Raw genomic sequence first — 55,976 nt, forward strand, 5'->3', positions numbered from 1 at the left:
CGCGCCGAACATGCTGAAAGAGTATGAGCCGCTGATCCGCTCGCGGACGCAGGGCCTCCTCGACAGCCTTCCGGTTGGCGAGCCGTTCGACTGGGTCGATACGGTTTCCATTGAGCTCACCACGATGATGCTCGCGACGCTCTTCGACTTCCCGTTCGAAAATCGCCGTCAGCTGACCCGCTGGTCAGACGTCGTCACCAACATGCACAATCCGGATATCTGCCCGGGCGGTGAAGAACAGTGGCGCCGCGAAATGATGGAATGCCTGACTACGTTCATGCAGATCTTCCAGGAACGTCAGGCGATCCCGCAACAGCACGACCTGATGAGCCTTCTCGCGCACGGCGAAAAGACGAAGAACATGACGCCGATGGAACTGCTCGGCAACGTGATCCTGCTAATCGTCGGTGGAAATGACACGACCCGCAACACGATGACGGCGTCTGTCTGGGCCCTCAACAAGTATCCGGAACAGTTCGAAAAGCTGAAGGGCGACCTGTCCCTGATCCCGAACATGGTGTCGGAAACGATCCGCTGGCAAACGCCGCTGGCCTTCATGCGCCGCACCGCGCTGGAAGATGTCCAGCTACGCGACAAGCTCATCAAGAAGGGTGACCAGGTCGCCATGTGGTACATCTCCGGTAACCGGGATGAGGACTTCTGGGACAAGCCGAACGACTACATCATCGACCGTGCAGATGCCCGCCGTCACCTGTCCTTCGGCTTCGGCATCCACCGCTGCGTCGGCAATCGCCTGGGTGAACTGCAGCTGCAGATTCTCTGGCAGGAACTGATGGAGCGCTTCGAGCACATCGAAGTGCTGGACGAACCGTCCTACACCTCAGGCGCCTTTGTGCATGGCTACACCTGGATGCCGGTGATCCTGCACCCGAAAAAATAAGTCTGGGCGAGAAGCCTGTTGGCTGACCCGGCGATAAGCCGCTAGACCTCCCGTCAGATCCTGACGGGAGGTTTTTCATGGACGTTTCCAAAGCAGTCGACCAGCGCATATCCACCCGGGCTTTCCTGCCCGACGCGCTTTCCGAAGCCGAAGTCCGCGAATGGCTAACCCAGGCCCAGCGCGCACCGTCCGGCGGCAACGTCCAGCCCTGGCGTACGATCGCCGTGACCGGCCAGGCGAAAGACGACGTCATCGCCATGGCCGCGCCAATCTTGGCGGCAGACCCACGCGGCCAGAAGACGGACCGGCCGATCTATCCGAAAGACCTGTGGGAACCCTATGAAGCCCGTCGGCGCCGCGTCGGCGAGATGATGTACGAAGCCCTCGGCATTCCCCGCGAAGACCGTGCGGCCCGCCTCGCCTGGTTCTCCAACAATTTCCGCTTCTTCGGGGCGCCGCTCGCCATCTTCCTGGTGATTGATGAACGCATGGGCCACGGCCAGTGGGGCCATGCCGGCATGTACCTGCAGACCCTCGCTCTGCTGGCTGAAGAACGTGGCTGGGGCACCTGCTTCCAGGAATGCTGGGGCGTGCTGCGCCCTGCCCTGAAGGAGCACTTCAACCTCGCGCCGACTGAAATGATCTGGTGCGGCGTTGCTGTCGGCAAGCCGGACAAATCCCACCCGGTCAATTCTCTGCGGGCCGAACGGACCGATATTGACGAAATCGCCGAGTTTCACGGTTTCTAGATTCCGCCGCATTCCTGCCGGAACTCGATGATCTGTTAGGCGTATGTACACGCGCCGGTCCATACTCGTCTCCACGCTTGCACTACCCCTGCTACCGCAGACGTTCGGTGAACGATCGCTTCCCTTCGCCACGCGCCTCTCAAAAGCGGCCCGCCAGCAGATTGGTGTGACGCAGAGCTATGACGCGGCCTATGTCCGGCTCGATTACCCCATGGGAGATGTGGACCGGTCGACCGGCGTCTGCACCGATGTCGTTGTCCGCGCCTACCGGGATGCTTTCGAGGTGGATCTTCAGAAACTCGTCCACGATGATATGAAAACCGCGTTTGCGGATTATCCAGCAATCTGGGGGCTCAGCCGTCCAGACCGGAACATTGATCACAGACGAGTACCTAATCTCGAACGATTCTTCGAACGCCAGGGCGTGGACTTGCCCCTGCCCGCAGCGCTGGATGGCTGGCAGCCGGGTGATCTGTATACAATGCGATTGGGCGGCCGCTTGCCTCACATAGGAATCGTGTCGGACAAGCGAACGTCTGCCGGCCACCCATATGTGATTCACAACATTGGTGGCGGCACGCAGGAAGAGGACATCCTCGGACTATTCGGCGACGAACGCCGGTTCCGCTTTGAAGTGACTGCCTAAACCTAGTCGTCCTCATTCCATTCGGAAATGGGTTGCTCCGGCGTCCGCTCTTCCTTGCGGAGACGCATCACGGCCGCCTTGATATCGTCGCGGTCAAATTCGTCCTGATCTTCGGCAGTCCGGACAGGCGCCCGCGTGTAGGCAAAGACGCTAATTCCGTCATCCTCTTGCTCGTCAGCCTTGACGTCTTCCACAGGCTTTTCCGGGAAGGATTCTGCCTCAGTTTCAGCGTCAGCTTCCGCCTCAACTTCTTCCTCATCCCGACCATCATCCATGAAATCGGTCACGAAGGATTCAATCTCTTCGGTATCACCGCCCGCGTCCACAAGCAGCTCTTCTTCGCTGAGCGCCTCCTCATCCGGCATCTGGAACCCAGCCGGAATGACATCCGACAGCAGACCTTCTGCTTCGAGGTCTGCCTTGCCCGGCAGCGTGCTCAGGCCCTCAAGGCCGAAATGCTCAAGGAACGCATCCGTGGTCCCATAGGTCAGTGGCTGGCCCGGCGTCTTGCGCCGGCCTTTAATCTTTATCCAGCCGGTCTCCATCAGCGTGTCGATCACGGCTTTGGAAACCGCCACGCCCCGAACCGCTTCGATCTCTGCGCGCGTGACTGGCTGGCCGTAGGCAATGATCGCCAGGGTTTCGAGCGCCGCCTGGCTGAGTTTCTTCTGAACCTGGCGCTCTTCCACGAAGAGATAAGACAGGTCCTGCGCTGTCTGGAAGCGCCATTTGCCGGCGACCTCGACCAGGTTCACCCCCCGGTTCACATAAAGCGCCCGCAGGGTCATCAACACTTCAGCGGCTTCAACACCGTGCGGAAGAATTTCCGCAATCTGCGTTGCCGACAATGGTTCACCCGCTGCGAACAGAACAGCCTCAGCCCGGCGCACGCCTTCAGCCAGCGCCTCGTTCATGTCTTCGTGCAGCGCTTCTTCAGACCGGCGGAAAGCCAGCGCGAGCTGCGTGACCGCGCTCGGTTTCTTCTCGGCTGACGTTTCGTCGTTCATTTCAATCTTCTCAAACATCTGCATGGCTGCCCCCCTGTGGGTGGCTTTGCGCATTCCGCAGGTACAACGGCGCAAAATGGGTGTCCTGCCGGACTTCGACCTCGCCGTCGCGTACAAGTTCCAGCGCCGCTGAGAATACGCTGGCCGTGACCGAGCGTGTGGGCAACTCCGGGTCCACATCCGTCATGGTCAGGCTGATCTCGTCAAGTGAAGACCACTGCGCGAGCTGTCCGCGAAGCTGCCTGAGCGTCGTACGGGCAAGTTCCAGAGGCAAGACCAGCTGTTGCTCGATCACGTGCGGGCGCTCTTTCTCGCGCCGATCCCTGATCGAACCGAAAGCCTGCGTCAGCTCGTACAGGCTGGCATTCCATTCCGTGTGGCGAATCACTTTGGGCTGCTCAGGCGTGCCACGCAGGAAAACGACATTGTCCAATATCGGCCCGCCCTGCAGCTCTTTCACGGCATCGCGCATGGCGTCGAGCCGCTTCAGACGAAAAGCAAGCCGCGCAGCCATCTCTTCGCCAGTCGGTTCGTCTTCTTCCGGCTTTTCCGGCTTTGGCAGGAGAAGTCTAGACTTCATGAATGCCAGCCAGGACGCCATCAGAAGATAGTCGGCTGCGAGGTCCATCCGGCGCTTCTTCGCGTCCTCAATGAAGACGAGATACTGCTCGGCCAATTCGAACATGGACAGATGCAGGAGATCCACCTTCTGACGGCGGGCAAGCTCCAGCAGCAGATGCAGCGGGCCTTCATATCCGCCGACATCGACGCGGAAAATGTCCTGGATGTCAGCCTCTTCCATGTCGGAAGAGAGAGTCTCCATTGTGACAGAATCGCTACTCATTCGGCCGCTCCCACATTCGGGAATAGCTCATGGAACCGCTGCCAGGCCTTGGCCGGTTCAATCGGTTCGGCCTGCTGCGCGATGGCATCAGCAGCAGCGGCACGCTCCGCGGGACGCCCTGCCAAAACAGGGGCGGCTTCCGCCACTTCCGTCATTTCGGCGAGAATGTCTGCTGGATCCTTGAGAAACCCAGAGCAATGCAGCAGCACATCACAACCCGCCGCGATCGACGCGTGCGCGCGTTCAGCGAGGCTGCCGCCAAGTGCCCTCATCCCCAGATCATCGGTCATCAGGAGCCCATCAAACCCGATTCGACCTCGTATGATCTCCTGAATCATGTAGCGGGACACTGTTGCTGCCTTACCGGGATCGTAGGCCTCATAAGCAATGTGGGCTGTCATCGCCATCGGCGCATCAGCGACTCGGGAGAAGGCATCGAAGTCTTTCGACAGCTCATTGTCCCCAGCGGTTATTCGTGGCAGCTGCAAATGGCTGTCTGCCATGGACCGGCCATGCCCGGGAATGTGTTTGATCACGCTCGCTACCCCGCCAGCGTGCAGACCGGCCATAGCGGCTTGGGCAAGGTCCGCCGCCTGCTCCGGCTCTGCGCCAAACGCCCTGTCCCCAATCACGTCATGCGCCCCTGGCACCGGCAGGTCGACAACCGGAGCGCAATCGGCGTGGATCGACAAACTCGCGAGTTCCGATGCAATCAGCCTGTGGCCGAGCCAGCAAGCCTCTCGCCCTAGCTCAGCGTCCTTTTCATAGATCGCAGCGTAGTCCGCGCCGCGGGGAAACAGCGGCCATTCCGGCGCCTTTAGCCGCGCCACACGCCCGCCTTCCTGGTCGATGAAGATCAACGTTTTCCGGCCTGTCGAATCCCAGATGTCCGCCACCAGCCTGCGCACCTGATCACGTGACACGCACGAACGGCCCATGAGAATCACACCCCACGGGTTTTGCGCCTTGAACAGGTCCGCTTCACCTGGTGTCAGGACTGAGCCTGAAACGCTGAGGATACAGGCCTTCGCCACTATCCGGTCACCACAATACAGTTGTCGCCTTCGGCCTTCAGCGCATCGCAAAAGGCGTCTGCCTCTGTTTTTTGGCTAAAGCCGCCGACTCGCAAGCGGTAGAACACACCTTTGGCGCCCAGATCGGCCCGCTGGATGCGTTTTCCGGCACCGCGGTAGAGATCCGGGTGCTCAGACGCAGATTTGCGCCATGCGGCCTCAGCAGCATCCTGGGTACGAAACGCTGCCACTTGCACGAGGTACTGCCCCCCTTCGCTGAAGGCGAACTGTGGTGAGACCTCACGCGGCGGCGGGAGTGGCGCGCGCGGCGCTGGCATCGGCGCAAGCGCCTCCGACTCAATCCCCCGGTCAGGCCGGCTGAGATCGGCCAGTTCAGCTACCTCATCGGCGACCGAGTTCGGCATCCCATTGTCCGGATCGCTGCCATCCACCTCATCGTCCGTCGGACGCAAATCAATGGGCGGACCGCCCTGCAGCATGTCCGAGCCGTCGCCGCCATCGAGATTTGCCAGGTCCGGTATGCGCTCGGAAGCATCCATCTGGTCATAGAAGCGCTTGTCGGTATCGCGGACTTCCAGTCCTCCCCGTTCATCCGGAATACGTTTGTAGGGCTGCGCATCGGCAATCACGCTGGGCAACCCTCCTCCATTGGACCGGACGCCTTGACGGTATGTGTTCCAGACGACCGCGCCGAACACCAGCAGCACGCCGATCGCCAGCGCCAGGATCAATGGTCCACGCGCGGTCTCATCGTCGCGAATGTCGAACCCGCGATAGTCATCTTCGAATGGTGAGGCCTCATCGGCGCCGTACCGGTAGCGACTCATGAAACGTCCCTTCTGGCTTGTTTCCTGAGGTTAATTTTTAGGCTCGTTTCGTTAACGGCAATTGAACAGCAGCCCATAGCTCCAGGGCGATGGCAGGGATTTCCTCAAATCTTGCAGTAGGTCCCAGCCTTCATCCCAGCTGGCTGAGGTCACAGAGGCGCCGGTGCTCCTCAATGGCATAGCCGTCGGTCATGCCCGCGATGTAATCGCAAACGATGCGGGCCCGGCGAAACGCATCCGCCTGCGAGGCATCTTCCCGCCAGGGCGATGGGAGCGTTTGCGGCTCTGAAGTGAACCCCTCGAACAGCTCTGCCAGGATCCGCTTCGCCTTCGAACGCATCCGGTTCACTTTGTAATGCTTGTACATCCGCTCAAACAGGAAGGCCCTGAGTGCCCGCTGTTTGTCAGCAAGCTCGTCACTGAACCCCACTAGCGGCTCACCCAGACCGCGGACTTCCGCTGCGCTCGCCGGCTGAAGGCGCTTCACCCGGCGCCGGGTTTCGTCAACAAGATCGTTGATCCAGACACCGATGAGCTGGCGCACCGCTTCATATGTGACCATCCGGTCCGTCAGATGTGGGTATTCAACTTTAACGCCCCGGAAAACATCTCCCACGATGGGCAGTTCCATCAATTCCTGGATCGTGAAGAGGCCCGCGGCAATGCCGTCGTCAATGTCGTGATTATTGTAGGCGATGTCGTCTGACAGAGCCGCAACCTGGGCCTCCGGCCCCGCGAACTGGTCAAGTTCCAGGTCTTCAATGCGGGAAAACTCCCGGAATGCGGCCGGGAGATCGGCGGCGCTCGTATCGCCATCTATCAACGGGCCGTTGTGTTTTACCAAGCCTTCCAGCATTTCCCAGGTCAGGTTTAGGCCGTCGAAATTCGGATAGCGCACTTCCAACCGCGTGACGACGCGGAGCGTCTGGGCGTTATGATCAAAACCGTCAAATGGTTCCATGCACGCGTCCAGCTGATCCTCACCAGCGTGCCCGAACGGTGGGTGGCCCATATCGTGCGCCAGCGCCATGGCCTCAGCCAGGTCCTCATCCAGCCCCAGCGTACGTGAAATACTGCGGGCAATCTGCGCCACTTCCAGAGAATGGGTCAGACGCGTGCGAAAATGATCACCTTCATGCGCCACAAAGACCTGCGTTTTCTGCTTCAGGCGCCGAAAAGCTGTGGAGTGAATGATGCGGTCGCGGTCGCGCTGGAAGGGCGTGCGCGTGGCAGACGGAGCTTCATCGTGATACCGGCCCCGGCTGTCTTCATGGCGCGTTGCATACACCGCTCTCTTTTCCATTGGTCCAAACGTCCCTATCTATGGGTCATGAGCACGACGACTGCCCCTGATGTGACCCTTACCGCTTCGGCTGCCAAGCGCATTAATGCGATTCTGGCCAAACAGGACGGCGCAGACTTTTTGCGCGTCTCTGTCGAGGGAGGCGGCTGTTCCGGCTTCTCATACAAGTTCGATTTCGCCTCAGAGGAGAATCCGGACGATCTGCTGGTTGAACGCGACGGGGCCAAGGTCCTGATCGATGAAATGAGCCTCGAATTTCTGAACGGTTCTGAGATCGACTTTTCGACCGAACTGATCGGCGCAGCGTTCAAGATCAACAATCCGAACGCAACGGCTGCCTGCGGCTGCGGGACAAGCTTTTCAATCTGACGCCGGGTAACCGCTCGCGCCAGTTGCACCTTCGCGATAGGGTCCGACGGTCAGGAGGACACTCATGAGCCAGGTACGCCCGTTCAATATTTCCGTTTCCGACGCAAAGCTCGCCGCCATCCGGGAGCGGGTTGCAGCCTATCGATGGTTTCCGGCACCCGAAAATGAAAAGGGCTTTGCGTATGGCATGTCGACGCCCGTCCTTCAGGAACTCTGCAAGTACTGGCTGAACGAATACGACTGGCGCGTGCAGGAAGACCTGCTGAACAAGTACCCGAGCTTCAAGGCTGACGTCGGCGGCATGGAAATCCACTTTGTCCACGTTGTGGGTGAAGCCGAAGGCAAGCGCCCGCTATTGCTGACCCATGGCTGGCCGGGTTCGTTCTTCGAGTTCTGGGACGCCATCGAACCGCTCGCCTTCCCGTCCCGCCATGGTGGCGACGCAGCCGATGCATTCGATGTCGTGATCCCCAGCCTGCCTGGCTACGCGTTCTCGGAGAAGCCCGCCTCTCCCATGGGCCAACGCGCAACCGCGGCGCTGTGGGATGAGCTTATGCGCGATGTGCTCGGCTACAAATCTTATCTTGCCCAAGGCGGAGACTGGGGCGGGCTTGTCACATCCTGGCTAGGCCTGAACCATGGCGCGCACGACAAGAATGGCGGGTGCCGCGCGATCCACCTCAACATGATTGGTTTCCGTCCGACACCGCCTACTCCGAACACGGAGGAAGAAGCGAACTGGCTGACCAACATGCAGGGCGCGATGCAAGCCGAAGGCGCCTATTTCATGGAGCAGGCGACAAAGCCGCAGACACTCGCCATGGCGCTGATGGATTCTCCGGTTGGCACGACTGCCTGGATCATCGAGAAGTTCCATGGCTGGTCAGACCTGCGTGAAGGTGACCTATACTCCGTCTACACACGAGACCAGCTGCTAACGAATGTGATGCTGTACCTCGTCAATGATGCGATCGCGACCAGCGTCTGGTATTACAACGCCCTATTCCAGGAAGGCGGTGTGCAGCTGCCGGAAGGTGCTCGCTGTGAGACACCGACCGGGTTTGCGAATTTCCCGGGAGAGAAGGTTTATACGGCCCCACCAAAAAGCTGGGTCGAACGAGCCTACAATCTCGTGCATTGGCGTGACATGCCGAAAGGCGGCCACTTTGCAGCGATGGAAAAGCCTACGCTCTTTGTCGATGAAGTCAGGGCCTGGGCACGCGCGCACGATTAGGCGCGCAGATCATTCCCGACATTGTCCAGCACGGCGTTGGCGAATTTTGCCTCTGACTCTTCAAAAAAGTCGTGTGCGAGGGACACATACTCATCCATGATCACGGCATGGGACAGATGCTGGTGCACGATGAACTCAGCGGCGCCTGCGCGGAGCAAGGCGCGCATCGTGGCGTCTAGGCGGGTCAGCTTCCACCCTGATGCAAGGCGTTTCAGGATCGCTTTGTCGACCCTCGCCTGATTGTCTACCACACCATTGACGATGGACTTGAAAAGATCCGGATCGGCCTCTTCCACCGGTTCCTCATTCGGACCGATGCCAAGTTTGTCTTCCATGAAGGCACGAATGGTCTCGCGCGCCGACTTGCCGGTCTGCTCCATCGCATAGAGCGCCTGCACCGCCGCAAGGCGCGCACCAGCCCGGCGCGCGCGTGTGACTTCAAATGGAAACTTCTGATCGCTCAACGAATGAGTTCCTTGCGGAATTTGATCATGGAGAGACAAGCGTTCGCTGCGTCCGCACCCTTGTTGCCGCGTTTGCGATCGGCACGTGCCAGCGCTTGTGCCTCGTTCTCGACGGTCAGAATGCCGTAGCCAATGGCCTGCCGGCGATTGACGATCAGGTCCATCAGGCCCCGCGCGCTCTCGCCACAGACATAGTCATAGTGGGTCGTCTCACCGCGGATCACGCAACCCAAGGCGACCGCACCATCGAAGCGTCCCGAGTCTGCCGCCATGGCGATCACACCCGGCAGCTCAAAAGCGCCCGGCACTTCCATCACCGTGACTTTTGCGTCGGCAGCTTCCAGCACTTCCATCGCGCCAGCCAGCATCTCTTCGGAAATATGTTTATAGTAGTGCGAAACCGCTACCAGGACCCGGTCAGCCATCAGTTTGTCTCCTCGTTGAGGCGGCGCCACCCCTCTATCGTCATGCCGTATCCGTCAAGCCCTGCAACGCGGGTGGGCTGCGTATCGGACAGGTAAATCATCTTGCGCACGCCGAGCTCCCGCAGAATTTGTGCACCAATCCCGTACTCGCGCAGCGGCGAGGTCGGGTCTTTCGGTGTCGACGTCTTCAGACCGAGGCGTTCGGCAATGGCATTCGCCTGCATCGTGTTTACGAACACGACCACGCCTGGCTCTTCCGCTTCGGCAATGATCCGCATCGCACGTTCGACCAGGCCCTGTCGTGGACCGCGCTCGCCCAGGATATCTGCCAGCACGTCGGTGCGGTGGACGCGAACCAGCGTGGTGGAGTCTGGCTTGATCGTGCCGTGAACGATGGCGATGTGCTCGGAATTGTCGAGCACATTGCGGAAGCACACGGTCCGGAAGCCTTCTCCATAGGCCGACTCCAGCGGTGCCTCGACCCGGCGCTCAAGGAAGCGGTCATTCTGGCGGCGCCATGCGATCAGGTCGGCAATGGTACCGATTTTCAGATTATGGAGCTGCGCGAAGGCAACGAGGTCCGGCAGGCGAGCCATCGAGCCGTCCTCGTTCATGATCTCGCAGATCACACCGGCCGGATAGAGGCCGGCCATGCGAGAAATGTCGACAGCGGCTTCCGTATGGCCCGCGCGGACCAGCGTCCCGCCATCCTTGGCGACCAGCGGGAAAACGTGACCGGGTGAAACGATATCATCGTAGTCCTTGGTCGGGTCGATAGCGACAGCGATAGTCTTCGCACGGTCATGCGCGGAAATCCCTGTCGTGACGCCTTCCTTCGCCTCAATGGAAACGGTGAAGGCCGTGCCCATGCTCTCCCGGTTGTTCCGGGTCATCATGTCGAGATTCAGCGTATGAGCACGCTCCTGTGTCATGGCGAGGCAGATCAGGCCCCGGCCGTGACGGGCCATGAAATTGACTTGTTCCGGCGTCGCAAAATTTGCCGGGATAATCAGGTCTCCCTCATTCTCGCGGTCTTCTGCATCCACAAGGATGAACATGCGCCCGTTGCGGGCGTCTTCGATGATCTCGTCGATCGAGGAGATCGCGTGCTTGAACTCGTCTGACATTGTTTCACTGCCCTTCAGGTGCATCAGCACCAATCATGCGGGCGACGTAGCGTGCCAGCATATCTATCTCAAGGTTCACACGGCTGCCCGGCTGCAGATCAGCCAGCGTGGTCACCTCCCATGTGTGCGGAATAACAGCGACCTGGAAGTCGCCATTCGGCAAGGCATCCGCGACGGTCAGCGAAACGCCGTTCACCGCGGCGGACCCCTTGGTCGCAAAATACTTCGCCAGATCAGCCGGTGGACGGATCGTGATCCGGCGGCTCTGACCCTCCGGCTCGATGGAGACGATTTCGCCGACGCCATCGACATGGCCGAAGACGAAATGTCCGCCCAGCTCATCGCCCAGTTTCAGGCTCTGCTCCAGATTGACCCGTGCGCCTTCGTTCCACTCTCCGAGCACCGTCTTCGCGAGCGTCTCCGGCACGGCCTCAACGGAAAACCAGGCGCCACGCTCACCCTGCCCCTTATCGACGACGGTGAGGCAAACACCGGAGTGCATGATCGACGCGCCCATGGCGATGTCTTCCAGCGGGTAACCGCTTTCAACTTCGAACCGCGTCAAGCCGTTGCGGTGTTCCGCCTTCCGGACAGTGCCGACATCGGTGACGAGACCTGTGAACATGGGAAGACCTTCAGGCGACTTTTGCTAAAAACGAACATAAGTGTTCAGAACGTCATCCCCAATGCGTTCCGTCGCGACAGGTTTCCACCGTGTCGCATCCGACAGGGTCTGAAGGCCAAGTCCCCCAAGGGCTGGCAAGCCGTCGCCGCCAATCAGGATTGGCGCCACAAACCAGGCAATTTCATCAACAAGACCAGCGCGGATAAAGCTTGCAGCCAACGTTCCGCCGCCTTCAATCAGCAGCGAAGAAATTCCTTCCGCGGATGCCCGGCGTAGCAAATCCTGTACATCCATCCGTACGCCGTTACCGCAGCGCCAGATCTCCACGCCGCTCCGCGTCAGGAAATCCTGCGGCTGGCCATTGGTCGCCACCACGACGCGGCCGCTCGATACCGACTGCACAAGGCGGGAGCTGAGCGGTGTGCGCCCATTGGAATCCGCCACGATACGAACGGGCTGCTTCTTCGGCAGGGGCACCGTGCGCGCGGTGAGCAGCGGGTCGTCCGCCAGAACAGTACCAATGCCTACAAGGATGGCATCGTGCGAAGCACGCAATTGGTGCCCCCGGGCCCGGGACTCACTGGATGTGATCCACTGGCTCGTCCCATCGGCAAGGGCGATCCGCGCGTCCAGCGAAGTGGCGAGCTTCAGCGTGACCCGCACGCCGCTCATTCGCCTTCGAGGTCCTCTTCGTCCTCAAGCGCGGCCTTTTCGATGAACTGGGCAAAATCGCTCGGATCACGGAAGTCCTTGTAGACGCTGGCGAAGCGGACATAGCCGACCGGATCGACCATGCGCAGCGCCTCCATCGCCAGCTCACCTACATCGTTGGAGGCAACTTCCGGCTCGCCAGCGCTTTCCAGCTTCCTCAGAATGCCTGAAACCATCTGGTCGATCTGTTCACGGTCGACCGGGCGCTTGCGCAGCGCAATCGTGATCGACCTTGCGAGACGTTCCCGGTCAAACGGCACACGCTTGCCGTCCCGCTTTACAACCGTCACTTCGCGCAGCTGCACCCGCTCGAATGTTGTAAACCGGGCGCCGCAGCTTTCGCAGACCCTGCGGCGGCGCACAGCGGTATCGTCTTCAGCCGAGCGGCTGTCTTTCACCGATGTGTTCTCAGATCCGCAGAAAGGACAACGCAAACCGGATCAGCCTCCCAAGCCACCATAAATCGGGTACTGCGCCGTCAGCGCTTTGACTTCGTCGCGAATACGGTCTTCCGTAGACGCACTGTCGCCCGTCGCGACGGCATCGACGATCTCGCCTATCCAGTTGCCGATCCGGGTGAATTCTTCTTCTCCGAAGCCACGCGTGGTGCCAGCCGGTGAACCGACGCGAATACCGCTGGTGATCGTTGGCTTCTCAGGATCGAACGGCACGCCATTCTTGTTGCAGGTGATAAATGCACGGCCGAGTGCGGCCTCAGCGTCCTTACCGGTCACCTTTTTGGGGCGCAGGTCGATCAGCGCAAGGTGCGTATCCGTGCCGCCAGAGACAACATCCAGTCCGCTGGCTTTCGCCGCAGCGGCCATGGCTCTGGCATTTACGACCACCTGCGCAGCATATTCTTTGAAAGACGGACGCAGCGCCTCACCAAAGGCAACAGCCTTCGCCGCGATGACATGCATCAGCGGGCCACCCTGAATGCCGGGGAAGATCGCCGAATTGATCTTCTTGGCCAGCTTCTCGTCATTGGTCAGGATCATGCCACCGCGCGGGCCACGAAGCGTCTTGTGCGTGGTGGTGGTTGCCACGTCGGCATAGTCGAGCGGGTTCGGATGCGCCCCGCCTGCCACGAGACCAGCAAAGTGAGCCATGTCGACCATGAACACCGCGCCAACTTCGTCAGCGACCGCCCGGAAGCGGGCAAAGTCGATTTCACGGGGATAGGCAGAGCCGCCTGCGATGATCATCTGCGGACGGTGCGCCTTGGCCAGGCGTTCGACCTGTTCGAAATCGATGCGGTCATCTTCCCGGCGCACGCCGTACTGGACGGCATTGAACCATTTGCCCGACTGGTTGGGGGGTGCGCCGTGCGTCAGGTGACCGCCAGCATCGAGGCTCATGCCGAGGATTGTGTCGCCTGGTTTCAGGACAGCCTGGAAAACACCCTGGTTGGCCTGGCTGCCGGAGTTCGGCTGGACATTGGCAAACTGGCAATTGAAGAGCTGTTTTGCGCGGTCGATCGCGAGATTTTCAGCAATGTCGACGAATTCGCATCCGCCATAATAGCGCCGGCCCGGATAGCCTTCGGCATATTTGTTGGTGAGGACGGATCCCTGCGCTTCCAGAACCGCCTTGGAGACGATGTTTTCCGAAGCGATCAGCTCGATTTCGTGCTGTTGGCGCCCCTGTTCCTTGCCGATCGCGGCGAAAACTTCCGGATCGCTCTCTTCAAGACCGGTCGAAAAGAAACCGCTGGTATCAAACCGTTGCGTCTGGGCGGTGTCTGCCATGGGAATCTCCTGCTTTCCGTGCGCTGTTTACGCGCAGAGGCGCGCGCTCGCAACTGGACAATCCCGCATAACAGTCGGCAGATTTTCTCAATCTTGTTTGATGTAATAAGGGTAATCGCGCGCTAATACTTATGATCTTCTGGTCTTACCGCGTTCTTCGTGACATTATGTTTTGAATTACCGTAGCATTATAAAAATAACGGTGGTGGCAAGATGGGTGACCCGAAGCAGGTTGACGTGCTGGGGATGACGACAGGGATCGTCTCGTCCTTCGTTTCCAACAATACAGTTCCAGCATCCGACCTGCCCGGTCTGATCCGGTCCGTACATGACGCGATCTTGTCGTTGTCCGAGGAAGATTCGAACAATGCCGAAGCCCTCTCGCCCGCGGTTCCGATTTCGAAATCCATTACACCGGACTTCCTGATCTGCCTGGAAGATGGCAGGAAGCTCAAAATGCTGCGCCGTTACCTGCGGTCCCGCTATTCCATGACACCGGAGGAATATCGGGAACGGTGGAACCTACCGGCCGATTACCCGATGGTCGCACCGAATTATGCCAAACTGCGCTCAAAGCACGCGAAGAACATCGGTCTCGGCAAGAAAAAGAAATAGGCGCCCAAAGGCGCCTATTCCGTTTGAATTCAGATGGCTCAACGTCGATCAGGCGGCCTTGTCGAGGCCCAGCTGCTTCCAGACGGCAAGGATCGCTTCGACCAGTTCGTCCATCATGACGGCGTCGTGCACCGGGCTCGGCGTAAAACGCAGGCGCTCGGTGCCACGCGGTACGGTCGGGTAATTGATCGGCTGAACATAGATGCCGAAATCGAACAGCAACGTGTCGGACAGGGCCTTGCACCGCTCCGGATCGCCCACGAGCAGTGGGACGATGTGCGACGGAGATTCCATCACCGGCAGGCCCGCATCGCGGAATTTCTGCTTCAGCTCTGCGGCCTTGGCCTGATGGATGGCGCGCAGTTTGCGGCCTTCATCGGAGCGCAGCTTCTGGATGCTGGCCAACGCTCCTGCCGCCATGACCGGGCAAGTTGACGTGCTGAAGATGAAGCCGGACGCCATCGAACGGATGGCATCGATCACGGTCGCCTTGGAAGCGATGTAACCGCCCATCACGCCATAACCTTTGGCGAGCGTACCCTCGATAATGTCGATCCGATCGGACAGACCGAGCATTTCGGCAACGCCAGCGCCCTGGCTGCCGTAAAGGCCGACAGCATGCACTTCGTCCAGATAGGTCAGCGCATTGAACTCATCTGCCAGGTCACAGATTTCCTTCATGCGGCCGAAATCGCCATCCATGGAGTAGACGCTTTCGAAAGCGATCACTTTCGGACGGTCCGGATCGTCGTTTTCAAGCAGGGCGCGCAGGTGGTCCACATCATTATGGCGGAACACCCGGTAATCGGCGCCCGAACGGCGGATCCCCTCGATCATCGAAGCATGGTTGAGCTGATCGGAATAGATGATCAGGTCTTTCATGATCTTGCCGAGCGTTGACAGGGTCGCGTCATTGGACACGTAGCCGGACGTGAACAGCAACGCTGCTTCCTTCTGGTGCAGGTCCGCCAGCTCCCGCTCCAGATCGACGTGGAACCGCGTCGTACCGGAAATGTTGCGCGTACCGCCTGAGCCGGCACCAAAGCTGTCGATCGCTTCGTGCATCGCCTGGATGACATCATCATCCTGACCCATGCCGAGATAGTCATTTGAACACCAGATGGTGACTTCGCGCTCACCATCCTCGAACCGGGCGGTGGCCTTTGGGAAACGCCCCTTGTGGCGCTGCAGGTCAATAAAGACCCTGTAGCGTCCCTCGGAATGAATGGTGCCGAGGGCATCCTCAAAGGCCTTCAGGTGTTTCATCTGCTTATCCCTTATAAGCTCTGGGAAGTTTACTTAGACGCTTCGGTCGCGACATTTAATGGGCTGATAGCGCTTTCGCCGTTTTTGTCGCATCCGGGACACTACTTAGGAGTCGTAGCCTGGATATTCGCGGTCCAGTTTCCGAAGAAGTGCAGGCCAGACAAGCTTTTCGGTCAGCATGGACATGCCATTGCTGTTTTCAGTCATGCCGCCCTGCCCGGCCACTTTGTCCTGAAGGCCGTCATCACATTCCAGCACGCCATCACGGCCCGCGGACAGCGCCATGATCTGCATCTTGCAGGCGCGCTCGAGGAAGAACATGCGCGTAAACGTGATTGCTGCGGTTTCACCGCAGGTAAGCGTGCCGTGATTGCGCAGGATCATGGAGTGCTTCTTCGGGCCGAGATCGGCCACCAGGCGTTCTCGCTCGTCGAGATCAAGCGCGATGCCTTCATAGTCGTGATAGGCAACGTCTTCCCGTACAGCGAGTGCTGTCTGGCTGATCGGCAGCAGGCCCTCTTTCTGGGCCGAAACGGCGACGCCCTGGTCCGTATGCACGTGCATCACGACTTTCGCGTCGTCACGTGCGGCATGCACAGCGGAATGGATCGTGAAGCCCGCCGGATTGATCATGGACTCGGTCTCCTGGACGACGTTTCCATCTAGATCGACCTTCACAAGAGACGATGCTGTGATTTCTTCGAAGAAATAGCCATATGGATTGATAAGGAAGTGATGATCAGGCCCCGGCACGCGGTGGGAGATGTGGGTGAAGATCATATCGTCCCAGCCATACATCGCAGTCAGGCGGTAAAGTGCCGCGAGATCCACCCGCGCCTGCCATTCCTCAGCGCTCACTGAACCACGAATATCGGCTGTCTGGTTGCCATCGGCCATGTCTCTGCTCCCTTTGTTCTGCGGCCGCAACTTATCCCAAAAGCCTCAACTTCGCCACTCCAAAGCTGACGCCTCCGTCACAGTTGAAAGACCACGTGTAAAGCGACGCCTTGACGCCGCTGCGGAACCTCAACCACATGGGCGCGATGAGTACACTCAGATTTGCCTTTTTCGCTTCCAAGCGCCCAGAAGCCCAGTCTGCCCTGCCCACGCTCGTCCAGCGCTACGGACAGCACAGCGAGGCTGATGCCGACGTGATTGTCGCGCTGGGTGGGGATGGCGCGATGCTGGATTCGCTGCGCCGCCGCTTTGGGGATTCCAAACCCGTCTATGGGATGAACCGGGGCACAATCGGCTTCCTTATGAACGAATACAAGGAAGATGACCTGATTGAGCGCGTAAACGCGGCAGAACGGGCCCAGATCATACCGCTCAGCATGGTGGCAACGGATATCCACGGGCAGGAACATACGGCTCTTGCGATCAATGAAGTGTCGCTGTTCCGCGAAACGGCCCAGACGGCCCGCCTGCGCATCACGGTGGATGGCAAGGTTCGCATGGAGGAACTCTCCTGCGACGGCGTCATGGTTGCCACGCCTGCAGGCTCGACTGCCTACAATCTCTCGGCCCATGGCCCGATCCTACCGATTGGGGCGAACCTGCTGGCCCTCACCCCTGTTAGTGCATTCCGCCCCCGCCGCTGGCGCGGCGCGCTCCTTCGTCATGATGCAAAAGTCACGATCGAGGTCATCGCACCGGATCGCCGGCCGGTTGCCGGCGCCGCCGACAATCAGGAAGTTCGCGACATTGCAACCGTGCGGGTGGAAGCTGATCGCAGCAAACGGCTTACGATGCTTTTCGATCCCGGCCACGCCCTCGACGAGAGAATTCTCCGGGAGCAGTTCGGCTTCTGATTTCCTAGGACATTTTTAAGGCTTGGGCGGCTTATTGAGCGCTCAGGAGTGCCCAATGTTCAAGAATCTGCTGACCGCCCTGCCGACCCGGCGCAAATCGACAACTGCCACCACCGCCGAAGTCACCATCGACATCAGCCGCGTGATCAAACCATCCGAACCGGTCCAGGCCATCGAGACTTCAGATTCTTCAGAAGCATCCTTCGAGACGCACGATCCGAATCTCCTCGGGACCGAAATTCTCGGCAGTCTTGCCGAAGATGCCGTAGACTCGCTTTCCAGCCAGTTCGAAACATGGATGCGGGGAGATCTCGACGAGCTGGTCCGCGCATGGGGCGTGGCGCGTGAAACGGGCGCCACGTCGGAAGACTACCGCGCCGTCTTTACCGCGGCCCACAACATCAAGGGCGCCGCGAACTCGTACGGATATCCGGCCATTGCACGGCTTTGCGGGTCCCTGAGCCGCCTTCTTGGCGACACAAAGCCCGGTGAGAACGCCGCCCTCATCAATCTTCATGTTGAAGCCTGCCGTGCCGCCTTCAATTCGATTGGCCAGGGCAGCGATGGCCAGTCCATCGCCGATGCCGTCTGTGAAGCGCTTGAAGCGCGTGTGGCGTTGAAAATCGAAAGCGCCTGAGCGCTTCAGGCAGCCTCAGCCAGCAATTCCTCTGCGTCCAGGAACTCACGGATGATGTCTGCGGTTTCGGCAGCTCGGGACACCAGGAACAGGTGTCCGCCCCCTTCAATAACATGCAGGCGCGAGTTCGGCAGGCCCAGCTTCAGGATATGCCCGTTCGCCACCGGCACGATCGTATCTTCGTCACCCATGATGACCAGCGATGGCATCTTCAGGAAACGGATGAACGGCAGGCTGGACCAACCAACGAAAGCCAGAAGCTGGTAAAAGTATCCGCGCGGATGCGGCGGCAGCAGATTGTCAATGTGCCTGCCAACTTCTCCGTCTACGGCATCACCATACAATGAGCTAAAACTGTCACGCATGAATTCGGGATCGGTGTAACGCCGCGCGTCCACCATCTTGGACAGCGACTTCGGACGTCCCGGGACCATCGTCATGCCGGCGCTGGTCGCACACAGGATCAACTTGCCGACACGGTTGCGGTACTGGAAGGCGAACTGCTGGGCGAGCGCCCCACCCCACGACACGCCCATCACATCGACGGCATCGATATGGAACTGGTCCAGCAGCTTACGCGCCCAGCGGGCGAGCATCCACGGCCTGTAAGGCCATTGCGTCACCGGGCTCTTGCCGACACCCGGTACGTCGAACGTGATGATGTCGCGGTCCGGAAACATGTCGCCCAGACCTTGGGTCAGCTCGAGGTTTGCTCCAATACCATTGAAGAACAACAGCGGCAGGTTGTCGTTTGCCAGCTTTGCCGGCCAGAACGCTGTCCGCAGCTGAATGCCATCGACATCCTGCATCGTGATTTGTGGGCGTGGTTCCGGCATGCCTGACACTTTCTTTGTTTTTTCGCCCGGACTATTCGTCGAAGACATAACGGCCCGGTGCCGGGTAAAGAGGCTGGAAAGACTCGTTCCCGCAAGTCTTTGGCGCAGCTTTAACTGTACCCGAGCGCGCCTTTAGCCATTCGCCCCAGACGGGCCACCAACTACCGGCTTCTTCTGCCGCACCAGCGGCCCACTCATCCGCAGTCGGCGCAATTGTCGAGTTGCGGAACATTTTCGCCTTCGGGTTTCCAGGGGGATTAAGAAGCGATTGAATATGCCCGCTCGAAGACAGGATGAACTCAATATTCTTCGACCCTAGCAGTCCTGCCGTGCGGTAACAGGCCTTCCACGGCGTGATATGGTCCGTCAGCCCGGCAACAATGAAGGCATCCGCCTTCACCTTCGACATGTCCAACATGTGCCCGGCCACTTCGAATTCACCCGGATGATCGAATGGCTGATTCAGCCCCATATCCAGATAATCAGAATGCAGCTGTGCCGGGAGGTTGGTGGAATCATTGTTCCAGTAGAGTACGTCAAACGGTGCTGGATCTTCACCCATCAGATAATTGTTGACGACATAATTCCAGATCAGGTCGTTTGGTCGCATCCACGCGAACATGCGCGCGAGATCGTCGCCCTTCAGGATGCCCTTCTTCTTTGAATAAGCCCGCGCGATTTCGAGGCTGCCATCGGAAACGATCTGGCCAAGCTCGCTGTCTTCTTTCTGTGGATTCAGCACACAGACCATGAAGGTGATCGAATTGATTCGGTCATCACCCGCAGCGGCAAACAGGCTCGCGAGTGTCGCGGTCGTGATGCCGCCGGAACAGGCGCCTGAAACGTTGATCTTCTTCGACTTCGTCACCTGGCGGACGACTTCGCTCGCCTGGATCAGGCTATCGACATATTCCTGCATGCCCCAGTCGGCATTCTCGCGCTTCGGGTTTCGCCAGGACACAACAAATGTCTGTTGCTCCATGGCGAGCAGGAACTGGACCATGGACGTCGCCGGCGACAAGTCCATCGCATAATACTTGTTGATCTGAGGCGGAATGATCAGGATCGGCGTGCGGTGAACTTTCTCAGTTGTCGGCGCATACTGGATCAGCTCCAGCATCTCGTTCTTCCAAATCACCTGCCCTTCTGACACGGCGAGATTCTCGCCGACCTTGAAAGGCCGCTTGTCGACCTGGCTTGGCATGCCACCATTCTTCGTCAGGTCGCTATAGGCGTTCTTCAACCCCTTGAGCAGCGACAGCCCGCCGGAGTCGACCACACGCTTGGTGGCCGCCGGATTGCCGATCAGGGAGTTGGTCGGCGCCAGCGCGTCGGTGATCATACCCATGACGAACTTCGCCCGCGCATGCTCAAGTTCCGTCATCTTGAGATCGGCCACCCAGTCATTCAGGTGTTCCTGCGTCGCGAGATAAGCCTGCATGCCGCGCCGATAGAACGGGTTGTGCTCCCAGGCCGGATCGCGGAAGCGGCGGTCTTTCGGATCGGCCTTTCTCTGGGATTTGCCGAGCAGGATTGCGGCGTTTTCTTTCGCGATCTTCGAAGCGGATTTCGCGCTGGTAATCGGATTTGTCATCGTCGAGCGCAGCATCATCGCCACGGCGCCCAGCAATTCTTCCCGGTTGATCCCGCCCATGAGCGGGTTCAGCGCAAGCGTCGTCTCTGCTGCACTTCGGGCGATTTCATCCTTCGGCGTCGTCATCAGTCCCTCCCCGAGACTGCCAGAGAGCATGTATTCGCCGCCCGCTGGCTTTTGTTTATCTTTTTTCTCTTTCATTGGAGGAAAGAGTTACTTGTAAACTTTGAAAGAAAATTCGTTCCATAGTCAGAATTACGTGTCAAACTCCGTCTTCAAACCGATGAAGACACGCGATCGCATCCTCCATGTCAGCCTGCTTCTCTTCAATGAAGAAGGAGAGGCCCAGCAAACGGCTGTCGACATCTCGAATGCGCTGGGCATCAGCCCGGGCAATCTCTACTACCATTTCAAGGGCAAGGACGCGATCATCCGGGCCTTGTTCGATGCCTTCGAGGAAGAGATGCGGGTCATCCTGCGCGGCTCCCGCGGACGGGTCACTTCGATTGAGGACAACTGGGTCTATCTCTACATCATCCTTGAAGAAATCTACGATTTTCGTTTCTTCTACCGCAACCTTGGCGTCCTGCTGGACCGGTATCCGGACCTTGCCAGCCGTTTCAGGTCTCTGGTTGCCGAGCAGCGCACCACGATCCACAATGTGCTGGCAGATCTGGGCAAGGCCGAAGTCCTGACTATCGACCCCCGACTAAGCGACGCCCTGACCGACCAGATCATGATGTCACTGACATTCTGGCTGGAAGCCGATGCGATGAACCGGTGCAACCTTGAAGGCGCAGCCCTGATCCACAAGACCGTGTTCCAGGTCATGTGCCTGATCGTGCCCTACATGGGCGAAAATGGTTTCGATGCCCTCTCACGCATGATCTCGCACTATGAAGCGAACAAGAAGTAGCTGCAGGCGACACTTCAGCCGCCTGCCTGACTATTCTGCTATTACTTCTTCGCCAGCGCTTTGGCCTGCTTCACCCACTCATCGCGGATCACGCGGCCACGGGCACCGATCTTCGCGTCCAGCGCTTCAGCTTCGGCTTTCTTCATGGCGGCCAGCTGGGCAAAGCTGTAGATGCCTGCATCGTTCAGCTTTGTCACCATCGCCGGGCCAACGCCAGTGATCTGCGAAAGATCGTCAGAAGCTTCCGGCGCAGCCACGGCGGCCTTCATGGCCTTGGAGGTCTTGTCGGCAGCCTTCTTCGCCGTCTTGGCTATGTCTGCACCGGTTTCACCGGCTACAGCTTCGATCTCGGCTGAAAGGCGCGCGATACGGGCCTTCAGGTCGACCTTGCTCAAGCGGTCTTTCGACTTGGCGACCGTCTCGGCCACTTCGTCTTCGAGCTTCTCGATCTTCGATGCGATTTTCGAGGTGCGTTCGCTCATCTGCTTCACGCCCAGCAGGTCGCGCATGCGCTCCATGCGTGCTTCGAACCGATCATAGGCTTCAGCCTGGAACTGGCGGGCCGCAGCGTTTGCTTTTGCAACGGACTTGGTCGCCTTGGTAACGCGTTCGTCGTCTGCGAAGCGGGCTTTCACGTCAGTCTCGATCTTTTCACCGCGCTTCACCAACTCTTCGAAGAGTTCGGTCGATTGCTTGTTGAACGTATTCGCGTTCGCAAGCGCGGTGTCATAGGCCTTGCCATAGGCGCCAACGCCGGCAAGCCAGATTTTGTGAGCCATCTCGGCCGATTGTGCCTCAATGGCCTTGCCGACCTGCTCCGCCTTTACGCGAGCGTCGGATTTCTTTGCCTTCTTGGCTTTCGCTTTTTTGTCTTTAGCCATGGGAAATTCTCCTGATGGGTTTGTCCATGGCGCCAAAGATAAGGAAAAAGTCTAGAATCCGCATACTAATCGCCATTGCCCTTGATTGGCGTGGCGCTGCGTCTCTATGAATGCCCCATCAGAAAGAGAGGATTTCAACATGAGCGCAGTCGACTACACCGTGGATGGCCAGACCTATGAAGGTTACTTTCTTGCCCCCGAAGGCAAGACGAACCTGCCTGTCGTGGCGATCGCGCATGCCTGGGGCGGTCTTGGGGACAATGAGATCCAGAAAGCGGGCCGCGTCGTCAACGAACTTGGCTATGCCGCGTTCGCGATGGACGTTTATGGAAAGGGCAAGCGCGGCACGACCGTCGAGGAAAACCAGGCCCTGATGAACCCGCTGGTCGGCAATCGCGCCGAGCTGCAGAAGCGCCTCGCAGGCGGCCTTGCCGCAGCAAAAGCACAGCCGGGCGTGGACGCTTCCAAAGCTGCCGCCATCGGTTTCTGCTTCGGCGGCCTGTGCGTGCTTGATATGGCCCGTGCCGGCATGGATCTGCTGGGTGTCGCCTCGTTCCACGGTCTGTTCAACCCGGCAGACAACATTCCCTCACCGAAGATCAGCACCAAGGTCCTGATCGAACATGGCTGGCTGGACCCAATGGCTCCGCCGGCGGACGTACTGGCCATTGCAAAGGAAATGAGCGACGCTGGTGCCGACTGGCAAATGCATGCCCACGGCCAGTCTTATCACGCCTTCACAACCCTGGGCGCTAACAACATGGACATGGGCACGGTTTACAATGCCGATGCGGACCGGCGCAGCTTCGCCAGCCTCAAACTCTTTCTGGAAGAACTCTTCTAGTCAGCCCGGAGCGCATAGCCGGCAGAGCGGACAGTCCGTATCGGATCGTCACCCCCGCTCTGCCGGAGCGCCTTGCGCAGGCGCCCCACATGCACGTCCACTGTGCGCAGCTCGACATAGACGTCAGAGCCCCACACCGTATCGAGCAGCTGCTCGCGCGAGAACACCCGCCCCGGATGCTGCATGAAATAGTCGAGCAGCCGGAATTCCGTCGGTCCGAGATGGATATCGCTTCCATTGCGCATGACCCGGTGCTCGACACGGTCAATCTCAATATCGCCCACCACCACTTTGTCATCCCGCAACCCCGGACGGATCCGGCGCAGGACAGCACGCACGCGCGCCATCAGCTCAGTGGTTGAAAACGGCTTGGTTACGTAATCGTCCGCACCCGTATCAAGACCGCGGATGCGGTCGCTTTCCTCGCCGCGCGCTGTTAGCATGATGATCGGAAGGTTCGGGTTCACCCCGCCGCTGCGCACCCGGCGGCAGACCTCGATGCCGCTGACTTTTGGCAGCATCCAGTCGAGCAATAGCAGGTCAGGCGCCCGCTCTTCCATCATCAGCAAGGCCTCTTCGCCATCATGGGCAATGGCGACCTCATAATCCTCGCGCTTCAGATTGTATTGAAGCAGTTCCGAGACAGCGCTCTCGTCTTCTGCGATCAGCACGTAAGGTTTCATGTCATACTCCTGGCAAACACCGTTCGGGTGCTTAAAGTTTCGGGCGGTCCTGCTGCACCAGGTTTTCACCCGTGATCTGGAAGAAGACGAATTCGGCGATATTGGTACAGTGATCGCCGATCCGCTCAAGATTTTTCGCCATGAACAGCATATGCGCCCCATCGCTGATCGAACGCGGGTCTTCGATCATGTAGGTCAGCATCTCGCGGAACAGGGCGTTGTAGTGCTGGTCAATTTCATCGTCTGTTTCCCAGACAGCCTTTGCTTCAGCTGCATTACCGGATGCATAGGCGTTCAGCACTTGGTGCAATTGTCGCGATACCGGCCCCGCCATCCGGGCAACGCCGCTGCGCATGGCAGGAAAAACCGCTGCGTCCAGATTCAACGCGCGCTTGCCGATATTCTTGGACAGGTCGCCGATCCGCTCAAGTTCGCCGGAAACTTTCAGCGCCGCGAAGACAGAGCGCAGATCGTGCGCCATGGGCTGTCGCCGCGCGATCAGGCTGACAATCTGGCGCTCGACTTCAGCCTCCATCCGGTCGACCTGCGGATCACGCTCGATGACGTCGGCTGCGAGTTCCAGATCATTGTGAAGAACGGCCCGGCAGGAATCGACGATCATCTCCTCAACGATTCCGCCCATGCGTAGAATGTCTGCAGACAGACGTTCTAGTTCTTCGGTAAAGGCTGATACAATATGGTCTGACATGGCGTCTTATCCGAAACGTCCCGTGATATAGTCTTCAGTCCGGCGATCACGGGGACTTGTGAAAATCTGGTCTGTGTCACCCACTTCCACCAGGGCGCCGAGATGGAAGAAGGCCGTACGCTGAGAAACGCGCGCAGCCTGCTGCATGGAATGGGTCACGATGATGATGCAATAGCGCTTGCGCAAATCGTCGATCAGCTCCTCGATGCGCGCCGTCGCGATCGGGTCGAGCGCGGAGCATGGCTCGTCCATAAGGATAACTTCAGGCCGCACGGCAATCGCGCGGGCAATACAGAGCCGCTGCTGCTGGCCGCCGGAAAGGCTGGTCCCGGCAAGATTGAGTCGGTCCTTCACTTCTTCCCAGAGACCCGCACGGCGGAGGCTCTTCTCCACGATCTCGTCCATATCCTCGCGGCCTTGAGCAAGACCATGGATACGGGGACCATAAGCGATATTCTCATAGATCGACTTCGGGAATGGGTTCGGCTTCTGGAACACCATGCCGACACGGGAACGCAACAGGACCGGATCGATGACCGGAGAGTTGATATCCTTCCCCTCCATCATGATCTCGCCTTCCACGCGGCAGCCTTCGATTGTGTCATTCATCCGGTTCAGGCACCGAAGGAAAGTGGACTTGCCGCAACCAGACGGCCCGATCAGCGCCGTGACAGACCGGTCGGCAATCTGGAGCGAGACATCGTAGATCGCCTGCTTCTCTCCGTAGAAGACATTGATGTTCCGGCACGACATGCGCACGGAGGTCTCCGGCGCGTCCGGCAGGACACCCTTCTCCATCGTCGTACCGTTCCCGAGGGTATCGTCCATCACCATCTCCGCTCGAACTTCCTGCGCAGGAAAACAACCACGCCGTTCATCGCTATCAGGAAGACGAGCAGGATCAAAATGACTGCGCCCGTCATTGGCTCCCAGGCCCGCTCGGCTTGTGTCGCCCAGGAATAAATCAACACCGGCAGCGCGGTCGCCTCGTCCGTCGGACCATTTGGAACTTCCGCCACGAAAGCGACCATACCGATCAGCAGCAGCGGCGCCGTTTCACCCAGCGCTCGCGCCATGCCCAGGATGGCCCCGGTCAGCATGCCTGGCGCCGCCAGCGGCATGACATGATGGAAAACGGTCTGCATGCGGGACGCGCCTACGGCAAGAGCAGCGTCACGGATCGATTGCGGCACCGCCTTCAGGGCAGCCCGCGAAGCGATGATCACAACCGGCAGGATCAGCAATGCCAGCACCAGTCCGCCAACGACAGGCGCTGATCGCGGTAGACCAAAAGCGCCAAGAAACACTGCCGCGCCCAGCAGGCCGAACACAATGGACGGCACCGCAGCGAGGTTGTTGATGTTCACTTCGATCAACCCGGTCACCCGGTTCCGGGGCGCAAATTCTTCCAGATAAATCGATGCCAGAATGCCGATCGGGATGGCCAGTGATGCCGTGACCAGCAGGGTCAGCAGCGAACCAACAATCGCCGCCAGCGTACCGGCCAGTTCCGGCTGTGTGCTGTCCGTATGGGTCAACAGGCTCCAATGCGGCACACGGGACACCCGGCCTTCGGCTTTCAAGGCCAGCAGCCAGGCGATCTGCCTGTCGGTGACCGTACGTTCCGATTCCGGCGACGTGATCAGGCGCGCGCGCACCGGATGGGTACGGAAATCCTGCAGGCTCCCGGTCAGAAGCGGACCTTTAATGCGCGACGGGTCCAGCGTTGAGAGCTTCAGGGTCGACTGGCCAGCCGTCATCAGGATGGATCCGGTACTTCGCGCATCCTGAATTTGCATACCCTCCAGCGATGCCGCAGCAATGAGGCGTTTGAAGGCGCCTTCGCCGGTCAGGGTCAAAACGCCATTCGTTTCCTCTGCACCGACGCGCCCAATCGGCACGGTCAGATGCCGGGCGTTGGCGCCTTTCAGGTAGAGGTCGAGATCGTCCGACAAGGGCAGTTGGACCTGACGGGTCATGCCAATTTCCCGCGGATTACGGACGATCTCCCGAGCGACAGGCAAGACAGCCAACCGGGTAACCAGCGCGGACAGCTCGTGGCGCAGCACAGGATTTCTGGCTGTTTCCGGGAACTGCGCCAACAGGTCAGCGCGAACCAGTCCGTACACTTTGTCCACGGGCGGCGGATCGTCCGTTTTGAGCCCGCCGAATGTCTCCTTGTCCAGGTCGAGATCGAACGACACGACATGATAGGTCGCGGCCGACATGGCCTGGGTCGTGATCGAGGCCAGCAACAACGTTAGCGCCGCGAGCGCAAAACCGATGGCCAGGCGTCCATACCATTTGAAACGCCGGTCAGCCGCCCGCCGCCGGCGCAGCCGTTTCAACGCCCTTTCATTGGCGAATGGGGAGACGGCCGGATCACTCATACTTTTCCCTGAACCGCTTCACGACATTGATGGCGACGAGATTGAACAACAGCGTCACGACAAAAAGAACAAGGCCGAGTGCAAAGGCCGACAACGTCTTCGGGCTGTCGAACTCGGATTCCCCGGTCAGCAAGGACACGATCTGGACGGTGATGGTCGTAAGGTCGGAGGTCGGGTCGGGCGATATCCGCGCGCGCTGCCCGGCCGCCATGACAACGATCATTGTCTCTCCAATGGCGCGGGACACGGCCAGCAACAGCGCCGCGATGATGCCCGGCAGCGCCGCCGGCACCACGACCTGGCGGACCGCCTCCGCCTTGGTCGCGCCCATGGCATATGCCCCATCCCTGAGCGACTGCGGCACAGCGCGGATCACGTCATCGGAAAGGGACGAAACGAAGGGGATGACCATGATCCCCATGACGATCCCGGCAGCGAGCGCACTGGTCGGCTGGGCGGCAAGGACGGCCCCGTCCGCCAGGCCCCAAGCGATCACCAGCTGGTTGATCCACAGCGCCACAGACCGCACGGCAGGCGCAATCACCAGCAGGGCGAAGAAGCCATAAACAACAGTTGGAATACCCGCGAGCACTTCCAGGACCGGCTTGATGATCGCCCGCACCTGCCCGCTCGCATATTCGGACAGGTAAATCGCTGCGAACAGGCCAATTGGCGCCGCCACCATCATCGCGAAGAACGAGATCATGAAAGTGCCGAAGAACAAGGGCAGTGCGCCGAACTCTGCGCTCGTCTGCGCATTCCACCGCGTTCCCAGCAGGAAGTCCCAAAACGGCACTTCGGCAAAGAAGCGCAGGCTCTCGAAAACGAGCGACGCGACAATGCCGACGGTGGTGGCGATAGCGAGCGCTGCGCAAAGGAACAGGAACCATTCGATGCCGCTTTCGACATGCTGGCGGGCCCGGAACCCGGGCGACAGGCAGCGTCGGGAGAGGAACATGCCCGCGATGGACAGAGCCAGCGCAAAGACCAACGTGAAAATGTTCACCGTCCCGCGGATTTCGCCATACCGCTCCGTGACCGTGTCGAAGACGTGCTCACCGCTCAGGAAGCCCGGAATGCGGCCCGCTCGGGCCACCGTGTCGAGATAGGTCGTCAGCTCACCTGGTGTGAGGATCGAAAACCCGTCCGGCAGTTCGCTACGCAGGATGGCGCGGGATGTGCCCTCGCCAAAGAAAATGTAGCCGAGCGCCACCAGCACAACGGGCACCAGACTCCACATGAGAACGAAATAGCCGTGCGCGTTCGGACGGGAATTGGGATGGATGTCTCCTGGGAAGGAGAATTGCTCCGCCCGCAGGCGTCCGGCAATGAATCCGAAGGACGCAAGAGTCACTGCCGCCGCGAGAAGCAGGAAGTCCATTGGCAGGTGGCCCAATTGCGAGAGCATCCAGTCCCCGTTCAACTGTCAGCTGTGCTCCCCATACTGGAGTGCCGCGACACTTATGTGACAAAACGTGCCGACATTACGGCTCATCCGACTCCTTGCACCAGACGACCTTTGCGTCCACATCTCCGGCATGACTGGCGCAACTGATAGCACTTCACCCGGCTGGCATGGCACGACCATTCTGGCCGTTCGCAAGAACAATAAACTTGTCATGATGTCCGACGGCCAGGTGTCCATGGGACAGACCGTCATGAAAGGTAACGCCCGCAAGGTGCGTCGCCTCGCCGACGGGAAGATACTGGCAGGATTCGCCGGAGCGACAGCCGACGCCTTTACCCTTTTCGAACGGCTGGAAACCAAGCTCGAACGCCACAATGGCCAGCTCTCACGTGCCGCCGTTGAACTCGCAAAGGATTGGCGCACCGAGAAATACCTCCAGAAACTGGAAGCCCTGCTGATCGTGGCCGACAAGGAAGTGACGCTCGTGCTCACAGGGTCCGGCGACGTGCTGGAGCCGGAACATGACGTCGTCGCCGTCGGCTCAGGTGGCAATTACGCCCTCTCCGCAGCGCGCGCCCTCATCGACTATGAGGAAGATGCCGAAGTGATCGGCCGCAAGGCGATGCAGATCGCTGCCGATATCTGCGTCTACACCAATGCCAATTTCACGGTCGAAACGCTCGACATCTGACCGGATCACAAGACCACATGACTGAACTCACCCCCCGCGAAATCGTCGCTGAACTCGATCGCCACATTGTTGGCCAGACTGGTGCGAAGCGTGCGGTCGCCATCGCCCTGCGCAACCGGTGGCGCCGCAAGCAGGCCCCGGAAAACCTGCAAGGCGAAATCACGCCGAAGAACATCCTGATGATCGGGCCGACCGGTGTCGGCAAGACGGAAGTCTCCCGTCGCCTCGCGCGTCTCGCCAATGCGCCCTTCCTTAAGGTCGAAGCCACTAAGTTCACCGAAGTCGGCTATGTCGGGCGCGATGTGGAACAGATCATCCGCGACCTCGTTGAGAGCGCCGTCGGCATGATCCGCGAACAAAAGCGCGCCAGTGTGCAGCAATCCGCGCAGGACGCAGCCGAGGAGCGCCTGCTGGATGCTCTCGTCGGCGCAGAGGCGCAATCCTCCACCCGCGAAGTCTTCCGCCGAAAGCTGCGTGACGGGGATCTCGACGACAAGGAAGTCGATATCGACATGCCAGAGACCGGCGGTCCGATGCAGATGTTCGACCTGCCCGGCCAGGGCGGCTCGATGGGGATGATCAATCTCTCCGACATGCTGGGCAAAGCCATGGGCGGACGCACCAAGCGCGTACGCACCACAGTGAAGGAGGCCTACAAACCGCTGCTCGACGAAGAAGCCGACAAGATGCTGGACGAGGAATCCATCTCCCGCGAAGCTGTCAACGCGGTGGAGCAGGATGGCATCGTCTTCCTCGACGAAATCGACAAGATTGCTGCCAAATCAGAACGCGGCGGCGCTGATGTCAGCCGTGAAGGTGTGCAGCGTGACCTTCTGCCTCTGATCGAAGGCACGACCGTCTCCACCAAGCGTGGCGCGGTGAAGACGGACCACATCCTCTTCATCGCGTCCGGCGCCTTCCACGTCTCGAAGCCGTCGGACATGCTGCCGGAACTTCAGGGGCGCCTGCCGATCCGCGTTGAATTGGATGCCCTGACCCGCGACGATCTCCGCCGTATCCTGGTCGAGCCGGAAGCGAGCCTCATCCGCCAATACGAAGCCCTGATGGCCGCCGAAGGCGTGACCCTCGTCTTTGAGGACGCCGCGATCGACAAGCTGGCAGACCTGGCAGAAGCCGTAAACAACAGTGTCGAAAACATCGGCGCCCGCCGCCTTCAGACCGTTCTGGAGCGCCTGCTGGACGAAATCAGTTTCGAAGCCCCGGAAAAGAAGGGTGAAACGATCACCATCACGGCAGATTATGTGCACGAGCGCGTCAGTGGCCTCGCCGCCGATGCCGACCTGTCCAAATTCATCCTGTAACGGACTAAATCAGACCTTTACGTTGGACAACAATTCCACCGTCTGGCCATAGCCTTCGACATCCGGGATGAACAGGCAGGGATTTCCGTCATCATCCTTGCCGGGCTTCGGCAACACGGTCGGTACGTCCATGGACCCAAACCGCGCCAGCGCGTCGGAAACAGATGTCGCCATTGTCATGCGTTTCAGATTCATCCGTGTCGGGAAAATAATGGTCGCCCGGCCGTCGGCTTCCTGTGCCAGTGCCTCTTCGGCGGATAGCCAGACGGCATCTGTCGTCTCGCGCCCGTCATGGGCCGCCACCTGGTTCTCCGGGGCTGGCGCAATATAGAAATGCGTGTCGAAGCGCTTCGGCATCATGATCGGCGTGATCCAGTGGCCGAAGTAGACAAGACTGTCGAGCGCCAGAACAAGATCGTGTTCGCGGATGAGTTCCAGGAAGCTCATCTCACCCCTGTCCACAGCGTGACGATGCGGCGCCAGCTTGTCGGCGATGTCAGCGCCCACCAACGGTGCTCCCGTACCACGCGCTGAGGCGGGCCGCGCGAGCAGCAAGCCACTTTCTTCGTAAGCCTCGCGTACAGCCGCGATCCGTGCATCCTGCTGCACCGGGCCATAGTCGCCGTCCGTGTAGGCATCCCATTCCGTCCGCGAGTCGTCCGCGCTCGCCTTCCCGCCCGGAAACACCAGCGCGCCGGCCGCAAAGTCTATCTCGTAATGACGCTTCACCATCAGCACTTCCGGCGGACCGGACGCGGCATCGCGAAGCATCAGGATTGTTGCGGAAAGTCTCGGTTCTGCGGGCTTCTTTTCCATGGTGGTTCCCCCTATCGGGCAAATTTTATCGAAATGTGCCTCTGTTCTTACGCGTGATCTTCAGCCTCAGCCCCTAGGGAAGGCAAGACCAACACAGCACACGAGCGGGACACTATGAAACAGACCTGGGCCAATCCTTCCGTCCAAACAATCCCAACGCCGGCCGTCCGTTTCGACCCGGTCCTGGATCTTGCCACGGGCGACGCGCTCGGCATGACGGCGGAACTGCCCTTCTGTTTCGAAGACGGCCCTTCCTTCGGCCCGGCCCGTGCCCGTCAAAGCGAAACAAACTCCGCCAAATGGGTCGCTGACCGGATTGGCGAAATCTCCAGCGTTGCGCATGAATTCCACCATGATCACCGCCCGATCATCGTCCCGGCACCTGTCGCAGCCCTTGCCAACCCGGACACAGCCCTCGCCTGCGATGCCCGCGTACGCCGCAGCGTTTTCTGCCAGCAGGAATTCTGCATCGAGTTTACCGATACGGCCTTTGCCGGCGATGCTGCCGACTGCACCAGCCGCGTGGCCCATTTCCGCCGTCATGGCTTCCGCGTATCCGTCGACATGCGCAAATCCTGGCAGACCCCGCTGGCCGAAGGCATGCGCCTCCTGATTGATACGCTCCGCGTCGATGCCCGCAACCTCGACTGCGACCTCCTGATGGAAGTCTGCGAAACCGCTGCTGGCGCAGGCATTCTCGTGATTGCCGAAAACGCCAACTGGCGCGATGCGGACGAGCTGGCCCGCCTTGGTATCTCCGCCGGAACGCGCCTGCGCGCAGACGCTTAAGCGGCGTCCGTATCGGCGTTGTCTGCCTCTTCGGCGGCCGCCATCTCGGAATAATAGTCCAACTTCTCGAGCAGGTATTCGAGGTCGTCCTTCGGGATCGCCTGGAACTGCGTCAGCACGCGCTCGATCATGCGGGCACGGAACCGGGCCCGGTCGTTCGTCCCGCCATCATAAGCGGTCTCGTGGAACACGTTCACAGCAGCCTTGAAGGCTGGCAGCATCTTGCGCGGCAAGCCCGCCCGGTCGAACACAGCCTGCAGGCCGAGCGGCCCGGCATCATGGATCATCAGCCAGACGCGCTGGTGCGCAACGCCCGATAGCTCCGCCAGCGCATGCTCCACAAACGGCATCTGCCCGCAGCAAAGCGCACGCATGATCAACGAGTGGCTGAGTCGGCCGTTCAGGTTCAGCTGGGACACGAAACGCACGAGATCGTTCGAGCGCCCGGCCTGTTCGACGAGATCGATCGTCGCCCGCTCGCGCGCACCGGCAGCTAAATCGATTGCCATCTGTGCCGGTAACTCATGGCGGTTCACCAGCATGTCGAACAGTTGGCCGGAGACCAGAGAAACCATCTTCTCGGCGATATGGGTCGGAATGAATTCCCGGCGGATCAGGCCCTTCTGGACGATCTCGTCGCTGCCGAAGCGGCGCAGAGTATCGTCATAAGCCCGGTCCGTGAATTCTGCATGGGAATTCGAGGCAAGCGCCCGGACAGCGTCCACCTGCCCATGCTCGGAAATAACTTCTGTCAGCGTGACGGAAATATTGTCCCGCGCCGCAATTGCGGCCTGCTTCGCTGCAGTGACGGACAGGACCAGTTCGATCAGGTCCTCTTCGGTAAAGACCGGCGAATCCTGCAGCACAGGTATAGCAACGGCCTCAATGTCCTGCGCCAGTTTCAGTGCGATCTCGCGCGGCAGAATCGGCGAATTGCGCAGCGTGACGGACAGCGTGCGGCGCACGAGATCTGCTGCATCATCCGCCAGGATCGCCATGATCTCTTCGGCGTATTTGCGCTCTTCCTCGCTCAGCACGTCCAGCGCGATACGACGGCACAGCCGGTGCGCCACCGACGCGCGCTGCTCGGGCGTTTCGCCCTTCATCAGGCGATGGATATCCTGCTCTGTCAGTTGCGGCCGGATGGCTTGTACGCTCATAGGAACCGAAACCCCTCATTAACGATTCGAGGCACCTTCGCCCGGCTCGGTTAATAGGCGGTTTACCAACCCGCTCCCACAGCCCGAGAACAGTTCGCCAAACAGCAAAACGCCGGGCTCTGGGGCCCGGCGTCGTTAAATTTTCGTGAGGTTGGAAGAAGCCTACTCTTCGTCTTCCTTGAACAGCTCCTCGCGGGAGACCGTCTTGTCGGCCACGTCCGCTTCGCCGAGGATGTAGTCGACAACTTTATCCTCATAGATCGGCGCGCGGAGCTGGGCCATGGCATTCGGGTTCTTCTGGAAGAACTCGATCACCTGACGCTCCTGGCCCGGATACTGGCGGGCTTCCTGGATCAGGGCCTGCTGCACTTCCTGCTCGGTGATCTGCACATTGTTCACACGGCCGATCTCAGCGAGCACAAGGCCAAGGCGCACGCGGCGCTCGGCGATCTCGCGGTATTCCTTCTTCAGGTCGTCTTCCGACTTTTCCTTGTCGGCGTCGTCGACACGGCCGGCGTCCATCTCACGCTGCAGCTGGTCCCAGATCTGGCCGAATTCGGCTTCAACCATGTTCGGCGGCAGATCGAAGCTGTGGGCTTCGTCCAGGCGGTCCAGCAGGTCACGCTTCGCCTTGTTCCGCGATGCCTGGTCCAATTCGCCTTTCAGCTGGTCCTTGATGAGACCCGTCAGCTGTTCCAGAGACTCAAGACCAAGACCCTTGGCGAACTCGTCATTGATCTCTGCTTCCTTCGGCGCACGCACTTCGTGCACCTTGGTTTCGAAGACTGCAGCCTTACCGGCCAGATCTTTCGACGGGTAGTCTTCCGGGAAGCTGACTTCGAGGTTCTTCTCTTCGCCCGTCTTCACACCGACGAGCTGCTCTTCGAAGCCCGGGATGAAACGGCCGGAACCGAGCACGACAGTCTGCTGCTCAGCGGTGCCGCCATCGAAGGGCTCGCCATCAATCTTGCCGACGAAGTCGATGACGACCGCGTCGCCGTCTTTCGCCTTGGCGGTCTTGCCACGCGGCTCATACTGCTTGTTCTGTTCGGCAAGGTTCTTCAGCGCTTCGTCGACCTGCTCGTCAGCCACTTCGGCGACCGGACGGGTAACCTTGATGGTCTTCACGTCGACCGGCTCAAATTCCGGCATGACATCAACATGCATGTGATAGGCAAGGTCGGCCTCGCCCTTCACGACGTCTTCAATGTCGCCTTCCAGATGCACATCAGGCTGACCGGCCGGGCGCAGTTCTGCGTCCTCGATGGCTTTCTGGTTGGTTTCATTGACCGTTTTGTCGATGATCTCGCCCATCAGGTCGCGGCCGAACATCTTGCGCACGTGGGACGCAGGGACTTTGCCCGGGCGGAAGCCCTTCAGGTTCATGGTCGGGCGGATTTCTTCAATCCGGGCGTCGAGCTTCGACTGCAGTTCGCTTGCAGATACCTTGACGGCAAAGGTGCGGCTGAGACCTTCTGCCTTGGTCTGGGTCACTTCCATCGGTTCATTCATCCGTTCTGGCGATCAGGCCCGGTCATGCCCATCCGGCAGCCTTCTGATCTGTGTCTGAAGGGGCGGCTTATGTCACACGGAAAACGCCCTGTCCACGCGGGTTCTGCGGGTTTCGCAGCGGGAGGAACGAACAGCTGCAGCCACGTGGAATTGCACCTCGAGGCCACTGTGATCGCGCAGAACGAATCTCGTTCAAAAATAGCAATTCCGCGTGCATCTGGCGATTTTCGGCCTATTGAATGGGCAAGATAACGCCTGACGCTAGATTTATTGCGCGTGCGAACAGGAAAACACTCCCATCAGGTGAACCCGAATTACAGACTAGAAAGTTAACGATAGATTGCAGGCGTGGCCGCCGAAGGGGAGCGGGGACGCACCGGACTCTTCATGATCATGAATGGTTCGAACATCTGGCAGGTCCGATCGGGGGACAACAAAATGCAATTCCATGAAGTGGATGCGCCACAAGCTGAAACGCTTAGCGATCAAGCTCCACCTCTTGTACTTGATCTGGATGGCACACTCCTGCGGACGGATTCCCTCATTGAGCAGGCACTCGCCTACATCCGCTATAACCCCCTTGGCATCCTTACGCTCATCGCCTGGGTCTTCTCCGGACGTGTGGCCCTGAAAGAACGGCTCGCCGCAGCTGTCGACCTCGACCCCAGCACGCTTCCGCTGAACGAGGATGTCGTCGCCTATGCCGAGCAGGAGTCTGCGAAAGGTCGCAAGGTTGTCCTCGCCACAGCCGCGCATCAGCAGACAGCGCACCTCTTCAAGGATCAGTTCCCTTTCATTTCCGAAATTTTGGCGACCAGTTCTTCCGGCAACCTGAAGGGTAAAGCCAAGGGTGAAACCCTGGCCAAACGCTTTCCCCAGGGCTTTGACTATGCCGGGGACAGCCCCGCAGATGTCGCGGTGTGGAAACACGCTCAAAACGCGATCACGGTCGGAGCGTCCAGCTCGACGGTACGCAAGGCGAAAAAAGTTTCGAACGTGGTGCAGGAATTCCCGCGTCCGAAAGTGCTGAAGGCTTTCATAAAGTGCCTGCGCCCTCATCAATGGGCGAAGAATATTCTTGTGGCAGTTCCGGCAGTTCTCTCCGGCCGGATCACCGACCCCTCGACAATTCTCCCTCTCGTAATGACATTCTTCGCGCTGTCCCTTACCGCTTCAGCGACGTATGTCTTCAATGACATCTGGGATCTGCAGGACGACCGGCAGCACTGGACCAAAAAACGCCGACCATTCGCGAGTGGTACGTTATCTCTGCCTGTCGGCGTGGCCGGGGCATTCGTTTGCTTTGCCGCCGGACTGACCCTGGCCCTGCTCGCGGGCCCTGAGGTCCTGCAGTGGGTGCTCATTTATGTGGTGGTGACGCTCACCTATTCCCTGTGGCTGAAGCGCAAAGTCATTCTGGACGCGCTGGCGCTGGGCAGCCTGTTCACACTCCGGCTTGTCGCAGGCATGGTCACTGTGGCGGCTGTCCCCTCCCCCTGGCTGTTCGTATTCTCGATGTTCATTTTCACATCGCTCGCGTTCGCCAAGCGCCATACCGAAATTGCGCGGGTGATCGACAAGGGCGGTTTCTGGATCAATGGACGCGGGTACCGCGCCTCAGACTTGCCATTGGTTCTGGCCGCCGGCGTTGCGAGTTCTATCGCCGCTGTGCTCGTCATGACGCTCTACATCATCGAAGACGCGCATAAGCAGATCTTCATCAAAAATGGTGACTGGCTCTGGTTCCTGCCGCCACTGGTTTTCCTGATCGCCAGCCGCATCTGGATCTTCTGTCAACGCGGTGAGCTGGATGACGACCCGGTATTCTTCGCCGTCAAAGACCGCGTCTGCATGGCCTATGCAGGCCTGACTGCGGTCTGTTTCGGCCTTGCTTGGTTCGGAGTTCCACTGTGAATCGTCTGTTTGCTGACCAACGCATCCGGTTCCTGTTCGCCGGCGGATCTGCCGCGTTCCTGAACTGGGTCGTCCGTTTTCCCTTGTCTATGTTCATGCCTTATGCAGCGGCCGTCACCTTGGCGACCGCGATCGGCATGGTTGCCGGCTTCTTCCTGTACCGGAACCTCGTTTTTCACGGATCAACGCGCTCGCTCTGGCTGCAGATCCGGGACTTCATCGGCGTCAACATTGCGGCAGGCATCATCACCGTGCTCAGCGCGCTGATCCTCAGCAGCGGCCCATGGTGGCCGGATGCCTACAAGCACTTCGCCCCCGGCGCGTCACACATGGCCGGCATCGGTATCGGCGCGGTCATCAATTACCTCGGCCACAAGGCCTTCACCTTCCGGAAATCTCCGGAGCAGTCTCAACCGCAATGCGGATCGTGATCCGTCAGCTCGATGAATCTTTAAAAACCCAGATCCGGGAAATCACAAATGTGGTGATCGGCACAATCGCCACCGCAAGCATCAGCGCCTGCCAGTCAGCAAGCATGGGAATTTTCGACAGAAGAACCACCAGCGCGCCCTGCCCGACCAGGAATCCGGCCAGTGCAACGGCAAAAAACTTTGCGATGCGTGCAAGGTGGTTTTTCGACATGCCGGACACCTGAAACGTCAAGTGCAGATGACCGAAATAGGAAACCCAGAACGCACAAAGGAAGCCGACCGGGTTCGCAAATACGATCGGAATAAACATAGATGCGGCCAAAGCGACAAAATAGTGAACAACCGTCGCGGCGACACCAACGACACCGAATGTGACCAATTGCCGGAACAGTTCGCGGACGTCTGCCAGCTTCAACTCAATCTCTCTCAAAGCCGTAGAGCTTTTCAGCCAAATACAAAGGTCGTTGCTTCACCTCATAGAAGACTCTTCCGAGGTACTCCCCGATGATGCCGAGCCCCATCAGCTGAACACCCCCAAGAAACAGGATCAACACCAGAAGCGACGCATAACCTGGCACATCCACACCGAAGATCACGGTCCTCATAATTATGTATGAGCCGTAGACAAACGATACCAATGCGATCAACAAGCCGACATAGGTCCAGATGCGCAACGGCACCGTCGAGAATGACGTGATGCCATCAAGGGCAAAGTTCCAGAGGCGCCAGTAACGAAACTTCGTTTGCCCAGCCAGCCGTGCGGGCCGCTCATAGTCCACCGCGATGGATTTAAACCCCACCCAAGCGAATAGACCCTTCATGAATCTCACGCGTTCAGGCAGCTTGTTCAAGGCGTCGACAACACTGCGGTCCATCAAGCGGAAATCGCCAACATTGTCTGGGATCGGCGCATCGCTGATACTGTTGAAGAGCTTGTAGAAGCGGCCAGCCGTCAGCCGCTTGAGGAAGCCGTCACTGTCTCGCTGAACGCGTCGGCCATATGCAATGTCATATCCTTCCCGCCAACGCGCGATCATCTGCGCCAACAGCTCAGGCGGGTCCTGCATGTCAACATCCATGACCGCCACCATATCACCCGACGCAAAATCCAGCCCGGCAGCGAGCGCAGCTTCCTTGCCGAAATTCCGGCTAAGCTTCACGATCTTAATCTGCGGCACCGTGGTCCGCTGTGCGAGCAGAATATCGACTGTCCGATCGCTGCTTCCGTCATCGACGAACACCAGCTCCCAGTTCGCGCCGGTGCCTTCCAGTATCGGTCCGACCACCTTGATGAACGCGAGAACCGATTCCTCCTCATTGAAGACCGGCACCACGATCGAAATCAAAGTGCCAGCATCCACCATTCGTACCATGTCAGCACTGACTGCCGTGGTGGCCGCTTCCTGTGTCGTGGTCATCGCATCACTCATAAATCCCGGGCCACACCTAGTGAAAATGCTTTTTAAGTCGAAGGAACGGCGTCTCGTAGAATTTGTAAGACAGCACCGCGGCCAGCACACTTAGCCCGAACGCAGAGCCGATCAGCAGGATCGATTGAAATGCATTCAACTCTCCGAACCGTTCTGTAAGCGGAGAATGAAGCAAAGTGACATTAACGATCGGGTGCCAGACATATAGCCCATAGCTGTACCGGCCCAGCCAGCGCATGATCGGCGTTTCCATTACCACTCTTAATGGCTGGAATGTGATCGCCAGAATTAAAAGACACCCATTGATCGTCAACAGCATGGAGATGCCAACCGTAAGCATCAATGGATCCGCATGCGAGAACGTACTGCGCACCAAGACCAAAGTGACGAAGCCGATAGACGCAAGCCCCCCAAGCCGCCAGGCCCAGGGCACCAGCGCTGCCAAGCCACCCGGACCGCGAACTGCCAAAGCGATCAAAGCTCCCAATGCAAGCCCATCCATACGAGCGGGTGTAAGTACGTAGATGCTGAGGGCAGGCACACCATTCGCCACCAAAAGAACCCTGATGATTGGCGCAATCACGATCAAAGCTACCGCCAGAAGCATGATTTGCTTTCGCGTAAGCGCAAGAACAATCATTGGCCAAACGAGGTAGAATTGCTCCTCGATCGCCAAAGACCAGAAATGATCGAGAATCCCTCCACCTCCCTTAAGCGCCATCTGGAAGTTGCCGGCATACATCAGGATCCATAGCGGATTTTGATCCGCGAGCATGTCATAGCGCCAGAATGCATCCAGCGTGATGACCAAGATGGCAGCCAGGTAATAGAGTGGGAATATTCTCAGTGTACGTCGCGCATAGAAATTGACGAAGTATTTTTCCTTACCCTTCGAGTCATAGAGGATGCCGGTAATAAGGAAGCCCGAAAGGACGAAGAATAGATCAACGCCAGACCAGCCAATCTCACTCAGTTTGAGGATCGGATTATCAAACCCGAACGCCCGACTACTTGCGCTGTAGTGATGCAGGAGCACGAGCAGAACGCCGAGGCCACGAATACCATCAAGCGCACCAATATGCCCGGACAACACCGACGGCGGTGCGGCAACCGCACTGCCCTCCTTTGGTATCAATTTCTGCTGCAGAGGCTCATCTGTCACGGTCGTAGACCCACTTGTACAGAGCCCCATTTGACGAGACGAACGCTGTGCCAGTCTCTGTATCCAACTCGATGGAACGTAGCCATGGCCCGAGGTAAACAGTGCCGATCGTATGGTTGTCGTTCATGTCGATCATTTTGATCTGGCCCGTCGTAAAGCTTCCGGCAAAAAGGATTTTCTGCTTTGGATCAAAAGCGAGTGTCCGGACACCGAACGGCGCTTTCAGCACGCCCTGCTCCAACAACGTGTCTGCATTCAGTCTAAGGATCTCGGACGCAACCGGCGATGTCACAAGAAGCTCGTTCGTCTCCTCGATCAGAGCCATACGGTCTACGCGGGCCGGAATGGATGCTCGTTTGATGATCTCCCTTTGTGACATGTCGTACACAAGCACTTCCGGATTTCGCCGGAAGAAACTCATATAGAGCCAAGGTTTGTTCGGGTGCTTGAGCAAATTTCCGGCATCTATATCGCGCGTATCCAAAACATCTCCCGTTACGCGGTCCAAAAGCAGGAAGGCCACTCCATTGTCCGCATCCGCTTCAGAAACCAGCGCGATGGTGTTGGAAATCGGATCGATTGATGCCCACGGGTCGCCGTCGGCGAGATGACTGACATTTACCCAACGGCGCTCTTCCAGCGTATCCGCATCCACAAACAGCAGGTGCTTTGTCGAATTATTGAAGAGGATCAGCTCCCGGGTGCCCGGATCAAACGTGATCCCTTGCGACCCGCCTGTATCTACCGGAGAAGTTGCAGGCGGAGCCTCAGGATCATCAAGATCGATCTGCAGAACATGCTGGATACTGTGCCCCGTGACGTTCAGTCGGCGCTGCCCTGGAAGGATCGCCAGGCCATTGATGTCCCCCCGCATAAGAACTGTTGCGCTGTCGGGCATACGAAGCGACTGCTCCAGAGACACAAGCTTCCTGCCTTCGACGAAAAACAAGGTACTGGCACTGACAAGAAATATCGCCAGCCCCCAGCCCGTTGCCTGTATAGCCGGCAGAACAGATTGCGGCGCGTTGGCTAATCTGCCGAGCCACTGCAAATGTTGCCGCACCTGCAAGCCTTCGGTTACGCCGACTGCCAAGGCCATGTTGCGGTGGGTGACCCAATGCCGGGTTACCTGTTCGGGCAGGAAGTTGGTCGCCGCGAGCAGGAGGGGGATCGCTGCGAACTTCAACGGCGTTCCAGACCATTCGAATAGCAACACCTCGACGATCAGCACTGCGCCCATCAACAAGCCATAGCCAGTATACGGTTTGAGCCGGCTGGTTCCGGCAACCAGCGCAGCAAGAACCGCAATCAATCCGACAAGCAGAATGGCACGCGATACTGGAACACTGAAAATATCGATGACACGAAGGGTTACAGAGGCACCGTCAAAAACCGGCAGCGCAGCGACCAGCTGACGGAGGAAATATAGCACAAGGATGATTGCGGGAACGCGTAGCACACCCCACCAGAATAAAGCCCTTTGGGCCTGCGGCTTCGATCTGGAGTTCAGTGTTTTGATCAGACTTGCCAACTCTACGCCCCTACATGCCTACCGGCAGTCCCCGCATCCAACTTCAGAACATTCCCGAATGCCGCGAATGCTGACTCCATCCAAACTAAGCAATTCAGCCTGCAGTGATCGTTTTCATCTTCTGATCGACTGCAATTTCGATGCCGGTTCCGGTGTTCGCCTTCTCCGGTATTAACCAAGTTCTCGTTTTGCTGCCGCCTTTAGGAGACCCGAAACGGATGGAGGTCACCGCGCACAATCGCCCCACTGATTGCACCCGTCCGCCACAGATTATATTCCAATTTTAGCGGTTTACATCATGATTGTATTATATTTTTCTGCCGAATGACACCATAACTCTATGGAATTGTGCGATCTGATTGAAGACAGATCACGATTGCTGAAAAAGCGGCAAACCCGAGGCGTCCATGAAGCTGGATGACGCAAGTAGGTTAATACCCTACACGGGGCCTGGCTGCCGGGGCGCCGATGGGTAAATAGGGACAGAATGACGACTTTTCTACTGAGCCTCGCTCAACTCTTCGGAACGGCTTTGGGCATGGCCATCATCTGGCGCCTCTCGCGCTCGGCGATGCCAGCCCGGCTGGTATTTGCAATCACCGCTATTCTGTCCGCTCTGATGGCGTCCTTCGTGTTTGCCATCAGTGAACCTCCACACCTGTTCGAGGATTTTACGGACGCATATCTTGCCGCGGGTCAGGCAGTGCTCAGCGGGCCGGAAGCCTTGAGGCCGGAAATCGAGCTGGGCGCCCATGGGTTCGTGAACCTGCCCATCGTCGCCTATCTGTTCACGCCGTTTGCCCTGTTGCCGGATGACATGGCTTCCCTGGCATTCCTGCTGGCAGGCATTGCCGCCATGATTGGGGCGTGGTGGCTCATTTGCCGGCACTTCCGCTTCGACCGCAAGGTGTCCGCATTAAGCCTTTTCGTGATGTCCAGCTTCGGACCGATGCTCTACAGCGTGCGCGAAGGGAACACGTCGCATATCCTGCTTCTGGCTCTGATCGGGGGGCTGGTCTTGTCCCGTGCCCGGCGGGACTATCTGGCTGGAATCGTCTTTGCGGCCGCGGCCATCATCAAGCCGCCATTGCTCCTGATCGGGATCTATTTTGCCCTGCGCCAGCGCTGGCGCGTGGTCGCTGGCGGTCTCGGAATGTGCGTCGGAACTCTGGCCTTGTCGTTACTGGTGTTCGGCTGGGACATGCATGCCCTGTGGATCGGCAACTTCCGTGAATATGCGGGCGCGCCCATGCCAGGCTTCAACACGCAATCCCTGGCGGCCGCCACATTGCGGTTCATGCTCGGACCGGACTCCTATCTGGATTGGGAGCCTCACGCCCTTCCCGGATCTGCCAGAGCTGTCATCCTTGGACTGACCCTGATCCTGTTCGCAATTGGTGTCTGGGTGTCTCGACGCGCAGGCGGCGCTGATGACCGTGAAGACATGGACATCTCCCTGTTGCTGGCTTTCATCTGCATCGCCAGCACAGTGTCGTGGTCGCACTATTACACTTGGCTGATACCGGCTTTCTCTGTCGTCTATTCGCGTCTGAAAAACGAAGACCTGCTGACCTGGCCGGCAATCTCAGCGCTCGCTGCGTTTGTCCTCGCCATGCCGGCGGAACGGATCGGCCATGCGGAAACCGGGCGCCTGCCGGGCATCATCGCCGGCGTCGCATCATCCCACCTGCTTTGGGCCGGTCTGCTGCTCTACGGTTTGCTTATCTGGCTCGCGGAAGGGTCGCTGGCCAGCCGGCGCAACAGGACCAGCACGCCCAACGCAGAGAAATAAAGATAGGACTGCGCTATATTCAGCGGTGCCCCGTCCAAGGCTCGCGTGAATCCAAAGCTGTTGGCCGCGAATAGGTAGCAAACCACAAAGGCGATCAGGAGCGGACGCTGGCTTGGGTTTTGCCGCCAATTGGTCAACGCCATGACGAACAGCGCCGCAAACATCGGTGCCATGACGCCATAATGATGCTCCCAGGCGATCGGAGACGCTGCGGTAAAAGCCAGTGCAGCGAGCATGAAATCAAACAGCGATGCCATCGCCCTTTCACCCCGCCGTACGCGGAGCGCCAGCACCAGTATGGCGACCGTGGCGATCATCGATCCTGCATAGACAATGAGTGAGTATGGCGGGAAACCGCCTGCCTCCCAGTCACTGACGCCATTGCCTGCCAGACGGTGCAACAGTCCATTCATGGACTGGTTCGCCCAATAGGATTCTCCATGCCGTGACAGGAATTGCAGCACGGAAATGTATTCCAGATGGTTCATGAATCCGAACAGGCCGATTGAAATCAGGAGCCCGCCCGCGCCCACGATGCAGAGCGGGAAGACAAAGCGCCACTCCTTCCTCAGGAGCCCCCAGATCAGAAACAGGCCGAATTGCGGCTTCAGCAGGCAGATCAATCCGATTGCGACCCCTGCAGACGCGCGCCGGTCCATCGCCCAGGCCAGACAGGCAAGCACGAACAGCATGTTGATCCACACCTGAAGCTGTCCAAGATTGTAGGCCATCATGACCGGATAGAAGACCAGCACGGCCGCACCGGACATGCCGGCGGCCAAAACCCTCTGCAGCGGACTCATCCGAAATTCCGTCCGTCCAAGCAGAACATGGACCAGGCCCGAGACAGCCGCAGCTGTCACCAGGATGAAAAGCCGGTTCACCCCGTTCAGGAATCCAACCGTTGGTTCTATGCCCAATGCTTCGAATGCTGCGAGCGGTAACAGGCTTGTCGGCGCATACTGAAACTTGTTCTGCCCTTCGAAGAAGATTGCTTCGTAAAGGCCGCCGTCCGGATTGTTGCGGATCCAGTCGAGTGCAATCGCCATGACGTGCCAGGAGTCCCCGGATTCCCCGGCATTGCCGAGCAGCCACCTATAGGTTGGCCACCAGGCCGACCAACCGGTCAGGCGAAGCATGAGGTAATTCAGCGGCAGCGACACCGCCAGCAATGCAGCCGCAAAGACGAGGAACCGCATCCGGCGGTCGTCCCACTGTTTCCTGATCCATTCCACTGCTGCCATCCGCCTGATCCCGATATCGGCCACTCTTACTCCAGCCTGTCTTCAGCCGACTTTGCTTCAGTCGTGTGGAGGTACGCAACCAGTGCCTGAAACTGATCTTTATAAAGACTGACGGCAGGCATGGCCGATTCATCGAACCCGGCACCGTCATGGTTGAGCAGCTTTCTCAGACGCGAAGGTGTCCAGCGGCCCTTCACATCCGCCAGCGCGGCCGAATACGGATAATCTGCAACAGAACCAACACGCCGCCCAAGAACACCGTTCAACGGAGGACCAACAAGCGTCTTGCCGTCTGTTGTATGACACGTCCCGCAATAATAGAAGAACACCCGGCTTCCCGTAACCTCTGCCGTTGTTGGGATAGATTCTGCAGCTTGCAATTTTGGCCGCTCGGTCAGGTTTGCAACCTCGAAAGAAGCTGCTTTATCCCGGTGCTTGTCGCCATTGCGTATGAAGATGAGCCAGCCGGAATCCGTGATGATCGCGACGCGCCCATCTGACAGGGAAATGATGTCCCGCATACGTTCGCCGATCGATATCGGCTCAGCATAGGTAATGTCGTCACCTTCCGTTTTCAGGGCGTAGAGCGTATTTCCTGCAAGCGAGGCCACCAGAAGATGCTCGTCCCATTCGGGAAACTCTTCCGCACTGGGTTCAATTAGATTGGAAATCCCGATCGACGGCACAAAGGCGAACCGCGGGCGTTCGAAACCAACCTGCTTTCCGGGATGCGGATTGAATGGCCAAGGAACCGCACCATAGTTTGTGCCATACGTTGCAATCGGCCATCCATAGTTTTTACCCTGCTGGATCAGGTTGACCTCATCCCCGCCACGCGGACCATGTTCTGTTTCCCAAACCCTTCCATCGCTGGCGACGAGCAGGCCTTGCGGATTGCGAAATCCGCGCGCATAGAAACTGTGGCTGCCATCCTTGAGTGAAATCTCGATGATCTTGCTCAGGTCGTTCTTGTTATCCTGGCCAACCTGATACGGTCCGTCCACGCCATCGAACTGATGCGCGCCAAGGGAAAGAAGCAACGTGTCCCCGTTCAGACGCGCAAGACGTCCACCGCCTTCATGTCCTGCCAGGCGCATTCCGGTTGATTTGACCGGGATGCACGGGTCCGTGAAAAAAATCTCGTCCCACGCTCCGGACACGGCATGTACGCCCGCATCATCCTTCGCCAACTGTGTGTGCGACACCACGACCTCGAAACATCCATTCCGATAGCGGTGATGGCTGACATACAGGTCATATAGATTCCCGCCAGCCGGAATGCTCAACAGGTCGAAGGTCCGGAATTCGCTCAGCTGAAAGATCGGATCCTGAAACAGCTCCGACTGCGTCAACTCCTCCAGCCCCATCGGAACATGCAGCCCTTGGATCCGGTGGAGACTGTTCTGCCTGTCCAGGTAACCGAATTCGCCCAGCCGTGTGACATACAGGATGTCTCCATCAACCTCCTCCAGCGCCCAGATGGCTGGACTGCCGTTCGGAGACAGGCTGATGCGGGCAATCTGAAGCGGGAAGAAATGCGTCTGGATCGTCTCCCAGGTGACAACATCTTCAGCCGCGGGCGCTTCGAAGCGCGCCAGCGCCGGCTGAAAAATCTTCTCATTCACCTTTTCGAGCGTGTTGTTCTTTCCGGCCCAATACCCGACTGCCGCCGCACAGATCAGAAGGAAGCCAAGGCCGGCAAGAAGCAGGAGGACCAGGGCTATTCGGCGCCATCGCGGTGATATCGGAAGGACATCGAGCAATTTCATGGAAATCTTCTCCAACGCCCTGTTATCGTGCCGATATTAGCGCAATTTCCATGCCGGGGACACACAGCATTCACCCGACTTCTTTGTTCAAAGAAGACCGGAACACAAAGGATGCATTCACAGATCTGCACATGCCGGACCTTCAGGATTCTGCGCCACGATTAATGAGGATCATAGATCTTTCTGCGCGAAGCATCTCCACACGCCCCGTGAATTCCAGTTCGATTTCGGCCAGGAAGTCTTCCCGTCCGGCATCGGCATCCAGGACATGCTCAAACCAGATAATGTTCGGGCACTTCCCGGCCGCTGGCACGGTGTCGCCCTTCTGAAGTTCTTCAAACGAGAAGCCGTTGCGGCTGGCATAATATTCCAGGCCATACCGGACAGCATGTGTCATCATATAGTCGGCCTCAGATTTTCTCGTAGGCTCGGTAAAAATGCGTGAAGACTGACAATCCTCCAACAATCCGGCAACCGTCTGCGCTCCTGCCCGCCAGCCCGTTTTGTCATAAGTGTCCTTGTAGATTGCGCGCCCCTGGGACAGGAGCGCAAACACGCAGACCGCGATCACAGACCATCGCGGCGCTTGCGGTCCTCCCGCCAGCAGTGCCAGCGCGGTGATGATGCATCCCCCCGCTGCAATCAGGTACCGGTCAATGATGAGCGGCCGGACAGCATTGGCCAACACGAGGAAGCCGAAAAATCCGATCAGGACAGCGATCAGGACAAGCGGGTCGCGAACGTCCTTCCAGCTCAGGCGGCGCTCCAGCAGCAGGAGCAGGACATACACCGAGAGCCCGAATGCGACCAGGTTCCTGGCACCCGCCGACCAGATCTCGTCGATCATAACGAAAATTGCGTCGATCCGGCCCGTCTGAATCCAGTCGATGATGTCGGGACCGGAAGACAGACTCTGGATTATGAATAGCAACACGGCCGGCACCGCAGCAGCCGCGCTCACACAAAGGAAAGGCACGACACCCCGGCCCCGCTTCACCAGAATCAGTGCGAGCGTCATAAGCCCGCCCATGAAAGTCGAGAAATAGTGCAGGTTCACGAAGATCGCGAGCGACAGGCCCCAGAACAGCAATGGCTGCCACTCCCACCGCTGTTCACGCAGCTCCATCTGGAGAAGAACCCGCGCCAGTACGGCGACGGCAATGCCGGAAGAGAAGACCAGAAAATAGGCCCTCAGGTCCGGAAAAGTGCTCAGGAACATCGGCGATGAGGCATAGAGCGCGAGAAGTACGCATATCTGTCCTCGGTCGAGCGCCTTCTGCCGATAAGCATACCATGCAGCGCCAAGAACCAGCGGCACACCCAGAATATTCAGCGCCCGCAGGGCCCCGACATCCGTGACACCGAGTTTCTCGAAAATCTGGATCAGAAGATAGTGAAGGGGCGGATGAACCTCATTCGCCATGATCATCCAGAACTGGCCCCAGCTCTGTTCTGGTCTGGTCGAGGCGAGCGTCCAGAACTCGTCGAGCCAAAGCCCGCGGCCAAGCAATCCGATCACGGTCAGAAGTCCCAGCCCAAGGGCCAGAACGGCCAGAAGCCATTCCGTTCTCTCGATTGACCATTTCATAATCTACCCCGCCCCACATTCTATGGTTCGTCCCAAAAATTCCGTAGCACGCCGCCGGTTGGTCAGGCAACCGCACGTAATTAAACGCATCTACCAGTTATTGCAGGAGTATTTGGAGCGAGCGTTCTGAGCAGAAGGTGCAACCAAAACGATCAAATGGTGCGGATGAGAGGACTCGAACCTCCACGCCTTGCGGCGCTGGAACCTAAATCCAGTGCGTCTACCAATTCCGCCACATCCGCGTTCCGGCGGAACCCTTAAGCGAGAGCGCGCGCGGGCACAACGGGTCACTGCACCGGAAGGCGCGCTATAAATGGTCCTACCATGGTGTATTCATGGTGTTCTTCATTGCCTGAGCGGCGGCTTATCCAACACCCTGGATCAGCCAATCTCGCCGTGCAGCGCGCTCAGGATGTCAGGCACCTGACGCTCAAGGTCTTCCGAAATCAGACCCGCCCCGACGCGCCGCCCGGCCTCGCCATGAATCCATGCCGCCATGCTAGCCGCGACCAGCGTGTCAATTCCCTGCGCCATCAGGCCACCTGCAAAGCCCGCCAGAACGTCGCCCGAGCCCGCCGTTGCGAGCCAGCGCGTGGCGTGAATATTGACGACGGCACCGCCATCCGGCTGCGCGATCACTGTGTCCGGACCCTTCAGGAGCACGGTGCACCCGGTCTTGGACGCAGCCTGCCGCACGGCCTCGACCTTGTTCGTCGCGGTCTCCAGCAGATCCCCGAACAGGCGGTTGAACTCGCCGATATGCGGGGTCAGCAGGTCCGTTGGGCGGAGACGTTTGAACAGCTCATCCTGTTGTGACTCAAACACAGTCAGCGCGTCAGCATCAAGCACGGCACGGCCTGGCCCGTTCAGAATTGTCTCCACATTGGCGCGTGTCGACGGCGTGATCCCTGCCCCTGGGCCGGCGATAACAACCGAAGCCGTCTGGATCGCGCCGGAGAGCTCTTCGGTGCCATCGACAGGCTTCACCATCACGGCCGTCAGTTGGCTGGCATTGACCATCAGCGCCGATGGCGGCGTCAACAAGGTCGCCAGCCCGGCGCCGATCCGCAGGCCCGCCCGCACCGCCAGCCGCGCTGCGCCCGTTGATGAGACGCCGCCACTCAGGACTTTCAGGTGCCCCCTGCTATGCTTGTGATCCGCCATGCCGGGTTGCGGCAACAAGCGGAGCCACAGCATCGGACTATTCTCCATCAGCCGCGTCTGCACCGTCACGCCTATGTCGGCGACCAGGACATTGCCGCAATAGGCAGACGCCGGACGGAGCACATGCGCCGGACGGAGCGCGGCAAACGTGATTGTGCCTTCAGCGATGAAGCATGGCCCCAACGGTTTTGCCCGCAGGCCACAGATGCCCGACGGCACATCGATAGAGATCACACGACCACCGCGCTGGGCCAGTTGTGCCGCGACACCTTCCAGTGGCCGGGACAGGCCGCCACCAAACAATCCATCCAGAACAAGATCATGTGGCGCCTCAAGCGCATCTTCCAGCGTGCCGACAGGGCCTTCCCAAAGGGCTGCCGCCTTGGCAGCATCACCCGTCAGCTCGGCGACCGGCACCATGGAATAGACTTTCACATCCCGCCAAAGCTTCGACAACTTTGCGGCCGCCACGAAGCCGTCGCCACCATTCCCGCCCGGTCCGCACAGGACCTGAATGGAGCCTTCCGGCCAGTTCGCATGAACAAATTCGGCGACGGCATCGCCGGCGCGCTGCATCAGCTCGAAACTGTCGAGCCCCTGTGCAAACATCGCCTGCTCGGCGGCCTGCATTTCCTGTGGTGTGAGTATTGGTCTGCCCATAACGGGCTCATAGCACGCGTGTGGCAGCCTGGCTTCCGTATTCAATGACGCGCGGCACCGCACCACTGAAATCGACCTTGGTGATGGAGCAGTGACCAGGCTTGAACACAGTCGTCCGGGTGTCCTGATCAATCAGGCTGATCACGGCATTGATTGCGACGAAGTGGGAAAAGACCGCTGTATTGTCCGGCAGCAATGCCAGTGCCGCAGCAATCTTCTTGCGCCAGGCATCATGCTCAGCGCCCTCGGCATCCCATGTGCCGGCCATATAGGCGCGCAGCCATTCCACGCGATCACCCACGCCTTCTGGCGTCTCGATCTCCGAAACAACCGGCTCGACTTGCGCAGTTACGCCCGCAAGGCGCTCGAACGCGGCCGCGGTTTCCCGGCACCGCTGCATAGGGCTACTGACAGCGCTACGCGCGCCCAGGTCAAGAAGAGTCGCCGCAGCCGCTTCTGCCTGTTTGTGACCAAGTTCGCTGAGCCCCGGATTGGGGTGGTTGCCCCAACTCGCCGCCGCTTCGCCATGACGGACGAGATAGATCATGCTGATACCCTCAATTCGGTCTTGTCGGGCGAACCGGTGTTTTGGATTCATCCCATTGCTTGCAGGACCGCTGATAGACCACGGACCCGCAATTGTTAAGGTGCGAGGCCCGCGGATCGCACGCCAACTCTCCTGATCCGCGAAACGTGATCGGCGGCTTGCCGACCACGCGACTCCGATGTTTTCGCTCAGGTGCCTATGCCTTGAGCGGTGCGAAGCAGAACCTCGCGCTGTCCTTGCGGACCGAAATCTGCGCGCAGGGATTCGCAAACGGGCCACTTGTTTACGTTGCGATCCACCGGCGCCACAGCACATCCCCCCGGATCCGCAACGGCCTGAATATTTGCAAACAGTCGTGCCAGCCTGAAAACCTCTGACCAATTTTGAAGCAACGCCGCACAAAAATCGACCACGCCTTAACCTCACGCCACCTGACACGCATGAATGTCTCGCCTAGGCACGGGAAGCCGCCTACCGGAGTCTACAGACAGACACTCAGCGGCTGGGAGAACACGGGCCATGAAAAAAATTGAGGCAATCATCAAACCGTTCAAACTCGACGATGTGAAAGAAGCGCTGCAGGAGATTGGCCTGCAGGGCATGACCGTCATCGAAGCGAAAGGATTCGGTCGTCAGCGGGGGCACACCGAACTCTATCGCGGCGCCGAATACGTGGTCGACTTCTTGCCGAAACTCAAAATCGAGATCGTGCTGGCTGACAGTGCCGTTGACGGTGCCGTCGAAGCGATCAAGAAAGCCGCTCACACCGACAAGATCGGCGATGGCAAAATCTTCGTTTCCGATATTATCGATGCAGTTCGGATCCGTACCGGCGAAACCGGCGAAACCGCACTTTGATCCGGCCAGACACACAAACAAATTCAGCAAATTATTGATGGAGGGCATTTCCAATGGCTGAAAACCTCATGAAGATCATGAAGGATGAAGACGTCCAGTACGTGGACCTTCGTTTCACAGACCCGCGCGGCAAGATGCAGCACGTGTCGTTCCACAAGGACATGGTTGACGCCGACTTCTTTATCGATGGCCAGATGTTCGACGGCTCCTCGGTTGCTGGCTGGAAAGCCATCAACGAGTCTGACATGCTTCTGAAGCCGGACACAGCGTCCGCAATTATCGATCCGTTCTTCCAGCAAACCACACTCGCCGTGATGTGTGACGTGCTGGATCCAATCAGCGGCCAGGCCTACAACCGCGACCCGAGGATGACCGCCAAGAAAGCCGAAGCCTATGTGAAGCAGTCCGGCGTTGGCGATACCGTCTTCTTCGGTCCGGAAGCGGAGTTCTTTGTCTTCGACGATGTGCGCTGGAGCGTTGAGCCCCATAATACCGGCTATTCCTTCGACTCGACTGAGCTGCCTGTGAACACGGGCAAGGAATACCCGATGGGCAACATGGGCCACCGCCCGGGCCCGAAAGGTGGTTACTTCCCGGTTCCGCCAATCGACTCCGAACAGGACATGCGCAGCGAAATGCTGTCGGTCATGGCTGACATCGGCCTCGACCCGGAAAAGCATCACCACGAAGTGGCTCCGGCACAGCACGAACTCGGTCTGAAATTCTCGACCCTGACCGTGATGGCTGACCGACTTCAGCTCTACAAATACGTGATCCAGAACGTTGCGCATTCCTACGGCAAGACGGCGACTTTCATGCCGAAACCGATGTACAAGGACAACGGTTCCGGAATGCACGTGCACCAGTCCATCTGGAGCGGCGGCAAGCCGCTGTTCGCCGGCGACAAGTATGCAGGCCTGTCCGAGACCTGCCTCTACTACATTGGCGGCATCATCAAGCACGCCAAGGCTCTGAACGCGATCACCAACCCGTCCACCAACAGCTACAAGCGTCTGGTCCCGGGCTACGAAGCACCGGTCATGCTGGCCTACTCGGCTCGCAACCGTTCGGCCTCGATCCGTATTCCTTTCGGCGACAACCCGAAAGCCAAGCGCATCGAAACCCGCTTCCCGGATCCGATGGCGAACCCATACCTCGCCTTCGCAGCCCTGCTCATGGCTGGCCTCGACGGCATCGAGAACAAGATCCATCCGGGCGACGCCATGGACAAGGACCTCTACGATCTGCCGCCGGAAGAAGCGAAAGCCATTCCGCAGGTCTGCGGCTCGCTGCGTGAGGCTCTTGCTTCCCTCGATGCGGACCGTGAGTTCCTCAAGAAGGGCGGCGTCTTCGACGACGATCAGATCGATGCCTACATCGACCTGAAGATGGAAGAAAACATGAAGTACGAGCTCCACCCGCACCCGGTCGAGTTCGACATGTACTACAAATACTGATCGCTCAGACGATCAGATCACCCGACACACGGGGGAAGGCCGGGCCGGTACCGAAAGGTACCGGCCCTTACCGTTTCAGGAACCAATCGCGCAAAACAAAAGCCCCGGTCCATCGACCGGGGCTTTGTAACTCTGTCGTCTGGAGACACCAGGTCAGCCAGCTTCTGGCTGGCTCTTCTTGGCGTGAACGTAAAGCGGCTCGGCATTGCCATCGACCACTTCCCCGCTGATCACGACTTCCTCGACACCGCGCAGGTTCGGCAGTTCGAACATCGTGTCGAGCAGAATGCTCTCCATGATGGAACGCAGCCCCCGTGCACCGGTCTTGCGGACGATGGCGCGGCGGGCCACGGCCGTCAGCGCATCCGGCGTGAAGGTCAGCTGGACATTCTCCATGTCGAAGAGACGCTGGTACTGCTTCAGCAGTGCGTTCTTCGGCTCGGTCAGGATCTGGATCAGTGCCTGTTCATCGAGATCTTCCAAGGTGGCAATGACTGGCAGACGGCCGATGAATTCCGGGATCAGGCCGAAACGCTGAAGGTCTTCCGGTTCGACTTCGCGCAGGATCTCGCCCACGCCGCGGCCTTCCGGATCTTTCACCGGTGCGCCAAAGCCAATCGAGGCCGCTTCGCCGCGCGCAGAGATGATCTTGTCGAGGCCAGCAAACGCACCGCCACAAATGAACAGGATGTTCGTCGTGTCCACCTGCAGGAATTCCTGCTGCGGGTGCTTGCGTCCGCCTTGCGGCGGTACGGCCGCGACAGTGCCTTCCATGATCTTCAGAAGCGCCTGCTGGACCCCCTCGCCCGACACGTCGCGGGTGATGGACGGATTGTCCGACTTGCGGGAAATCTTGTCGATTTCGTCGATATAGACGATGCCGCGCTGGGCGCGCTCGACATTGTAGTCAGCCGCCTGGAGCAGTTTCAGGACGATGTTCTCGACGTCCTCACCGACATAGCCGGCTTCAGTAAGCGTCGTCGCGTCAGCCATCGTGAACGGTACATCCAGGATCCGCGCCAGCGTCTGGGCCAGCAGTGTCTTGCCGCAACCCGTCGGGCCGACCAGCAGGATGTTGGATTTCGACAGCTCTACGCCATCCGTTTTACCAGCATGAGACAGGCGCTTGTAGTGATTGTGCACGGCAACCGACAGGATGCGCTTCGCATAGGTCTGTCCGATCACATAGTCGTCAAGCACGTCGCAGATTTCCTGCGGTGTCGGGACGCCTTCGCGAGAGCGGACCAGCGAGGTTTTGTTTTCCTCGCGGATGATGTCCATGCAGAGTTCAACACATTCATCACAGATGAACACGGTCGGACCAGCAATGAGCTTCTTCACCTCATGCTGGCTTTTGCCGCAGAACGAGCAGTAAAGCGTGTTCTTGGAGTCGCCTGAGCCGGTTTGTTTGGTCATGCTTTCCTCAATGCCGGTTAAGGCTTAACGTGGTTTTAAGCGCCCAAACCCAGTTCCTTAACAGAACAATATGGGCATTGGCCTGCACTGCAAGTGCCAGGCCGCAATACGCGGGGACGCGCGATCTATTTGTCATCCTCTACGGCCCGGCGTTCGAACACCTTGTCGATGATGCCGAATTCCTGGGCTTCCTCAGCTGTGAGGAAGGTATCCCGATCCAGTTTCCGCTCAATTGCGTCGTAGTCCTGGCCGGTATGCTTGACGTAAATCTGATTCAGGCGCCGCTTAAGATCAATGATTTCTTCGGCATGGCGCTCAATATCCGTCGCAACGCCCTGATAGCCACCGGACGGCTGGTGGAGCATCACGCGGGCATTTGGCAAGGCAAAACGAGCCCCTGCCTCGCCAGCAGCGAGCAAAAGCGAGCCCATGGAGGCCGCTTGGCCAATACAGACTGTGGACACCGAGCACCGGATAAACTGCATGGTGTCATAAATCGCCAGACCAGACGACACATAACCGCCGGGGCTATTGATATACATGGCGATTTCTTTTTTCGGGTTTTCCGATTCGAGAAACAGCAGCTGAGCTGTAATCAGGGCGGCCATGCCATCATCGATACCACCGGTCACGAAGATGATCCGCTCTTTCAGAAGGCGCGAAAAGATGTCGAACGCCCGTTCGCCACGGCTGGTCTGCTCCACCACCATGGGGACTAGGTTGAGGGCAGTCTGGTACGAATTTGACATAAGTCGGGCCTCGGGCGTCGAAAAAAGGAATCTCTACTTTGCCAGAACTGGCAGAATGACTGATATTTGTCCACGCAGGCAGTGCTGCAAGAGGCGTTCCGCTGTGGAAAGCCTTAGCGAAACGGCCATTCAGCAGCCTTGCTGGGCAATTCACCGGCCGGATCCAGCATAAACGCCAGATAATCGTCATGTACCGTTTGCGCCTGAAGGTCCCTCAGCAGCATGTGGAACCCCTTTTCATAGTAGACTGTCCTGACATGCGACGGCAGCACTTTCGCGGTTCGTTCCACCCCCTTTGCCGGCACAACGTAATCATTTGCTCCATAAGACATGAGCGTCGGCAAGCTTGCTGGCAGGTTCGGGGCGCGTTCATGTGCCCGCTCCATCAGCGAAACAAGCCCATAGACCTGATCAATGCGATTGGTCGGCATCATCAGCGGATCAGACCAAGTCCGCTGAAGCATCTCGATATTGTCCGAGGGTTCGATCCGAACGAAACGCCTCGGCGGCTGAACGATCCAGCCCGGCCTGACGTGCGCAGACAGCCAGAGGCTGGTCCGGTAGGTGAGGTTCATTGCGCCCCAGCCCCGCAGGCCAGGTCCGGACGCGATAAACTGATCGGCAGCTGGCGGTAAATCGGAGCCAAACGCCGACATGGCCACCGACGCACCCATGGAAATTCCGACCACCGTGATCTTAGCATCAGGGTGACGCTGCCTGGCGAGGTCCACCGCCGTTCGAAAATCCTCCCGCATCAGGTCTTCGTCAGGCCAGATTCCTCTCTCAGGCGAACGGCCGAAGCCGCGCTGGTCGTAAGCGTAGACCGTCACGCCTTTCGACGCCCAATAGGGCGCCGCCATGTGGAACGCGTTCGCATAATCGTTCATGCCGTGCAGGCCGACCACAACATGTCCTGCGGCCTCTCCGGCCTCCTGCCCCGGCCAATAGGTCAGCCCCAGCTCGGCGCCGTCGAACGACACAAACTTGTTTTCTTCCACTTTCAGTTCGGGTGTCACGGTTTGCGTCATGGAGAGCGGTTCCTGAACCTTTGGCGTTGCACAGGCACTGACGGCCAGCATTGCCAGCACGATCAGCTTTCGGACAAGGCCGAACGGACCGCGCTCCGCAGGTCGGGCAGCACATCGTCCTCGAACCAGGGATTGCGCTTCAGCCATGCGGTATTCCTCCAGCTTGGATGCGGCAGGGTGAAAATGCGATCGCCAGCATAGGATTTCCAGTTCGCGACCGTCGCTGTCAGTGTCTTTTCGACCCGGCGCCCAAGATGCCAGCGCTGGGCATATCCACCGACCAGCAAGACCACGTCGATCCTGGAAAGCTGTTCCAGAACCCGTTGCCGCCAGACCTCAGCG

General features: G+C 58.9%; 56 protein-coding genes and 1 tRNA gene (1 of these 57 running past the window's edge). 18 read left to right on the top strand and 39 right to left on the bottom strand.

Going from position 1 to position 55,976, the window contains the following annotated elements:
• The 3 genes from HY17_RS06935 to HY17_RS06945 all read left to right on the top strand — a co-directional run.
• Positions 1 to 901: cytochrome P450 (locus HY17_RS06935; RefSeq protein ID WP_034764878.1), on the top strand; the 901-nt coding region annotated here is incomplete at its 5' end.
• Positions 902 to 978: 77 nt separating this feature from the next.
• Entirely contained in the window at positions 979 to 1,650 is a 672-nt protein-coding gene (locus HY17_RS06940) for a nitroreductase (protein WP_034764882.1), read from the top strand.
• Between the two features lie 43 nt (positions 1,651 to 1,693).
• Positions 1,694 to 2,296 carry a DUF1287 domain-containing protein gene (locus HY17_RS06945; protein WP_034764886.1) on the top strand — a complete coding sequence of 201 codons (603 nt, stop codon included), beginning with the start codon at positions 1,694 to 1,696 and terminating at the stop codon, positions 2,294 to 2,296.
• Positions 2,297 to 2,298: 2 nt separating this feature from the next.
• On the opposite strand, the gene scpB is transcribed toward HY17_RS06945, so the two are convergent.
• The 5 genes from scpB to HY17_RS06970 form a co-directional block, all read right to left on the bottom strand.
• Positions 2,299 to 3,303, bottom strand: a complete 1,005-nt coding sequence (gene scpB, locus HY17_RS19890; RefSeq protein ID WP_197020241.1) for an SMC-Scp complex subunit ScpB — start codon at positions 3,301 to 3,303, stop codon at positions 2,299 to 2,301.
• 10 nt (positions 3,304 to 3,313) lie between these two features.
• Positions 3,314 to 4,147: a ScpA family protein gene (locus HY17_RS06955; protein WP_051599798.1), complete on the bottom strand. Its 834-nt coding sequence runs from the start codon at positions 4,145 to 4,147 to the stop codon at positions 3,314 to 3,316.
• Positions 4,144 to 5,181, bottom strand: a complete 1,038-nt coding sequence (nagZ, locus tag HY17_RS06960; protein ID WP_051599799.1) for a beta-N-acetylhexosaminidase — start codon at positions 5,179 to 5,181, stop codon at positions 4,144 to 4,146. The genes HY17_RS06955 and nagZ overlap by 4 nt, the downstream gene beginning before the upstream one ends.
• A complete protein-coding gene (locus HY17_RS06965) occupies positions 5,181 to 6,008 on the bottom strand; it encodes an SPOR domain-containing protein (protein ID WP_034764889.1) in 828 nt (275 codons plus the stop codon). The genes nagZ and HY17_RS06965 overlap by 1 nt, the downstream gene beginning before the upstream one ends.
• A 130-nt stretch (positions 6,009 to 6,138) precedes the next feature.
• Positions 6,139 to 7,311, bottom strand: coding sequence for a deoxyguanosinetriphosphate triphosphohydrolase (locus HY17_RS06970; RefSeq protein ID WP_034764894.1), 1,173 nt, complete (start codon positions 7,309 to 7,311; stop codon positions 6,139 to 6,141).
• A gap of 27 nt (positions 7,312 to 7,338) precedes the next feature.
• On the opposite strand from HY17_RS06970, the gene erpA reads away from it, so the two are divergent.
• A complete protein-coding gene (gene erpA / locus HY17_RS06975) occupies positions 7,339 to 7,680 on the top strand; it encodes an iron-sulfur cluster insertion protein ErpA (protein WP_034764899.1) in 342 nt (113 codons plus the stop codon).
• 64 nt (positions 7,681 to 7,744) lie between these two features.
• Entirely contained in the window at positions 7,745 to 8,914 is a 1,170-nt protein-coding gene (locus tag HY17_RS06980; RefSeq protein ID WP_034764915.1) for an epoxide hydrolase family protein, read from the top strand.
• Here HY17_RS06980 and nusB read toward each other — a convergent pair.
• Genes nusB through glyA form a run of 7 tightly spaced genes read right to left on the bottom strand, consistent with a single transcriptional unit; the run spans position 8,911 to position 14,014 of the window.
• Positions 8,911 to 9,378: a transcription antitermination factor NusB gene (gene nusB / locus HY17_RS06985; protein WP_034764917.1), complete on the bottom strand. Its 468-nt coding sequence runs from the start codon at positions 9,376 to 9,378 to the stop codon at positions 8,911 to 8,913. The two genes, HY17_RS06980 and nusB, sit on opposite strands and share 4 nt — an antisense overlap.
• Positions 9,375 to 9,803, bottom strand: a complete 429-nt coding sequence (gene ribH / locus HY17_RS06990; RefSeq protein WP_034764920.1) for a 6,7-dimethyl-8-ribityllumazine synthase — start codon at positions 9,801 to 9,803, stop codon at positions 9,375 to 9,377. Before ribH ends, nusB begins: the two co-directional genes overlap by 4 nt.
• Complete coding sequence (gene ribB / locus HY17_RS06995) at positions 9,803 to 10,930, bottom strand: 3,4-dihydroxy-2-butanone-4-phosphate synthase (protein WP_034764923.1); 1,128 nt, start codon at positions 10,928 to 10,930, stop codon at positions 9,803 to 9,805. The genes ribH and ribB overlap by 1 nt, the downstream gene beginning before the upstream one ends.
• Positions 10,931 to 10,934: 4 nt before the next feature.
• Positions 10,935 to 11,555: a riboflavin synthase gene (locus HY17_RS07000; RefSeq protein WP_034764927.1), complete on the bottom strand. Its 621-nt coding sequence runs from the start codon at positions 11,553 to 11,555 to the stop codon at positions 10,935 to 10,937.
• Between the two features lie 24 nt (positions 11,556 to 11,579).
• The gene (locus tag HY17_RS07005) at positions 11,580 to 12,227 is read right to left on the bottom strand and encodes a RibD family protein (protein WP_034764931.1); all 648 of its coding nucleotides are present in this window, start codon (positions 12,225 to 12,227) and stop codon (positions 11,580 to 11,582) included.
• Entirely contained in the window at positions 12,224 to 12,700 is a 477-nt protein-coding gene (gene nrdR / locus HY17_RS07010; protein ID WP_034764935.1) for a transcriptional regulator NrdR, read from the bottom strand. Before nrdR ends, HY17_RS07005 begins: the two co-directional genes overlap by 4 nt.
• Before the next feature lie 6 nt (positions 12,701 to 12,706).
• On the bottom strand, positions 12,707 to 14,014 hold the full coding sequence (glyA, locus tag HY17_RS07015) for a serine hydroxymethyltransferase (RefSeq protein ID WP_034764938.1): 1,308 nt from the start codon (positions 14,012 to 14,014) through the stop codon (positions 12,707 to 12,709).
• 213 nt (positions 14,015 to 14,227) lie between these two features.
• Between glyA and HY17_RS07020 the strand changes: the two genes are divergently transcribed.
• Positions 14,228 to 14,629 carry a MucR family transcriptional regulator gene (locus HY17_RS07020; RefSeq protein ID WP_034764943.1) on the top strand — a complete coding sequence of 134 codons (402 nt, stop codon included), beginning with the start codon at positions 14,228 to 14,230 and terminating at the stop codon, positions 14,627 to 14,629.
• Positions 14,630 to 14,677: 48 nt separating this feature from the next.
• Here the strand turns inward: HY17_RS07020 and hemA are convergent, their stop codons facing one another.
• Both hemA and HY17_RS07030 read right to left on the bottom strand, forming a co-directional pair.
• Positions 14,678 to 15,895 (bottom strand): 5-aminolevulinate synthase, encoded by a 1,218-nt coding sequence (gene hemA / locus HY17_RS07025; RefSeq protein ID WP_034764948.1) that lies wholly within the window; start codon positions 15,893 to 15,895, stop codon positions 14,678 to 14,680.
• A 105-nt stretch (positions 15,896 to 16,000) separates the two neighbouring features.
• Positions 16,001 to 16,792, bottom strand: coding sequence for a class II aldolase/adducin family protein (locus HY17_RS07030; protein WP_034764957.1), 792 nt, complete (start codon positions 16,790 to 16,792; stop codon positions 16,001 to 16,003).
• 146 nt (positions 16,793 to 16,938) lie between these two features.
• On the opposite strand from HY17_RS07030, the gene HY17_RS07035 reads away from it, so the two are divergent.
• Both HY17_RS07035 and HY17_RS07040 read left to right on the top strand, forming a co-directional pair.
• Complete coding sequence (locus tag HY17_RS07035; protein ID WP_081813032.1) at positions 16,939 to 17,706, top strand: NAD kinase; 768 nt, start codon at positions 16,939 to 16,941, stop codon at positions 17,704 to 17,706.
• Positions 17,707 to 17,761: 55 nt separating this feature from the next.
• Positions 17,762 to 18,343, top strand: a complete 582-nt coding sequence (locus HY17_RS07040; RefSeq protein ID WP_034764960.1) for an Hpt domain-containing protein — start codon at positions 17,762 to 17,764, stop codon at positions 18,341 to 18,343.
• Positions 18,344 to 18,348: 5 nt separating this feature from the next.
• Here HY17_RS07040 and HY17_RS07045 read toward each other — a convergent pair whose 3' ends face one another.
• Entirely contained in the window at positions 18,349 to 19,179 is an 831-nt protein-coding gene (locus HY17_RS07045; RefSeq protein ID WP_034764963.1) for an alpha/beta fold hydrolase, read from the bottom strand.
• A gap of 31 nt (positions 19,180 to 19,210) precedes the next feature.
• Positions 19,211 to 20,899: an alpha/beta fold hydrolase gene (locus tag HY17_RS07050; RefSeq protein WP_034765156.1), complete on the bottom strand. Its 1,689-nt coding sequence runs from the start codon at positions 20,897 to 20,899 to the stop codon at positions 19,211 to 19,213.
• A 133-nt stretch (positions 20,900 to 21,032) separates the two neighbouring features.
• On the opposite strand from HY17_RS07050, the gene HY17_RS07055 reads away from it, so the two are divergent.
• Positions 21,033 to 21,689 carry a TetR/AcrR family transcriptional regulator gene (locus HY17_RS07055; RefSeq protein ID WP_139068763.1) on the top strand — a complete coding sequence of 219 codons (657 nt, stop codon included), beginning with the start codon at positions 21,033 to 21,035 and terminating at the stop codon, positions 21,687 to 21,689.
• 41 nt (positions 21,690 to 21,730) lie between these two features.
• Here HY17_RS07055 and HY17_RS19295 read toward each other — a convergent pair whose 3' ends face one another.
• Positions 21,731 to 22,570 (bottom strand): phasin family protein, encoded by an 840-nt coding sequence (locus HY17_RS19295; protein WP_051599801.1) that lies wholly within the window; start codon positions 22,568 to 22,570, stop codon positions 21,731 to 21,733.
• Positions 22,571 to 22,709: 139 nt separating this feature from the next.
• On the opposite strand from HY17_RS19295, the gene HY17_RS07065 reads away from it, so the two are divergent.
• Entirely contained in the window at positions 22,710 to 23,414 is a 705-nt protein-coding gene (locus tag HY17_RS07065) for a dienelactone hydrolase family protein (RefSeq protein ID WP_034764966.1), read from the top strand.
• On the opposite strand, the gene phoB is transcribed toward HY17_RS07065, so the two are convergent.
• From phoB to pstC, 5 genes are read right to left on the bottom strand one after another with little or no spacing between them, the layout of a single operon-like run.
• The gene (gene phoB / locus HY17_RS07070; RefSeq protein ID WP_034764970.1) at positions 23,411 to 24,097 is read right to left on the bottom strand and encodes a phosphate regulon transcriptional regulator PhoB; all 687 of its coding nucleotides are present in this window, start codon (positions 24,095 to 24,097) and stop codon (positions 23,411 to 23,413) included. The two genes, HY17_RS07065 and phoB, sit on opposite strands and share 4 nt — an antisense overlap.
• 31 nt (positions 24,098 to 24,128) lie before the next feature.
• Positions 24,129 to 24,806 (bottom strand): phosphate signaling complex protein PhoU, encoded by a 678-nt coding sequence (gene phoU, locus HY17_RS07075; protein WP_034764972.1) that lies wholly within the window; start codon positions 24,804 to 24,806, stop codon positions 24,129 to 24,131.
• Between the two features lie 6 nt (positions 24,807 to 24,812).
• The gene (gene pstB, locus HY17_RS07080; protein WP_197020245.1) at positions 24,813 to 25,604 is read right to left on the bottom strand and encodes a phosphate ABC transporter ATP-binding protein PstB; all 792 of its coding nucleotides are present in this window, start codon (positions 25,602 to 25,604) and stop codon (positions 24,813 to 24,815) included.
• 29 nt (positions 25,605 to 25,633) lie between these two features.
• Positions 25,634 to 27,196, bottom strand: a complete 1,563-nt coding sequence (pstA, locus tag HY17_RS07085) for a phosphate ABC transporter permease PstA (RefSeq protein ID WP_034764975.1) — start codon at positions 27,194 to 27,196, stop codon at positions 25,634 to 25,636.
• Positions 27,189 to 28,577, bottom strand: a complete 1,389-nt coding sequence (gene pstC, locus HY17_RS07090) for a phosphate ABC transporter permease subunit PstC (RefSeq protein WP_034765169.1) — start codon at positions 28,575 to 28,577, stop codon at positions 27,189 to 27,191. The genes pstA and pstC overlap by 8 nt, the downstream gene beginning before the upstream one ends.
• A gap of 157 nt (positions 28,578 to 28,734) precedes the next feature.
• On the opposite strand from pstC, the gene hslV reads away from it, so the two are divergent.
• A complete protein-coding gene (hslV, locus tag HY17_RS07095; RefSeq protein WP_034764977.1) occupies positions 28,735 to 29,295 on the top strand; it encodes an ATP-dependent protease subunit HslV in 561 nt (186 codons plus the stop codon).
• 17 nt (positions 29,296 to 29,312) lie between these two features.
• On the top strand, positions 29,313 to 30,617 hold the full coding sequence (gene hslU, locus HY17_RS07100) for an ATP-dependent protease ATPase subunit HslU (RefSeq protein WP_034764981.1): 1,305 nt from the start codon (positions 29,313 to 29,315) through the stop codon (positions 30,615 to 30,617).
• A 9-nt stretch (positions 30,618 to 30,626) separates the two neighbouring features.
• On the opposite strand, the gene HY17_RS07105 is transcribed toward hslU, so the two are convergent.
• The gene (locus HY17_RS07105; RefSeq protein ID WP_034764984.1) at positions 30,627 to 31,433 is read right to left on the bottom strand and encodes an NUDIX hydrolase; all 807 of its coding nucleotides are present in this window, start codon (positions 31,431 to 31,433) and stop codon (positions 30,627 to 30,629) included.
• A gap of 114 nt (positions 31,434 to 31,547) precedes the next feature.
• Between HY17_RS07105 and HY17_RS07110 the strand changes: the two genes are divergently transcribed.
• Positions 31,548 to 32,222 (top strand): EAL domain-containing protein, encoded by a 675-nt coding sequence (locus HY17_RS07110; protein WP_034764986.1) that lies wholly within the window; start codon positions 31,548 to 31,550, stop codon positions 32,220 to 32,222.
• Here HY17_RS07110 and HY17_RS07115 read toward each other — a convergent pair.
• Complete coding sequence (locus HY17_RS07115; protein WP_034764989.1) at positions 32,219 to 33,382, bottom strand: DUF2336 domain-containing protein; 1,164 nt, start codon at positions 33,380 to 33,382, stop codon at positions 32,219 to 32,221. The genes HY17_RS07110 and HY17_RS07115 overlap by 4 nt on opposite strands.
• A 162-nt stretch (positions 33,383 to 33,544) precedes the next feature.
• Entirely contained in the window at positions 33,545 to 34,882 is a 1,338-nt protein-coding gene (gene tig / locus HY17_RS07120; RefSeq protein ID WP_034765172.1) for a trigger factor, read from the bottom strand.
• A 450-nt stretch (positions 34,883 to 35,332) separates the two neighbouring features.
• Here tig and HY17_RS07125 point away from each other — a divergent pair, with 450 nt between their 5' ends.
• A complete protein-coding gene (locus HY17_RS07125) occupies positions 35,333 to 36,808 on the top strand; it encodes a UbiA family prenyltransferase (RefSeq protein ID WP_197020242.1) in 1,476 nt (491 codons plus the stop codon).
• A complete protein-coding gene (locus tag HY17_RS07130; RefSeq protein ID WP_197020243.1) occupies positions 36,805 to 37,239 on the top strand; it encodes a GtrA family protein in 435 nt (144 codons plus the stop codon). Before HY17_RS07125 ends, HY17_RS07130 begins: the two co-directional genes overlap by 4 nt.
• 4 nt (positions 37,240 to 37,243) lie before the next feature.
• Here the strand turns inward: HY17_RS07130 and HY17_RS07135 are convergent, their stop codons facing one another.
• The 4 genes from HY17_RS07135 to HY17_RS07150 all read right to left on the bottom strand — a co-directional run bounded on the left by HY17_RS07135 (position 37,244) and on the right by HY17_RS07150 (position 41,362).
• Positions 37,244 to 37,654 carry a GtrA family protein gene (locus HY17_RS07135; protein ID WP_051599805.1) on the bottom strand — a complete coding sequence of 137 codons (411 nt, stop codon included), beginning with the start codon at positions 37,652 to 37,654 and terminating at the stop codon, positions 37,244 to 37,246.
• Position 37,655: 1 nt separating this feature from the next.
• Positions 37,656 to 38,603: a glycosyltransferase family 2 protein gene (locus HY17_RS07140; protein ID WP_034765187.1), complete on the bottom strand. Its 948-nt coding sequence runs from the start codon at positions 38,601 to 38,603 to the stop codon at positions 37,656 to 37,658.
• 82 nt (positions 38,604 to 38,685) lie between these two features.
• On the bottom strand, positions 38,686 to 39,831 hold the full coding sequence (locus tag HY17_RS07145) for an acyltransferase (protein ID WP_051599806.1): 1,146 nt from the start codon (positions 39,829 to 39,831) through the stop codon (positions 38,686 to 38,688).
• Positions 39,821 to 41,362, bottom strand: a complete 1,542-nt coding sequence (locus HY17_RS07150; protein WP_139068764.1) for a YncE family protein — start codon at positions 41,360 to 41,362, stop codon at positions 39,821 to 39,823. The genes HY17_RS07145 and HY17_RS07150 overlap by 11 nt, the downstream gene beginning before the upstream one ends.
• Before the next feature lie 487 nt (positions 41,363 to 41,849).
• On the opposite strand from HY17_RS07150, the gene HY17_RS07155 reads away from it, so the two are divergent.
• On the top strand, positions 41,850 to 43,154 hold the full coding sequence (locus tag HY17_RS07155) for a glycosyltransferase family 87 protein (RefSeq protein ID WP_081813028.1): 1,305 nt from the start codon (positions 41,850 to 41,852) through the stop codon (positions 43,152 to 43,154).
• Here HY17_RS07155 and HY17_RS07160 read toward each other — a convergent pair.
• From HY17_RS07160 to HY17_RS07185, 6 genes are all read right to left on the bottom strand, one after another.
• Positions 43,073 to 44,398 (bottom strand): glycosyltransferase family 87 protein, encoded by a 1,326-nt coding sequence (locus HY17_RS07160; RefSeq protein ID WP_139068765.1) that lies wholly within the window; start codon positions 44,396 to 44,398, stop codon positions 43,073 to 43,075. The two genes, HY17_RS07155 and HY17_RS07160, sit on opposite strands and share 82 nt — an antisense overlap.
• 26 nt (positions 44,399 to 44,424) lie before the next feature.
• Positions 44,425 to 46,167 (bottom strand): PQQ-dependent sugar dehydrogenase, encoded by a 1,743-nt coding sequence (locus tag HY17_RS19300; protein WP_051599807.1) that lies wholly within the window; start codon positions 46,165 to 46,167, stop codon positions 44,425 to 44,427.
• 142 nt (positions 46,168 to 46,309) lie between these two features.
• On the bottom strand, positions 46,310 to 47,755 hold the full coding sequence (locus tag HY17_RS07170) for a hypothetical protein (protein ID WP_034764999.1): 1,446 nt from the start codon (positions 47,753 to 47,755) through the stop codon (positions 46,310 to 46,312).
• A gap of 157 nt (positions 47,756 to 47,912) precedes the next feature.
• A tRNA-Leu gene (locus HY17_RS07175) sits at positions 47,913 to 47,997 on the bottom strand.
• A gap of 139 nt (positions 47,998 to 48,136) precedes the next feature.
• A complete protein-coding gene (locus HY17_RS07180; RefSeq protein ID WP_034765002.1) occupies positions 48,137 to 49,579 on the bottom strand; it encodes a bifunctional ADP-dependent NAD(P)H-hydrate dehydratase/NAD(P)H-hydrate epimerase in 1,443 nt (480 codons plus the stop codon).
• 7 nt (positions 49,580 to 49,586) lie between these two features.
• Entirely contained in the window at positions 49,587 to 50,126 is a 540-nt protein-coding gene (locus tag HY17_RS07185; protein ID WP_034765005.1) for a histidine phosphatase family protein, read from the bottom strand.
• 519 nt (positions 50,127 to 50,645) lie between these two features.
• On the opposite strand from HY17_RS07185, the gene HY17_RS07190 reads away from it, so the two are divergent.
• Entirely contained in the window at positions 50,646 to 50,984 is a 339-nt protein-coding gene (locus tag HY17_RS07190; RefSeq protein WP_034765007.1) for a P-II family nitrogen regulator, read from the top strand.
• 53 nt (positions 50,985 to 51,037) lie between these two features.
• Complete coding sequence (glnA, locus tag HY17_RS07195; protein WP_034765010.1) at positions 51,038 to 52,441, top strand: type I glutamate--ammonia ligase; 1,404 nt, start codon at positions 51,038 to 51,040, stop codon at positions 52,439 to 52,441.
• Positions 52,442 to 52,594: 153 nt separating this feature from the next.
• On the opposite strand, the gene clpX is transcribed toward glnA, so the two are convergent.
• From clpX to HY17_RS07215, 4 genes are all read right to left on the bottom strand, one after another.
• On the bottom strand, positions 52,595 to 53,857 hold the full coding sequence (clpX, locus tag HY17_RS07200) for an ATP-dependent Clp protease ATP-binding subunit ClpX (protein ID WP_034765012.1): 1,263 nt from the start codon (positions 53,855 to 53,857) through the stop codon (positions 52,595 to 52,597).
• Between the two features lie 125 nt (positions 53,858 to 53,982).
• Entirely contained in the window at positions 53,983 to 54,606 is a 624-nt protein-coding gene (locus tag HY17_RS07205; protein ID WP_034765015.1) for an ATP-dependent Clp protease proteolytic subunit, read from the bottom strand.
• A gap of 113 nt (positions 54,607 to 54,719) precedes the next feature.
• Complete coding sequence (locus HY17_RS07210; protein ID WP_139068766.1) at positions 54,720 to 55,781, bottom strand: alpha/beta fold hydrolase; 1,062 nt, start codon at positions 55,779 to 55,781, stop codon at positions 54,720 to 54,722.
• Positions 55,697 to 55,976: the 3' portion of a uracil-DNA glycosylase family protein gene (locus HY17_RS07215; protein WP_233348696.1), read on the bottom strand. Its footprint extends 254 nt past the window's final position; the window shows 280 of its 534 coding nt (coding positions 255-534); the start codon falls outside the window, past its right edge; it ends in the stop codon at positions 55,697 to 55,699. Before HY17_RS07215 ends, HY17_RS07210 begins: the two co-directional genes overlap by 85 nt.

Source organism: Hyphomonas sp. CY54-11-8 (assembly GCF_000682735.1).
Taxonomy (GTDB): Bacteria; Pseudomonadota; Alphaproteobacteria; order Caulobacterales; family Hyphomonadaceae; genus Hyphomonas.

What these genes read in the sequence shown, in the direction of transcription:
- HY17_RS06940 (WP_034764882.1), top strand. Translation starts at nt 979, where the DNA reads ATGGACGTTTCCAAAGCAGTCGACCAGCGCATATCCACCCGGGCTTTC.
- HY17_RS06945 (WP_034764886.1), top strand. Translation starts at nt 1,694, where the DNA reads ATGTACACGCGCCGGTCCATACTCGTCTCCACGCTTGCACTACCCCTG.
- scpB (WP_197020241.1), bottom strand. Translation starts at nt 3,303, where the DNA reads ATGAACGACGAAACGTCAGCCGAGAAGAAACCGAGCGCGGTCACGCAG.
- HY17_RS06955 (WP_051599798.1), bottom strand. Translation starts at nt 4,147, where the DNA reads ATGAGTAGCGATTCTGTCACAATGGAGACTCTCTCTTCCGACATGGAA.
- HY17_RS06965 (WP_034764889.1), bottom strand. Translation starts at nt 6,008, where the DNA reads ATGAGTCGCTACCGGTACGGCGCCGATGAGGCCTCACCATTCGAAGAT.
- HY17_RS06970 (WP_034764894.1), bottom strand. Translation starts at nt 7,311, where the DNA reads ATGGAAAAGAGAGCGGTGTATGCAACGCGCCATGAAGACAGCCGGGGC.
- erpA (WP_034764899.1), top strand. Translation starts at nt 7,339, where the DNA reads ATGAGCACGACGACTGCCCCTGATGTGACCCTTACCGCTTCGGCTGCC.
- HY17_RS06980 (WP_034764915.1), top strand. Translation starts at nt 7,745, where the DNA reads ATGAGCCAGGTACGCCCGTTCAATATTTCCGTTTCCGACGCAAAGCTC.
- ribH (WP_034764920.1), bottom strand. Translation starts at nt 9,803, where the DNA reads ATGGCTGACCGGGTCCTGGTAGCGGTTTCGCACTACTATAAACATATT.
- ribB (WP_034764923.1), bottom strand. Translation starts at nt 10,930, where the DNA reads ATGTCAGACGAGTTCAAGCACGCGATCTCCTCGATCGACGAGATCATC.
- HY17_RS07000 (WP_034764927.1), bottom strand. Translation starts at nt 11,555, where the DNA reads ATGTTCACAGGTCTCGTCACCGATGTCGGCACTGTCCGGAAGGCGGAA.
- HY17_RS07005 (WP_034764931.1), bottom strand. Translation starts at nt 12,227, where the DNA reads ATGAGCGGCGTGCGGGTCACGCTGAAGCTCGCCACTTCGCTGGACGCG.
- glyA (WP_034764938.1), bottom strand. Translation starts at nt 14,014, where the DNA reads ATGGCAGACACCGCCCAGACGCAACGGTTTGATACCAGCGGTTTCTTT.
- HY17_RS07020 (WP_034764943.1), top strand. Translation starts at nt 14,228, where the DNA reads ATGGGTGACCCGAAGCAGGTTGACGTGCTGGGGATGACGACAGGGATC.
- hemA (WP_034764948.1), bottom strand. Translation starts at nt 15,895, where the DNA reads ATGAAACACCTGAAGGCCTTTGAGGATGCCCTCGGCACCATTCATTCC.
- HY17_RS07030 (WP_034764957.1), bottom strand. Translation starts at nt 16,792, where the DNA reads ATGGCCGATGGCAACCAGACAGCCGATATTCGTGGTTCAGTGAGCGCT.
- HY17_RS07035 (WP_081813032.1), top strand. Translation starts at nt 16,939, where the DNA reads ATGAGTACACTCAGATTTGCCTTTTTCGCTTCCAAGCGCCCAGAAGCC.
- HY17_RS07040 (WP_034764960.1), top strand. Translation starts at nt 17,762, where the DNA reads ATGTTCAAGAATCTGCTGACCGCCCTGCCGACCCGGCGCAAATCGACA.
- HY17_RS07045 (WP_034764963.1), bottom strand. Translation starts at nt 19,179, where the DNA reads ATGCCGGAACCACGCCCACAAATCACGATGCAGGATGTCGATGGCATT.
- HY17_RS07050 (WP_034765156.1), bottom strand. Translation starts at nt 20,899, where the DNA reads ATGACGACGCCGAAGGATGAAATCGCCCGAAGTGCAGCAGAGACGACG.
- HY17_RS19295 (WP_051599801.1), bottom strand. Translation starts at nt 22,570, where the DNA reads ATGGCTAAAGACAAAAAAGCGAAAGCCAAGAAGGCAAAGAAATCCGAC.
- HY17_RS07065 (WP_034764966.1), top strand. Translation starts at nt 22,710, where the DNA reads ATGAGCGCAGTCGACTACACCGTGGATGGCCAGACCTATGAAGGTTAC.
- phoB (WP_034764970.1), bottom strand. Translation starts at nt 24,097, where the DNA reads ATGAAACCTTACGTGCTGATCGCAGAAGACGAGAGCGCTGTCTCGGAA.
- phoU (WP_034764972.1), bottom strand. Translation starts at nt 24,806, where the DNA reads ATGTCAGACCATATTGTATCAGCCTTTACCGAAGAACTAGAACGTCTG.
- pstB (WP_197020245.1), bottom strand. Translation starts at nt 25,604, where the DNA reads ATGGAGAAGGGTGTCCTGCCGGACGCGCCGGAGACCTCCGTGCGCATG.
- pstA (WP_034764975.1), bottom strand. Translation starts at nt 27,196, where the DNA reads ATGAGTGATCCGGCCGTCTCCCCATTCGCCAATGAAAGGGCGTTGAAA.
- pstC (WP_034765169.1), bottom strand. Translation starts at nt 28,577, where the DNA reads ATGGACTTCCTGCTTCTCGCGGCGGCAGTGACTCTTGCGTCCTTCGGA.
- hslV (WP_034764977.1), top strand. Translation starts at nt 28,735, where the DNA reads ATGACTGGCGCAACTGATAGCACTTCACCCGGCTGGCATGGCACGACC.
- hslU (WP_034764981.1), top strand. Translation starts at nt 29,313, where the DNA reads ATGACTGAACTCACCCCCCGCGAAATCGTCGCTGAACTCGATCGCCAC.
- HY17_RS07105 (WP_034764984.1), bottom strand. Translation starts at nt 31,433, where the DNA reads ATGGAAAAGAAGCCCGCAGAACCGAGACTTTCCGCAACAATCCTGATG.
- HY17_RS07110 (WP_034764986.1), top strand. Translation starts at nt 31,548, where the DNA reads ATGAAACAGACCTGGGCCAATCCTTCCGTCCAAACAATCCCAACGCCG.
- HY17_RS07115 (WP_034764989.1), bottom strand. Translation starts at nt 33,382, where the DNA reads ATGAGCGTACAAGCCATCCGGCCGCAACTGACAGAGCAGGATATCCAT.
- tig (WP_034765172.1), bottom strand. Translation starts at nt 34,882, where the DNA reads ATGGAAGTGACCCAGACCAAGGCAGAAGGTCTCAGCCGCACCTTTGCC.
- HY17_RS07125 (WP_197020242.1), top strand. Translation starts at nt 35,333, where the DNA reads ATGCAATTCCATGAAGTGGATGCGCCACAAGCTGAAACGCTTAGCGAT.
- HY17_RS07140 (WP_034765187.1), bottom strand. Translation starts at nt 38,603, where the DNA reads ATGGTGGATGCTGGCACTTTGATTTCGATCGTGGTGCCGGTCTTCAAT.
- HY17_RS07155 (WP_081813028.1), top strand. Translation starts at nt 41,850, where the DNA reads ATGACGACTTTTCTACTGAGCCTCGCTCAACTCTTCGGAACGGCTTTG.
- HY17_RS07160 (WP_139068765.1), bottom strand. Translation starts at nt 44,398, where the DNA reads ATGGCAGCAGTGGAATGGATCAGGAAACAGTGGGACGACCGCCGGATG.
- HY17_RS19300 (WP_051599807.1), bottom strand. Translation starts at nt 46,167, where the DNA reads ATGAAATTGCTCGATGTCCTTCCGATATCACCGCGATGGCGCCGAATA.
- HY17_RS07170 (WP_034764999.1), bottom strand. Translation starts at nt 47,755, where the DNA reads ATGAAATGGTCAATCGAGAGAACGGAATGGCTTCTGGCCGTTCTGGCC.
- HY17_RS07180 (WP_034765002.1), bottom strand. Translation starts at nt 49,579, where the DNA reads ATGGGCAGACCAATACTCACACCACAGGAAATGCAGGCCGCCGAGCAG.
- HY17_RS07185 (WP_034765005.1), bottom strand. Translation starts at nt 50,126, where the DNA reads ATGATCTATCTCGTCCGTCATGGCGAAGCGGCGGCGAGTTGGGGCAAC.
- HY17_RS07190 (WP_034765007.1), top strand. Translation starts at nt 50,646, where the DNA reads ATGAAAAAAATTGAGGCAATCATCAAACCGTTCAAACTCGACGATGTG.
- glnA (WP_034765010.1), top strand. Translation starts at nt 51,038, where the DNA reads ATGGCTGAAAACCTCATGAAGATCATGAAGGATGAAGACGTCCAGTAC.
- clpX (WP_034765012.1), bottom strand. Translation starts at nt 53,857, where the DNA reads ATGACCAAACAAACCGGCTCAGGCGACTCCAAGAACACGCTTTACTGC.
- HY17_RS07205 (WP_034765015.1), bottom strand. Translation starts at nt 54,606, where the DNA reads ATGTCAAATTCGTACCAGACTGCCCTCAACCTAGTCCCCATGGTGGTG.
- HY17_RS07210 (WP_139068766.1), bottom strand. Translation starts at nt 55,781, where the DNA reads ATGGCTGAAGCGCAATCCCTGGTTCGAGGACGATGTGCTGCCCGACCT.